At 63.6% G+C, this 56,823-nt stretch carries 54 protein-coding genes, 2 tRNA genes and 1 pseudogene (1 of these 57 only partly in view); 24 read left to right on the forward strand and 33 right to left on the reverse strand.

The genetic code is table 11. The annotated features are described in order from the left end of the window. Window positions 1-688: 688 nt before the first annotated feature. From ACIBX3_RS57010 to ACIBX3_RS57025, 4 genes and pseudogenes are all read left to right on the forward strand, one after another. A complete protein-coding gene (locus ACIBX3_RS57010; protein WP_397129213.1) occupies window positions 689-1,186 on the forward strand; it encodes a SigE family RNA polymerase sigma factor in 498 nt (165 codons plus the stop codon). A 4-nt stretch (window positions 1,187-1,190) separates the two neighbouring features. Beyond that, entirely contained in the window at window positions 1,191-2,195 is a 1,005-nt protein-coding gene (locus ACIBX3_RS57015) for a hypothetical protein (protein ID WP_397129214.1), read from the forward strand. 413 nt (window positions 2,196-2,608) lie between these two features. Then, window positions 2,609-2,740: pseudogene (locus ACIBX3_RS57020) on the forward strand (hypothetical protein); the annotation flags it as partial. 49 nt (window positions 2,741-2,789) lie between these two features. Next, complete coding sequence (locus ACIBX3_RS57025; RefSeq protein WP_397129273.1) at window positions 2,790-2,945, forward strand: hypothetical protein; 156 nt, start codon at window positions 2,790-2,792, stop codon at window positions 2,943-2,945. A gap of 102 nt (window positions 2,946-3,047) precedes the next feature. Here ACIBX3_RS57025 and ACIBX3_RS57030 read toward each other — a convergent pair. The 7 genes from ACIBX3_RS57030 to galU form a co-directional block, all read right to left on the reverse strand. After that, window positions 3,048-3,124 (reverse strand) — tRNA-Ala (locus ACIBX3_RS57030). A 49-nt stretch (window positions 3,125-3,173) separates the two neighbouring features. After that, a complete protein-coding gene (locus tag ACIBX3_RS57035) occupies window positions 3,174-3,749 on the reverse strand; it encodes a hypothetical protein (protein ID WP_397129216.1) in 576 nt (191 codons plus the stop codon). Window positions 3,750-3,873: 124 nt separating this feature from the next. Further along, window positions 3,874-4,527: a GNAT family N-acetyltransferase gene (locus tag ACIBX3_RS57040; RefSeq protein WP_397129270.1), complete on the reverse strand. Its 654-nt coding sequence runs from the start codon at window positions 4,525-4,527 to the stop codon at window positions 3,874-3,876. Between the two features lie 47 nt (window positions 4,528-4,574). After that, window positions 4,575-5,054, reverse strand: a complete 480-nt coding sequence (locus ACIBX3_RS57045; RefSeq protein ID WP_397129217.1) for a molybdenum cofactor biosynthesis protein B — start codon at window positions 5,052-5,054, stop codon at window positions 4,575-4,577. Next, window positions 5,054-5,530, reverse strand: coding sequence for a cyclic pyranopterin monophosphate synthase MoaC (moaC, locus tag ACIBX3_RS57050; RefSeq protein ID WP_397129218.1), 477 nt, complete (start codon window positions 5,528-5,530; stop codon window positions 5,054-5,056). Before moaC ends, ACIBX3_RS57045 begins: the two co-directional genes overlap by 1 nt. Further along, window positions 5,527-6,714 carry a gephyrin-like molybdotransferase Glp gene (glp, locus tag ACIBX3_RS57055; RefSeq protein WP_397129219.1) on the reverse strand — a complete coding sequence of 396 codons (1,188 nt, stop codon included), beginning with the start codon at window positions 6,712-6,714 and terminating at the stop codon, window positions 5,527-5,529. The genes moaC and glp overlap by 4 nt, the downstream gene beginning before the upstream one ends. Next, window positions 6,701-7,603 carry a UTP--glucose-1-phosphate uridylyltransferase GalU gene (gene galU, locus ACIBX3_RS57060; RefSeq protein WP_397129220.1) on the reverse strand — a complete coding sequence of 301 codons (903 nt, stop codon included), beginning with the start codon at window positions 7,601-7,603 and terminating at the stop codon, window positions 6,701-6,703. The genes glp and galU overlap by 14 nt, the downstream gene beginning before the upstream one ends. Window positions 7,604-7,627: 24 nt before the next feature. On the opposite strand from galU, the gene ACIBX3_RS57065 reads away from it, so the two are divergent. The 6 genes from ACIBX3_RS57065 to cpaB all read left to right on the forward strand — a co-directional run bounded on the left by ACIBX3_RS57065 (window position 7,628) and on the right by cpaB (window position 12,371). Further along, window positions 7,628-8,197 carry a 5-formyltetrahydrofolate cyclo-ligase gene (locus tag ACIBX3_RS57065; protein ID WP_397129221.1) on the forward strand — a complete coding sequence of 190 codons (570 nt, stop codon included), beginning with the start codon at window positions 7,628-7,630 and terminating at the stop codon, window positions 8,195-8,197. 23 nt (window positions 8,198-8,220) lie between these two features. Next, window positions 8,221-9,723, forward strand: a complete 1,503-nt coding sequence (locus tag ACIBX3_RS57070) for a potassium/proton antiporter (protein WP_397129222.1) — start codon at window positions 8,221-8,223, stop codon at window positions 9,721-9,723. 69 nt (window positions 9,724-9,792) lie between these two features. After that, window positions 9,793-10,113, forward strand: a complete 321-nt coding sequence (locus ACIBX3_RS57075; protein ID WP_397129223.1) for an FmdB family zinc ribbon protein — start codon at window positions 9,793-9,795, stop codon at window positions 10,111-10,113. Between the two features lie 192 nt (window positions 10,114-10,305). Further along, complete coding sequence (locus ACIBX3_RS57080; protein ID WP_397129225.1) at window positions 10,306-10,860, forward strand: hypothetical protein; 555 nt, start codon at window positions 10,306-10,308, stop codon at window positions 10,858-10,860. 93 nt (window positions 10,861-10,953) lie between these two features. Continuing rightward, window positions 10,954-11,760 carry an S-methyl-5'-thioadenosine phosphorylase gene (locus tag ACIBX3_RS57085; protein WP_397129226.1) on the forward strand — a complete coding sequence of 269 codons (807 nt, stop codon included), beginning with the start codon at window positions 10,954-10,956 and terminating at the stop codon, window positions 11,758-11,760. Next, a complete protein-coding gene (gene cpaB / locus ACIBX3_RS57090; RefSeq protein ID WP_397129227.1) occupies window positions 11,757-12,371 on the forward strand; it encodes a Flp pilus assembly protein CpaB in 615 nt (204 codons plus the stop codon). The genes ACIBX3_RS57085 and cpaB overlap by 4 nt, the downstream gene beginning before the upstream one ends. 6 nt (window positions 12,372-12,377) lie before the next feature. Here cpaB and ACIBX3_RS57095 read toward each other — a convergent pair whose 3' ends face one another. Continuing rightward, entirely contained in the window at window positions 12,378-13,430 is a 1,053-nt protein-coding gene (locus tag ACIBX3_RS57095; protein WP_397129228.1) for a D-alanyl-D-alanine carboxypeptidase family protein, read from the reverse strand. An 886-nt stretch (window positions 13,431-14,316) separates the two neighbouring features. On the opposite strand from ACIBX3_RS57095, the gene ACIBX3_RS57100 reads away from it, so the two are divergent. Continuing rightward, window positions 14,317-14,389: transfer RNA gene (locus ACIBX3_RS57100), tRNA-Arg, on the forward strand. 575 nt (window positions 14,390-14,964) lie between these two features. Here the strand turns inward: ACIBX3_RS57100 and ACIBX3_RS57105 are convergent. Both ACIBX3_RS57105 and ACIBX3_RS57110 read right to left on the reverse strand, forming a co-directional pair. Beyond that, entirely contained in the window at window positions 14,965-15,336 is a 372-nt protein-coding gene (locus ACIBX3_RS57105) for a hypothetical protein (protein WP_397129229.1), read from the reverse strand. Window positions 15,337-15,529: 193 nt separating this feature from the next. Continuing rightward, a complete protein-coding gene (locus tag ACIBX3_RS57110; RefSeq protein WP_397129230.1) occupies window positions 15,530-20,947 on the reverse strand; it encodes a LamG-like jellyroll fold domain-containing protein in 5,418 nt (1,805 codons plus the stop codon). A gap of 583 nt (window positions 20,948-21,530) precedes the next feature. Between ACIBX3_RS57110 and ACIBX3_RS57115 the strand changes: the two genes are divergently transcribed. The 6 genes from ACIBX3_RS57115 (at window position 21,531) to ACIBX3_RS57140 (ending at window position 26,918) form a co-directional block, all read left to right on the forward strand. After that, entirely contained in the window at window positions 21,531-22,022 is a 492-nt protein-coding gene (locus ACIBX3_RS57115) for a hypothetical protein (RefSeq protein WP_397129231.1), read from the forward strand. A 213-nt stretch (window positions 22,023-22,235) separates the two neighbouring features. Further along, entirely contained in the window at window positions 22,236-23,051 is an 816-nt protein-coding gene (locus tag ACIBX3_RS57120) for a carbohydrate kinase family protein (protein ID WP_397129232.1), read from the forward strand. 191 nt (window positions 23,052-23,242) lie between these two features. Beyond that, entirely contained in the window at window positions 23,243-23,767 is a 525-nt protein-coding gene (locus ACIBX3_RS57125) for a hypothetical protein (protein ID WP_397129233.1), read from the forward strand. 258 nt (window positions 23,768-24,025) lie between these two features. Next, window positions 24,026-24,328 carry a hypothetical protein gene (locus tag ACIBX3_RS57130; RefSeq protein WP_397129234.1) on the forward strand — a complete coding sequence of 101 codons (303 nt, stop codon included), beginning with the start codon at window positions 24,026-24,028 and terminating at the stop codon, window positions 24,326-24,328. A gap of 44 nt (window positions 24,329-24,372) precedes the next feature. Further along, window positions 24,373-26,385 carry a hypothetical protein gene (locus tag ACIBX3_RS57135; protein ID WP_397129235.1) on the forward strand — a complete coding sequence of 671 codons (2,013 nt, stop codon included), beginning with the start codon at window positions 24,373-24,375 and terminating at the stop codon, window positions 26,383-26,385. 251 nt (window positions 26,386-26,636) lie between these two features. Continuing rightward, window positions 26,637-26,918, forward strand: a complete 282-nt coding sequence (locus ACIBX3_RS57140; RefSeq protein ID WP_397129236.1) for a hypothetical protein — start codon at window positions 26,637-26,639, stop codon at window positions 26,916-26,918. A 920-nt stretch (window positions 26,919-27,838) separates the two neighbouring features. Here the strand turns inward: ACIBX3_RS57140 and ACIBX3_RS57145 are convergent. The 8 genes from ACIBX3_RS57145 to ACIBX3_RS57180 all read right to left on the reverse strand — a co-directional run bounded on the left by ACIBX3_RS57145 (window position 27,839) and on the right by ACIBX3_RS57180 (window position 33,849). After that, complete coding sequence (locus ACIBX3_RS57145) at window positions 27,839-29,203, reverse strand: tyrosine-type recombinase/integrase (RefSeq protein WP_397129237.1); 1,365 nt, start codon at window positions 29,201-29,203, stop codon at window positions 27,839-27,841. After that, entirely contained in the window at window positions 29,200-29,391 is a 192-nt protein-coding gene (locus tag ACIBX3_RS57150; protein ID WP_397129238.1) for a helix-turn-helix transcriptional regulator, read from the reverse strand. The genes ACIBX3_RS57145 and ACIBX3_RS57150 overlap by 4 nt, the downstream gene beginning before the upstream one ends. Continuing rightward, the gene (locus ACIBX3_RS57155) at window positions 29,388-30,770 is read right to left on the reverse strand and encodes a replication initiator (protein ID WP_397129239.1); all 1,383 of its coding nucleotides are present in this window, start codon (window positions 30,768-30,770) and stop codon (window positions 29,388-29,390) included. The genes ACIBX3_RS57150 and ACIBX3_RS57155 overlap by 4 nt, the downstream gene beginning before the upstream one ends. A gap of 216 nt (window positions 30,771-30,986) precedes the next feature. Next, window positions 30,987-31,148, reverse strand: coding sequence for a hypothetical protein (locus tag ACIBX3_RS57160; RefSeq protein WP_397129240.1), 162 nt, complete (start codon window positions 31,146-31,148; stop codon window positions 30,987-30,989). 18 nt (window positions 31,149-31,166) lie between these two features. After that, a complete protein-coding gene (locus ACIBX3_RS57165) occupies window positions 31,167-31,508 on the reverse strand; it encodes a hypothetical protein (protein WP_397129241.1) in 342 nt (113 codons plus the stop codon). 19 nt (window positions 31,509-31,527) lie between these two features. Next, window positions 31,528-32,187: a DUF2637 domain-containing protein gene (locus tag ACIBX3_RS57170; protein ID WP_397129242.1), complete on the reverse strand. Its 660-nt coding sequence runs from the start codon at window positions 32,185-32,187 to the stop codon at window positions 31,528-31,530. Window positions 32,188-32,207: 20 nt separating this feature from the next. Then, the gene (locus ACIBX3_RS57175) at window positions 32,208-33,527 is read right to left on the reverse strand and encodes an FtsK/SpoIIIE domain-containing protein (protein WP_397129243.1); all 1,320 of its coding nucleotides are present in this window, start codon (window positions 33,525-33,527) and stop codon (window positions 32,208-32,210) included. Beyond that, the gene (locus ACIBX3_RS57180; protein ID WP_397129244.1) at window positions 33,520-33,849 is read right to left on the reverse strand and encodes a hypothetical protein; all 330 of its coding nucleotides are present in this window, start codon (window positions 33,847-33,849) and stop codon (window positions 33,520-33,522) included. The genes ACIBX3_RS57175 and ACIBX3_RS57180 overlap by 8 nt, the downstream gene beginning before the upstream one ends. Before the next feature lie 107 nt (window positions 33,850-33,956). Between ACIBX3_RS57180 and ACIBX3_RS57185 the strand changes: the two genes are divergently transcribed. Beyond that, the gene (locus tag ACIBX3_RS57185; protein WP_397129245.1) at window positions 33,957-34,322 is read left to right on the forward strand and encodes a GntR family transcriptional regulator; all 366 of its coding nucleotides are present in this window, start codon (window positions 33,957-33,959) and stop codon (window positions 34,320-34,322) included. On the opposite strand, the gene ACIBX3_RS57190 is transcribed toward ACIBX3_RS57185, so the two are convergent. Then, window positions 34,282-34,473 carry a hypothetical protein gene (locus tag ACIBX3_RS57190; protein WP_397129246.1) on the reverse strand — a complete coding sequence of 64 codons (192 nt, stop codon included), beginning with the start codon at window positions 34,471-34,473 and terminating at the stop codon, window positions 34,282-34,284. The two genes, ACIBX3_RS57185 and ACIBX3_RS57190, sit on opposite strands and share 41 nt — an antisense overlap. Continuing rightward, window positions 34,470-34,676 (reverse strand): hypothetical protein, encoded by a 207-nt coding sequence (locus ACIBX3_RS57195; protein ID WP_397129247.1) that lies wholly within the window; start codon window positions 34,674-34,676, stop codon window positions 34,470-34,472. The genes ACIBX3_RS57190 and ACIBX3_RS57195 overlap by 4 nt, the downstream gene beginning before the upstream one ends. Window positions 34,677-34,827: 151 nt before the next feature. Between ACIBX3_RS57195 and ACIBX3_RS57200 the strand changes: the two genes are divergently transcribed. Further along, the gene (locus tag ACIBX3_RS57200) at window positions 34,828-35,568 is read left to right on the forward strand and encodes a helix-turn-helix transcriptional regulator (protein WP_127936623.1); all 741 of its coding nucleotides are present in this window, start codon (window positions 34,828-34,830) and stop codon (window positions 35,566-35,568) included. 3 nt (window positions 35,569-35,571) lie between these two features. Beyond that, window positions 35,572-36,048: an NUDIX hydrolase gene (locus ACIBX3_RS57205; protein WP_397129248.1), complete on the forward strand. Its 477-nt coding sequence runs from the start codon at window positions 35,572-35,574 to the stop codon at window positions 36,046-36,048. Here the strand turns inward: ACIBX3_RS57205 and ACIBX3_RS57210 are convergent. From ACIBX3_RS57210 to ACIBX3_RS57220, 3 genes are all read right to left on the reverse strand, one after another. Next, window positions 36,016-36,582, reverse strand: a complete 567-nt coding sequence (locus ACIBX3_RS57210; RefSeq protein WP_397129249.1) for an HD domain-containing protein — start codon at window positions 36,580-36,582, stop codon at window positions 36,016-36,018. The two genes, ACIBX3_RS57205 and ACIBX3_RS57210, sit on opposite strands and share 33 nt — an antisense overlap. A gap of 66 nt (window positions 36,583-36,648) precedes the next feature. After that, the gene (locus ACIBX3_RS57215) at window positions 36,649-37,101 is read right to left on the reverse strand and encodes a GntR family transcriptional regulator (protein WP_397129250.1); all 453 of its coding nucleotides are present in this window, start codon (window positions 37,099-37,101) and stop codon (window positions 36,649-36,651) included. Between the two features lie 12 nt (window positions 37,102-37,113). After that, a complete protein-coding gene (locus tag ACIBX3_RS57220; RefSeq protein ID WP_397129251.1) occupies window positions 37,114-37,449 on the reverse strand; it encodes a hypothetical protein in 336 nt (111 codons plus the stop codon). 152 nt (window positions 37,450-37,601) lie between these two features. Between ACIBX3_RS57220 and ACIBX3_RS57225 the strand changes: the two genes are divergently transcribed. Continuing rightward, window positions 37,602-38,336, forward strand: a complete 735-nt coding sequence (locus ACIBX3_RS57225) for an XRE family transcriptional regulator (protein ID WP_397129252.1) — start codon at window positions 37,602-37,604, stop codon at window positions 38,334-38,336. A 602-nt stretch (window positions 38,337-38,938) separates the two neighbouring features. Here the strand turns inward: ACIBX3_RS57225 and ACIBX3_RS57230 are convergent. Continuing rightward, window positions 38,939-40,387: a PIN-like domain-containing protein gene (locus ACIBX3_RS57230; protein ID WP_397129253.1), complete on the reverse strand. Its 1,449-nt coding sequence runs from the start codon at window positions 40,385-40,387 to the stop codon at window positions 38,939-38,941. Between the two features lie 1,273 nt (window positions 40,388-41,660). Here ACIBX3_RS57230 and ACIBX3_RS57235 point away from each other — a divergent pair. Together ACIBX3_RS57235 and ACIBX3_RS57240 are read left to right on the forward strand one after the other, a co-directional pair. Continuing rightward, window positions 41,661-43,379 carry a hypothetical protein gene (locus ACIBX3_RS57235; RefSeq protein WP_397129254.1) on the forward strand — a complete coding sequence of 573 codons (1,719 nt, stop codon included), beginning with the start codon at window positions 41,661-41,663 and terminating at the stop codon, window positions 43,377-43,379. A 116-nt stretch (window positions 43,380-43,495) separates the two neighbouring features. Next, a complete protein-coding gene (locus tag ACIBX3_RS57240; protein WP_397129271.1) occupies window positions 43,496-44,335 on the forward strand; it encodes an HNH endonuclease in 840 nt (279 codons plus the stop codon). 569 nt (window positions 44,336-44,904) lie between these two features. Here ACIBX3_RS57240 and dndE read toward each other — a convergent pair. The 4 genes from dndE to dndB are packed head-to-tail and all read right to left on the reverse strand — an operon-like array spanning window position 44,905 to window position 49,900. Further along, window positions 44,905-45,282, reverse strand: a complete 378-nt coding sequence (gene dndE / locus ACIBX3_RS57245; protein ID WP_397129256.1) for a DNA sulfur modification protein DndE — start codon at window positions 45,280-45,282, stop codon at window positions 44,905-44,907. Then, complete coding sequence (dndD, locus tag ACIBX3_RS57250) at window positions 45,272-47,260, reverse strand: DNA sulfur modification protein DndD (protein WP_397129257.1); 1,989 nt, start codon at window positions 47,258-47,260, stop codon at window positions 45,272-45,274. The genes dndE and dndD overlap by 11 nt, the downstream gene beginning before the upstream one ends. Further along, window positions 47,247-48,770 (reverse strand): DNA phosphorothioation system sulfurtransferase DndC, encoded by a 1,524-nt coding sequence (gene dndC, locus ACIBX3_RS57255; RefSeq protein ID WP_397129258.1) that lies wholly within the window; start codon window positions 48,768-48,770, stop codon window positions 47,247-47,249. The genes dndD and dndC overlap by 14 nt, the downstream gene beginning before the upstream one ends. Beyond that, a complete protein-coding gene (dndB, locus tag ACIBX3_RS57260; RefSeq protein WP_397129259.1) occupies window positions 48,767-49,900 on the reverse strand; it encodes a DNA sulfur modification protein DndB in 1,134 nt (377 codons plus the stop codon). The genes dndC and dndB overlap by 4 nt, the downstream gene beginning before the upstream one ends. 82 nt (window positions 49,901-49,982) lie before the next feature. Here dndB and dndA point away from each other — a divergent pair, with 82 nt between their 5' ends. After that, the gene (gene dndA, locus ACIBX3_RS57265; protein WP_397129260.1) at window positions 49,983-51,128 is read left to right on the forward strand and encodes a cysteine desulfurase DndA; all 1,146 of its coding nucleotides are present in this window, start codon (window positions 49,983-49,985) and stop codon (window positions 51,126-51,128) included. Here dndA and ACIBX3_RS57270 read toward each other — a convergent pair. The 5 genes in view from ACIBX3_RS57270 to ACIBX3_RS57290 are tightly spaced (at most 17 nt apart) and all read right to left on the reverse strand, a layout consistent with a single transcriptional unit that may run on beyond the window. Then, a complete protein-coding gene (locus ACIBX3_RS57270; RefSeq protein WP_397129261.1) occupies window positions 51,125-52,573 on the reverse strand; it encodes a DNA phosphorothioation-associated putative methyltransferase in 1,449 nt (482 codons plus the stop codon). The genes dndA and ACIBX3_RS57270 overlap by 4 nt on opposite strands. Before the next feature lie 16 nt (window positions 52,574-52,589). Further along, window positions 52,590-53,066: a DNA phosphorothioation-associated protein 4 gene (locus ACIBX3_RS57275; RefSeq protein ID WP_397129262.1), complete on the reverse strand. Its 477-nt coding sequence runs from the start codon at window positions 53,064-53,066 to the stop codon at window positions 52,590-52,592. Further along, window positions 53,063-55,132, reverse strand: a complete 2,070-nt coding sequence (locus ACIBX3_RS57280) for an AAA family ATPase (protein ID WP_397129263.1) — start codon at window positions 55,130-55,132, stop codon at window positions 53,063-53,065. Before ACIBX3_RS57280 ends, ACIBX3_RS57275 begins: the two co-directional genes overlap by 4 nt. Continuing rightward, window positions 55,129-55,314: a hypothetical protein gene (locus ACIBX3_RS57285; RefSeq protein WP_397129264.1), complete on the reverse strand. Its 186-nt coding sequence runs from the start codon at window positions 55,312-55,314 to the stop codon at window positions 55,129-55,131. The genes ACIBX3_RS57280 and ACIBX3_RS57285 overlap by 4 nt, the downstream gene beginning before the upstream one ends. Window positions 55,315-55,331: 17 nt before the next feature. Next, window positions 55,332-56,823, reverse strand: partial view of a DEAD/DEAH box helicase family protein gene (locus tag ACIBX3_RS57290; protein WP_397129265.1) — the 3' portion only. It continues 617 nt past the right edge of the window; 1,492 of the gene's 2,109 nt are visible here — the last part of the coding sequence; the start codon falls outside the window, past its right edge — the gene reads right to left on this strand; it ends in the stop codon at window positions 55,332-55,334.

The raw sequence follows: 56,823 nt of genomic DNA on the forward strand, positions 1-56,823 counted from the left end.
CGGCCCGATCCGAGCACGAGCAGTAATCAACGACAACATGAGGGGGTCACGATTCAGACGTCGTCAGGGGGTCAAAATTCGGCCGTCGTTGACACTTGACCAGCCCGGTCATCCGGTGGCAAGGACCGACGAAGTCCGTCCGCGGCAGCGATCGCCCCGGCCACGTACGTCGCGTCCCGAAGTGAGCGATCGACACGGCCTCGACCACCTCGATGCGAACGCTGGCGGGACATGCCGAACCTGATCTGGGCAGCGACCACGCCGTCAGGTAACCCCCCGCCACGCGTACCAAGGACCGTGCTCATGCTTGAACGAGTGCGAGAGAGGTTCACCTGCGAAGTCCGCCAGCTCGGCCTCTCACCTGGGTGAGGCGTTCACGAGTGTGGTTGAGCAGCGACGATGACGCCCTGACAAAGCTCGCTTCCCAAGCTGCGCGTGATCGTTTCCCGGCCGAGCTTCCGGGGTTCAGCGTGCCGCGTCAGGCATGCGGACCGTTATGTACGGATGTGCCTGTTCCAGCCACTTGCTGGTCAGCCTTGCCCCTGTGGTCTGGTCGATGACCGCGAGGGCGCTGAGAACGATCATGAACTGCGGAAGAGTGAAAGAAGACAGCTTCTTGAGACTGAGCAACCTTCTGTTCTTCCGGCGGCGTAAGGACGGGTGACTGTCGCCTGAGGAAGGACCGTACATGGCGGATAGATCGGAGTACGACACGTTCGTCGAGGCGTCGTGGCACCGGCTGCTCCGCACCGCCTATCTGCTCGCCCGTGATTGGGGAGCGGCCGAGGACCTGGTGCAGACGGCGCTGCTGAAGGCGTGGCAGGCCTGGCCGCGCCTGGGCGACGAGCGTGAGGCGTACGTCCGCAAGATCATTGTGAACCTGCACGTCTCCTGGTGGCGGCGCCGCTGGAGACAGGCCGAGCTGACCAGCGAGTCGCCGCCCGACCAGGCGCAGGCGGCCGACCACCTGGGGCAGGCCGACGACCGCGAACTGGTCTGGCAGGCACTCGGCCGCTTGCCTGCCCGGCAACGGGCCGTCGTTGTGCTGCGGTTTTTCGAGGACATGACCGAGGCCCAGACCGCTTCGACGCTTGGCTGCAGCGTCGGGACGGTTAAGAGCCAAGCGAACAGGGCGCTGGCCAAGCTTCGGGTGGACGAGTCGTTCGCGTACGACAGGAGGGGGTAGCGCCATGCGTATCGACCAGGGAGAACTCCGCGACCTGCTGGACGAGCGCAGCAGCCCTGCGCTCGACCGCCCGATCCCGTGGCACTCACTGCGGGCCAGGACGCGCGACGCGCGGCGGCGCCGGTTGTCGGCCGTCACCGTCGCTGTCACTTTCGCCGTCGCGGTCGTCGCCGCGGGAACGATCGTCAGCCTGCGAGGGCCGGACCAAGTCGATCAGCCGACCACCGCGAACGTGACCGAGAAGCTCCCGATCCAGTACGAGGAGTCCGACGGAACCGTCTACCGCAGGCTCGCCACGGCGGCCTTCGACCCGTCGCGCGAGGAATCGAAGACATTCCAGGTGGAGGTGAGCGGCAAGCCGGTGGCCATCCTGCCTGACTGCCCGTCCCCCAAAGCGGCGCCACCGCAGGTCAGAGCGCGGGTGCCGGGCCTGGACAAGGACTTCACGCTGTCACCGGTGGCCTTTCTGATGAACTCGTGCGAGCGAGGCAAAGCGGTCGACATGCAGCCCTTCCCCGCCGGGACGCGGACGGTGAGATTCACCGTCAAGACCTACCCTGGGAGAACGCCTCCGCGAAAATGGCGGTTCGGCGTGTACGAGTGGACGCCGCCGGCCACGATGAGGACCGCCTCGCCTCCGGTCGACCCGCCCGCGAAGATCGGGAAGGACCTCAGCCTGGTCGCCAAGGGCAGCGCCACCTGGCCCGGCACCCGCGAGGTTACGCTCACCGTGCGGAACAGGGGCCGCGGCCTGGCCATCGTCACCTACTGCGGGGACGGCCTCGCCGAGCGGCTCACCCACAAGCTGTGGGTGAACGGGCGCCTGGTCAAGGGCCTCACCCTCTGCTCCGCCCCGCCGACCACCAGCGGGGCCGGGTTCCTCCACATGGGCAAACGGCCGCGCAGTGAGAAGACGACAACGATCAGGGTCCGGCTGGAGACGTCCATCCCCGAGTACCTGCGGCGCCCCGGAACGCTGACAGTGGCCGCTTATGACGGCGACCTATGACGGGGGGTGATCGTGTCACACGGTAACCGGCTCAGGGGCATGGTCGGCACCAGCGTCCTTAGTCAGGGACGGTGATGGCGAGGCTGCCGGGGTGAGGAGATGCCAACCGGACGACGCGACTGCCTTGGCCGGATTCGAATTATGGGTTGGCGCCCGCCGTATTCACTGATTCCACAGGAATCATCGCTCGTTTGAAGGCGAGAACGGAGGGCGTCCCGCGATCGCGGACGATCGTCGGGTTCGGCGGTCGGCTCTGCGCCGATGGCGGCGATCCTGCTGGACGGGCGACCCGGGGAAGAGGAGGGCAGCCAGGAGTCGGCGGCGGATGCCGGGGAGGCTGGCTGCTCCGTCGTCCGCCCGTGCCGGGCGCGGGGCGGTAGCCGGCGTCGCGGATCACCTTGCAGCCGCGGTTAATGAGTTGCTGGGTCTCCAAATCCGACGTGACATGGTGCTCCCTGGCGTTCTGCACGAGCGTCGGCACCCAACTGGACGCCTCGAACGTGCGACGGGCGTTCCGCAAGATCACCAAGCAAGCGGGACTCGGGACCGCCTGGAGCCCCCGCGAACTGCGTCACTCGTTCGTCTCCATCATGAGTGACCAGGGCGGTACCCATCGAGACCATCGCCGATCTCGTCGGGCACGCGGGCACCAGCGTCACAGAAGCGGTCTACCGGCACCAACTCAGGCGGGTGATCACCAAGGGTGCCCAGACCATGAACACCATCTTCGGCGACAGCCGACACGGGTAGGGAGTCCGACTGAGATGGCTCCCCGATTGGCTCCCATCGACTCCCAGACATGGAAAAGGGGCTCCGGATGAACTCCGAAACCCCTCTTGACCTGCAATTTCTTGGTGGAGATGAGGGGATTCGAACCCCTGACCCCTTCGATGCGAACGAAGTGCGCTACCGGACTGCGCTACATCCCCAAGGACTCGACTAGGTTAACACTCCTTGGAGGGTCCTCGCGCCACCGTTTCAGTCCCCCACCGCCCGCTTGGGCGGTTCCGCGTACTGGTCGAACAGGACGTCAGCATGCAGTGGCGTGAGATCGATCACCTCGGCCGGTGGCTCCTCGACGACCCGCCGCTGTTCCCTCGCCCGCCGCAGTCGTTCGGCGCGTACCTGGCGGGCGCGCTCCCGGCGTTCCCTGTCCACCCGTACGGCGACCCGCAGGAATCTCGTGTACGCCAGCGCGATCACGACGGACGGCGCCACGCCCCACCACGGGATCATCTCGACCGCCGCCGTGACGATGGAGGCGATCACCAGCAGCGTGCAGAAGAACAGCAGGCGGCGCCGGCGGGCGACGATGATGGCGCGGCGCCGACGGCGGAACTGGCGGACGTCGACCTTCTCGATCTCGGGGGCGTCGTCCTCGTCCCCGTCCGATGGGCCCAGGTTGTCGAGGTCGGGCAGTTGATGCTCGCCGGTGTAGTGCTCCTCGAGCTCGGCCAGCTCCGCGAGGTTGGACTTGTCCCTGCGCAGCCACATCGGGATGAGGACGCACAACCACATCACGACGATGGCGAGATAGAGGAGGACGCTGCTCATGACGACCTCCGGGCAGCACAAAGACGCGTGTGGGTTCGTTGCGTCTTCAATGTGCTCACGTCACGCACCGTAAGACCGCGTGTCACTGATTGACGAGCATTCGGTGCGGTGTGTCGCGAGATCGTCAAACCTCTTCGACGGATGACCCCCCGCGAGCCGCCGATTCACGGGCGCGACGCCACTGCACGAGCAGCCCGCCAGGCACGTCCTCGACGGTCAACGCGTAGCAAATGTGATCGCGCCAGGCCCCGTCAATGTGGAGTTGGCGACGCCGAATGCCTTCTTCCCGGAATCCGAGCTTCTCAACCACCCTACGGCTCGCCTGGTTCTCGGGGCGGATGTTCGCCTCCAGCCGATGCAATCCGGTGGTGAAGAAGCAATGGTCAACGGCCATGGCGAGGGCGGTGGGGGTGATCCCCCGGCCGGCCAGAGCGCCGTCGATCCAGTAACCGACCTGGGCAGAACGGGCAGATCCCCACACGATGGCGCCCACGGTCAACTGCCCCGCGAAGCGCCCCTCGTACGTCACCACCCAGGGCAGCGCCAGCCCTTGCCGTGCCTCACGGCGCAGGGTGCCGACCATGGAGATGTAGGGGCCGAGGCCCGTCCTGAACAGCGGTGTCTCGGGATTGCTCGGCTCCCAGGGGCGCAGCCAGTCCGCGTTGCGCAGTCTGGTCTCGCGCCACGCGCGCACGTCGCTCAGCCGCAGCGGCCGGAGGCCTACCGGACCCTCGTTCAGGGTCGCCGGCCAGCCACGAAGTCGATCCACATCTCTCATCATCCCCCCATCGGGCATGATGTCGCCACGCGCGCGTGGAATCGCCCTCAGCGCGGGTGGTCGCCGCCCCGGATCTGGTCGACCGCGTGCCGCAGGATGGGGGCGAGTACGGCGACGCCATCCCGTACGCCACCGGACGATCCGGGCAAATTCACGATCAGGGTGTCGCCTGCCTGCCCCGCGAGCCCACGGGACAAAACGGACGTCGGCACCTTCTCGCGATTCGCCAGCCTGATCGCCTCGGCGATGCCGGGAATTTCCCGAGAAATCACCCGAGCCGTCATCTCCGGCGTCAGGTCCATCGGCGTCAGCCCGGTCCCGCCGGTGGTCACGACGACCTCGTAGCCACCCGCGATCCCGTCGCGCAGCGCCGCCTCGACCGGCTCGCCGTCCGGCACCACCACGGGCCCGTCGACGACCTCGCACCCGGCCTCGTCACGCAGCAACTCGACCAGCAGCGGTCCCGATTTATCCGCATAAATCCCGGCCGAAGCCCGATTCGACACGGTGATCACCAGCGCTCGCATCACACCTGCTCCCGCGTCCAGCGCCCGGTCTTCCCGCCCAGTTTCTCCTCCACCCGCACCTCGGTGATCACCGCGCCGGGATCCACCGCCTTGACCATGTCGATCAGCGCCAGCGCCGCCACGGACACCGCCGTCAGCGCCTCCATCTCCACGCCCGTACGGTCGGCCGTCTTCACCCGGCACGTGATCGCCACGCCCCAGTCCTCGACGTCCAGCGTCACCTTCACCCCGTGCAAAGCGATCGGATGGCAGAGCGGGATGAGGTCGGGCGTCCGCTTCGCCCCCATGATCCCCGCGATCCGCGCCACCCCGAGCGCGTCACCCTTGGGCACCTCGCCCGACCGCAGCAGCCCGACCGCCTCGGCCGACAGCAGCACCCGCCCGGTGGCCACGGCACTGCGCGCCGACACGTCCTTGGCGGACACGTCCACCATGCGTGCGGCGCCCGTCTCGTCGATGTGGGTGAACTCGCTCACAGCCGGATCACCTCCACCTCGGTCCCGCCCGCCACCTCGGTCACGTCCTCGGACACCACGATCAGCGCGTTCGCCGAGGCCAGGGCGGCCAGCTGGTGGGAGCCCTGCCCGTGCACCGGCGACACGGTGCCGTCGGAGGCGAGCACGCCCCGCAGGTACGACCGCCGCCCCGCGGGCGAGCGCAGCGGCCCCGTGACGTACGCGGTCACCGTCTCAGGCATGCCGCCGGGCAGCCCGCGCATCTTGTCGAGCGCCGGACGTACGAACAGCCTGAACGACACGAAGGACGACACCGGATTGCCGGGAAGGGCGAAGATCGGCACTTGGTCGTCCCCCAGGACGCCGAACCCCTGCGGCATCCCCGGCTGCATGGCGACCTTCTCGAACCGTACGGTGCCCAGCGGCGACAGCGCCTCCTTGACCGGCTCGTACGCCCCCATCGACACCCCGCCGCTTGTGATGATCGCGTCGGCCAGCACCAGGTGGGTGTCGAGCTTGTCGAGCAGCACGGCTGGATCGTCCCCGACCGAGCCCGCCCGGAACCCCTCGGCGCCCGCCTCCCGCACCGCGGCCGTCAGCGTGAAACTGTTGGAATCCCAGATCTGCCCCGGCGCGAGCTGCCCGCCCGGCTCCACCAGCTCGGCGCCCGTGGAGATGACGACCACTCGAGGCCGCGGCCGGGCCAGCACGCGCCGCCGCCCCACCCCGGCGATGATCCCCAGCTGCGCGGCACCGATCAGCGTGCCCGCCTTGAGCACGACGTCGCCGGCCTGGACGTCCTCCCCCGCCCGGCGGATCGCGTTGCCGGCCTGGACCGGGCGATCGATGCGTACGGAGACCGTCCCCCCGTCCGTCCACTCCACCGGCACCACCGCGTCGGCCCCGGCGGGGACGGGAGCCCCGGTCATGATGCGTACGGCGTGCCCTGGGCCCACGGCCCGCAGCTCCTCGGAGCCGGCGGCCACGTCGTCGATCACCGGCAACGTAACCGGAACTTCGGATATATCAGCAGCTCGCACGGCATAGCCGTCCATGGCCGAGTTGTCGAACGGCGGGAGCGGCACCGGCGACGACACCTCCTCGGCCAGCGTCGCCCCGAGTGCCTGCTCCACCTCGAGCTCCAGCGGTGCCAGCGGACGCACGGTGGCCAGAATGTCGGCCAGATGCGCGTCAACCGATTTCATCGAGGAACTCCCGCAGCCACGGCACGAAGTCCTTCGCCAGATCCTCCCGATCAGCCGCGAACCTCACGACCGTCCGCAAATAGTCGAGCTTGTCGCCGGTGTCGTACCGGCGGCCCCTGAACAGCACCCCGTACACGGGACCGCCCTCCTCGGAGCCGCGGCCGGCGAGCGTGCGCAGCGCGTCGGTGAGCTGGATCTCGTCCCCGCGTCCCGGCGGGGTGTTCTCCAGCACCTCGAACACCGCCGGGTCGATCACATAGCGCCCGATGATGGCCCAGTTGGACGGCGCCTCGTCAGCCGGCGGCTTCTCCACCAGGTCGGTCACCCGCACGACGTCGGCCTCGGCGGTGGGCTCGATGGTCGCGACACCGTACTGCGACACCTGCTCCTTGGGCACCTCCATCAGCGCGATCACGCTTCCGCCGAACGTCTCGCGTACCTGGATCATGCGTTTGAGCAGCGCGTCGCGGTGGTCGATCAGGTCGTCGCCGAGCAGGCAGGCGAACGGGTTATCGCCGACGTGCTGCTTGGCGCAGAGCACCGCGTGGCCGAGCCCCTTCGGCTCGCCCTGACGTACGTAGTGGAGCGTCGCGAGGGACGCCGGCTCTCGAACCTGGGACAGCCGGTGCTCGTCGCCCTTGGCCTCAAGGGCCTCCTCCAGTTCGAACGCGCGGTCGAAATGGTCCTCGATGGAGCGTTTGTTCTTGCCGGTGACCATGAGCACGTCGAGGAGCCCAGCGGAGGCGGCCTCCTCGACGACATACTGGATCGCGGGCTTGTCGACGATGGGCAACATCTCCTTGGGTGTCGCCTTGGTCGCCGGTAGGAACCGGGTGCCCAGACCCGCGGCGGGCACGACGGCTTTCGTCACAGGGTCGAAGTCAGCCATGAGTAGACCCTAGTGGAGGGACCTGTGGACAAGTTGAACCTGCGCCGCGAGCTGAGCGCGGCGCGTAGCTCTCTCTCCCCCGAACAACTCCGGGCAAACGCCATCAAGGTCCGCGAAACCCTGCTTGAGCAGCCGTGGGTCCAGATGGCCGGTTTGGTGGCCTGCTACTGGTCGGCGGGGGTGGAGCCGGATACGCACGGGCTCGTGTTCGCTCTCTGGAAACACGGCGCCACCGTGATCCTTCCCGTCCTGCGGGAGGATAATGACCTGGATTGGGCGGTGTACGACGGGCCGGACACGCTCGCGCCCGGCCGATTCGGGATCATGGAGCCGGTCGACACCCGCCGCGGGGTCGACGCCATCCGAACGGCCGCGCTCGTGATCGTGCCGGCGCTGGCGGTCGACCGGCGTACGGGGGTGCGTCTCGGCCGCGGCGGAGGCTCGTACGATCGTGCCCTCGCCAGGGTCGGCCCGAACGTTCCGACGGTGGCCCTGCTGCACGACGGCGAGTTGATCGACGGCGTCCCCGCGGAGCCGCACGATCAGCACGTCCGGTATGCGATGACACCAGCGGGACTTACTACTCTTATGTGAACGCAGGTACGAGAGGGGGCCGGATGACGCATGATGTCTGGCTCCTCGTTGGCGCGGGGATCGTCATCGCGGCCATCGCATCCGTACGGGTGGCGCATCGCAGCGGTCTGCCCAGTCTGCTGCTGTTCCTCGCCTTCGGTCTGGTCGTGGGCGATTTCGGGTTCGGATACTCCTTCGAGAGCCCGGAGCTCGGCCAGCAGATCGGCCTGACCGCGCTGGCGATCATCCTGGCCGAGGGTGGTCTGACCACCAACTGGTCCCATGTGCGGCGCTCCGTCCCGTTGGCCATGGTGATGGCGACCGTGGGCGTGGCCGTGAGCATCGTCGTGCTGGCGCTGGCCGTACAGACCCTGCTCGGCTTCGACATGACCACCGCGCTGATCCTCGGCGCGGTCCTGGCCTCCACGGACGCGGCCGCCGTCTTCTCCGTGCTGCGCCGGCTGCCGCTGCCGCCGCGGCTGGCGGGCGTGCTGGAGGCGGAGTCCGGGTTCAACGACGCTCCCACGGTCATCGCCGTGACGCTGCTCAGCGTGGCGTCCACGAACCCGTCCTTGGGAACGTTCCTGCTCGAAACCTCGATCGAGCTGGTCATCGGCGGCGCGGTGGGGCTGGCCGTGGGGCCGGCGGGCGCGTACGCGCTGCGCCGCGTCGCCCTCCCCGCCTCCGGCCTCTACCCGATCGCCGTCCTCGCGCTCACCTTCGTCTCGTACGGCGGCGCCGTGCTGCTGCACGGCTCCGGCTTCCTGGCCGTCTACCTGACCGCGTTGATCCTCGGCAATTCGCGCCTGCCGCACCGGGCCGCCACCAGGGGCTTCGCGGAGGGCGCGGCGTGGCTGGCACAGATCGGGCTGTTCGTCATGCTCGGCATGATGGCCAGCTCGGAGGAGATGCCATCGGCGATCGTCCCCGGGCTGATCACCGGCACCCTCCTGGTGCTCCTGGCCCGGCCGCTCTCCATCCTCGTCAGCTCTCTGCTTACGCGGGCGATACGGCTGGACCGGGTGAGCTGGCGCGAGCAGGCGTTCCTGTCATGGGCCGGGCTGCGCGGCGCGATCCCGATCGTGCTCGCGACCATCCCGTGGGCGGCCGGCGTCGAGGGCTCCGAGAAGATCTTCAACCAGGTCTTCGTGATCGTCATCGTGTTCACGCTGCTCCAGGGACCGACGCTGCCGCTCGCGGCCCGGCTGCTCAAGGTGGCGGCGCCGGGCGAGGCGCACGATCTGGCCGTGGAGTCCGCGCCGCTGGAGGAGCTCAAGGCGGACCTGCTGCAGATCAAGGTCCCGATCGGCTCCCGCCTGCACGGCGTGGAGATCTTCGAGCTCCGCCTGCCGGCCGACGCCCAGGTTACCCTGATCGTCCGCGACGGCAAATCCTTCGTGCCCACCAGCACCACCCGGGTGCGGGCGGACGACCAGCTCCTCATCGTCACCACCGCCTCCTGCCGCGACCAGGTGGAACGCCGCCTGCGTGCCGTAAGCCGCAGCGGCAAGCTGGCCGGTTGGTTCGGGGAGCGGGGACAGGAATAGGCGTTTGACCTAATCGGTTACCATTAGCAGTCGCAACGCTCGAGTGCCAGATTCTGAAGGAGGAGCCGCGTGCCGACTTACCAGTACGCCTGTAACGACTGCGGTGAGCAGCTCGAGGTCGTTCAGAAGTTCAGCGACGACGCGTTGACGGTCTGCCCAGAGTGCCAGGGCAACCTGCGGAAGGTGTTCTCCGCGGTTGGCATCGTGTTCAAGGGCTCCGGCTTCTACCGGACGGACAACCGCACGTCGTCCGCCTCTTCGTCGTCCGCTGCCGCGTCGTCCAACGGGTCGTCGAAGTCGTCGGAGAGCAAGTCCTCGGACTCCTCCAAGTCCTCGGACTCCTCCAGTTCGTCCGCCCCTGCCGCCGCACCCGCCGCCGCCTCCAACTGACGCTCCCGGCTCCAGAGCTCACGGCTCCCCAGGGCGTGCCTGTTCTTTCGGCGCGCCCTCTTCAAACCGTTCGGGTCTTCGGGGCGTCAGGTTCGCCGCGGTGATCGGGCTCGCGACGTCCAGCCTGCCGGGTCAGTCGGCACCGCTTGCCCAGCCGGTGCGCTCGATACGCCTAGCCGGTACCTTTCCGCCATGGGGAAGGATGAGTTCGACCGGCATGCCGTCATCATCCCTGGCGGCGGGTTCGGCCCGCAGGCAGGCATGCTGGCCTACGCGCGCGCAGCCGCCGAACGCCGTGACGCCGGCCTGAAACTGATCTCCTGGTCACCGCCGGCGGACGGCCGCCCCTTGGAGGAGCTTTCGTCCTGGGTCCACGACCAGGTGACAGCCGTCGTGGCGAACCTGCCCGCACCCACTCCCCTCCTGATCGGCAAGTCACTCGGCTCGTACGGCGCCAGCGTGGCCGCCGACCGCAATCTTCCGGCCGTCTGGCTGACACCACTGCTCACGATGCCCTCGTGCACTGAGGCACTGAGCCGCGCCACGAAGCCGTTCCTGCTCGTCGGCGGCACCACGGACAAGTACTGGGACGGTGCCCTGGCCCGGCGGCTGACGTCGCACGTGCTCGAGATCCCCGACGCGGACCACGGCCTGATGGTGCCGGGCCCGTTGCGCAAATCCGCCGAAGTCCTCGGCCAGGTGGTAACGGCCATCGAGACATTCCTCGACGACGTCGTGTGGCGCTGACCTCCTTTACTCCCCAGCACCCCATCGCACGTTATCCACAGAACTCGACTCGGCCGACCCTGCCCTCTCACCGATCCGGCTAATCTCAGCGCCATGGTCACTCGCGCAGACATCGGCGTCATCGGCGGCTCAGGGTTCTACTCGCTCCTCGACGACGCCGAGGAGATCGAGCTCGCCACCCCCTACGGCCCTCCGAGCGACGTCGTCACGATCGGACGCATCGGCTCGCGTTCCGTGGCGTTCATCCCCCGGCACGGGAGAGATCATCGCTTCCCGCCGCACCGCATCCCCTACCGCGCCAACCTCTGGGCGCTGCGCTCGCTCGGCGTCCAACAGGTGCTCGCACCGAGCGCCGTAGGGTCCCTGCAGGCCGAGTACGGCCCGGGCGCCTTGGTCATCCCCGACCAGTTGGTGGATCGCACCTCAGGCCGCGTCCAGACCTATTACGACATAGACGGCGCGGTCCACGTCTCGTTCGCCGATCCCTACTGCCCGTCCGGCCGAGCGGTGGCCGTGCAGGCGGCCCGCGCAGGCGAGTGGGAAACCGTCGACGGCGGCACGCTGGTGGTCATTGAGGGCCCGCGCTTCTCGACCAGGGCGGAGTCCCAGTGGTTCGCCGGCAACGGTTGGTCGATCGTCGGCATGACCGGCTTCCCTGAGGCGGTCCTGGCGCGCGAGCTGGCCCTCTGCTACACCTCGCTCTGCCTCGTGACCGATCACGACGCCGGAGTGGAGGCCGGCCAGGGCGTGACCCACGACGAGGTCCTGGAGTTCTTCGCTCAAAACGTCACACGCATGCGCACGCTGGTGGCCGAAACCGTGGAAGCCTTGCCCGAAGAGCGCACCTGCCCCTGCGGCACCGCCCTGGACGGCCTCAAGCTCCCCTTCGACCTACCGTGATCCAGTCCTGGCTGACCCGCTACGGCCGTCGCCGCCGCCTGATCGCGGCGGCGCTGGCCGCCATAGCCGTCATATCCGCCTATTTCGCCACCCGCCCGGCAGCCCCACCCACCACGGTGCTGGTGGCGACCCGCGACCTCCCTGTGGGCCCGCTCACCGCCGCAGACCTCCATCCGACCCCGCTCAACCATCCCCCGGACGGAGCCATACGCACGACCACCGCCGCAACCGGACGCTACCTGACATCCCCCATGCGCAGAGGCGAGCCCTTGACCGACGTCCGTCTCCTGCACTCCTACCGCCTGCCACCAGGCATGGTCGCCACTCCTGTACGCATCTCCGACCCCGAGGCGGCCAAGCTCATCACCCCCGGCTCCCCCATCAACATCCTGGCGGCTTGGGAAGGGTCCCAAGGGGCCCGCACCATCGCAGAAGACGTAACGGTCATCACGCTCCCGAAACCCACCACAGCCGGCGCAGACGACCACGGCACGCTCGTCGTCCTCGCGACAACCCCGACCCAGGCCTCAGAACTGGCGGCAGCCCAAGCAGCCGCCCGCCTGTCGATCACCCTCGAGCCGCACCCTGACCTGGGGCAATCATCCGGTTAGGAGCAGCTAGAGCAGCGAACCCAGCTTGGGATCGTACTCCCAATGCCACGGCTCGAACGGGCTGCTATAGGCCCAGGAGGGATGGAACCACCCATACCTCTTGGAGTTCTTCTCCATCCACACGAACTCGGCGGACCCTGCCCGCTCCACCCCGCCGCACAGGTCCACAGCCAGCCCGAGCCCGTGGTTGCTCCGCCCGGGCACGGCGGCGAACCCCGGCCGCCGGTAGTAGATGGACTGCTGTTCGGCGAGGTTCCGGTAGGCGTCGGTCACGCATATGGGTTTCCCGAACCGCTTGCGATAGGCCTCGTTCAAGCTCACGAAGGCAATGGTGGCGTCGGCCCGCAGGCTGAACCCCTTCTGCTGCAGTGGGCAGAGCATGGTCTTGGGGATGAGCCCGTTGGGAAAGTCGCCGGCCGTCGCCGCCCGCAGCGGATCGCAGCCCAGCGCGGCCCGCCCCACCTTGTCCACCTTGATGCCGAGCTTCACGAGTGCGGCGGTCAGCGACTTCACGATCTTGTCCGACCGCTGCCGCAACGTATCGACCTCAGCCGACAGTTGCGCCTCCGCCAGCAGATTGCCGGCCCGAAGCTCCTGGGCCTCGCCCGCCAGCCGCTCCGTCTCTTTGTAGAGCGCACTGGTCTGCTCAACGGCCTGCTGCCGCACTGTCACGATCTGGGTCGCATCGGAAACGGCCCGCAAGGTCTTCTCGTCCGCGCCTCCGGCCAGGAACGGCAGCACCCCATCGGCCGAGATCGGCTGCTCGTACAACAGCTCGGCCATCTGCGACACCGGCTGCCGCATGACAGAAAGCCGCCGCTCCAGCTCCTGCAGCGCCGTCAACTTGGTCCTGAGCTCCTTCTCGGAGGCCGCGATGGTGCTCCGCCGCTTCTCAAGGGCTTTGGTGGCGTCCTCGAGCTCCTTGGCCGACCGCTCCGCCGCTTTCCGCAGCTCAGTGAGATTCCCGGGATCCCGCCATTCCTGCACCTGCTGAGTGGGGGTCCGCGTCTGGGCCTGAGCCTGGGGGGATGCGGAGGGCACCAAGAAAGAAGCCGCCATCGCCATGACTACCGCGATCAGACCCGCTGATCGAGGGGCTGGCACGTTCGACTCCTCCGTATGCAAACTCGTTACCCGGGTCAGGCACGCACGTTACTACAGCCCCCAGAGTGTCCGGGTCCAACTCCGGAGAGCTGTTATGAGACAAATGGCCAACTTTGCAAAGCCACCCCCCGCAACCAGCCAGATCCCACCCGGAACCCCGACCTGCCACATGAGCTACATAACAACCCATGACCACTCAAACCCCAGGCAGCCACCCACCAGCAAGCCCCTTACCACTCTCCTCCTCCTGCCGCTGCTGCTCGGTGCCCTGACGGGGTTGAGTGCGCTCCTCCTCCCGGCACCACTCCCACAACCAGGTGTCCACCCACTCCCCCGGACACCCGACTCGCGGCCGCACGGGAGCAGGCGTATAGGGCTCCTCCACCACAGGAACAGACTCGGAGCCGCCACCATCAGCCTCCGCACTCCGAGGGGACTGCGCCAGGGCCTGCACAGGCGCCGGCACGGCTCCTTCGTACATCCGATCAGGATGAGCAGGCGCAGGCACAAGAACCGCCCCGAACGCCACCCTTTTTCCACCGCCACCCGCCGCCATCCCATCGACGGCCCCACCCCCAAACCCCCGCATCTGTCCGGCCAGCAACCCCCCGGCCAGAATCGCCGGCGCGAGCAGCGCCCCGAACAACACAACGGGCCGCCGCCGCGCCTGCCTGCATCGCCTTCTGGTCACAGGCAGAAGCTAGCCACGGGAGATGAGCGAGAATCTGATCACTTGTCATGCCTTTACCGCAGCTCAGAGCACCCATAACCATCCCAGCCAAACTGATCCCGGTCCTACGTCCCACGCAGTGCCAGACTTTCGCTAGGCTTACGGGAGTCCGCCTCCGTAGCTCAGGGGATAGAGCACCGCTCTCCTAAAGCGGGTGCCGCAGGTTCGAATCCTGCCGGGGGCACTCTTCTCCACCAGGCATCTTGCCCTCTGACCTGCGGTTTTCCGGCCGCAGGTCTTTTGGTTCCCAGGCCCTTGGCAGGCCGCCGAGAGCACCCAAATGCAGCCGTAGGACCATGATCGGGGGACATGCGGGGGATGATCTTGAAGGCGCTTCCCCAGGTCAGACACTAATTCGGGGTCATCTGGGGTTTCAGCACCCGCCACGATCGCCAAGGCTGCGGGGACCAGCATGGCGCGAGCCTGAGGCGAGTGATCGAGCAAGACGGCGTGAGGAGGGTCAGACCATAGAGCTCACGCGCACCGACGATCATTTCTGCCCGAAGTGTAGCCCGGGTCGACGTAGTGCTCGCGCGGCAGCAACCCAGTGTTGGTGCAGATGCTGAGCGACCTTCTCTGTCATCGCCACGTCGAGCACGGTACTGGGCAGTCGGCACGAGTGAGCAGGCCAGGGTCGTATCCGCCGATGAACCAGGCGATCGCCGAGAACGCTCAGACCCTGGTTACAACCGCAACCAGGGCCAATAACCCATGGTGACCGCATGACGACCTCTCAGCCTGGCGAAATGCGAGCCCCGTTCATCCCAGCCCTCCGAAGTCGATGATCTTCCAAGAGGTGTCGTCCGACTGCCTGCCCACCAGAAAGGTGTATGGATAATGCGTGTCGTCATTGGGGGGCTCTTCGTTACACCGGCGAACCTCGATGTCAACGTAGACGTTCTGGACTTGCCGATAGCCACCTGGCCCATACGTGTCGGGATTTGGTTTGCTGACCTCGGAGACCTTCACGCTTCTCCATGTATCGATCGGATCATCCGGCCAGCGATGGACGCGGCTGTAGTAGGACGGCGCCGACAACGTGCGAACCGCCTCGGCGTCACGCGCCTCGATAGCGGCGAGATATGCGCGGACCACCGTATCGGCAGTAGCATCAGACTTCGGCAGAACCACCGATGGACCCTGCGTAACGGCACACGAAGCGCAGCCACTGCCGAAGCTTATAAGAAACAGGGTAGCCAGTGCTGCGATCGCGCGCCTTACCCTCATCTTCACGAGCCTCCAGTCACGGTGCGACCGAGCAAGGAACGGGCGATTTCCGCTTGCCGGAAACGCCCGCCCCTTGCTTCTCAGGGTCTATTCTCGTTCAGAACGAGACCCTGATTGCATAAATCTTCATGTTTGGATGTAGTCTCCTGGCCGGCGGAAGGGAGGTCGCCATTGCCCGGTAGTTGTATGCATTGCTGTGCTGTACGTACTGTACACCTTTCCATGAATTGGCCGTGACTCGACTGACCATGGCAACGTGGCCGAAGTCCGGACTTCCGCCAGTGTAATCCCATAGCAGGACATCGCCAACGCGAATATTCTGCCACGAGGTCACCCAGCCGGCGCGACGCCCCTTGGACATGAAATGCTGGAAGAAAGAGTTGGCTCCGGACCATGACCAACTCGTCGCAGCCTTGACTGCCCACGAGTTGTACCACGTAACGCCGGTTTTCGACTGAAACCATTGCGATGGATCACGGCGGTCTTCGTCAGAGGGCTTCTTCCCGTTCGTGTCCATAGCCGCTCCACCTCCATAGTGCAGCGCCCTGGACACGAAGTTTGTGCAGTCGTTATCGAAGAGAGGGTCGTCGAGATAATGCTGGAGAGCCCATTGGACCGCAGCCGTCCTGTTGATCGTGGACGCAGTCGTGGCCGCGGCTGTCCCGTTGGCCGTGGAGGGCCCTGTGAACGCATCGTCGATAGGCAGCTCGGGGAATCCGTCAGAGTCGATGGGTAGATCCATACCGTCCGCAGGGATCGACCCTGGCCCTGTAGATACCTCGTTCATGTCTGGAGTTACCTGGACGAGTCGCCCGTCGTCAGACGAATCTCTTACTTGGAGGCTGTCGCAGCTCGTCATTGAGAAGGTATAAGATTTGAGCTGCCGCGTTTCGCTGGTATCAGACTCAGGATTGGCCGTGCCGATATCGCCTAGATATTCGACGGTCTCACTTACCTCGGCCTGGACAGTAGTAAATTTCCCTTCCTGGTCATGGAATAGCATCACTCGGGAGACGCCGGTAGAAGAAGCGGTCTGCCTGATTCCCCGCCGGTTGAGCGTCTCAGCCACCCCAACGAGGGTGGGCTGCTGAGTGTACAGGATAGCCTTTGACGGCGCTGCGTCCGTATTGGTCGAGGTAATGTCCTCTACGGAGCGAGCAGTTAGCTCACGAAGATCATTTCGTGATTCCTCAAAAGTCTTGATGGCCTTCGAGAAGGTCTCCGGATTATCGCAAGCGTTCGTCGGAGCTGCCGGAACGGCGACACTAATCGAAGACCAGGGCCCTTGACCAAATGGGGATTTGGCGCGGACAGCGATTGTATAGCTCGCTCCAACGGTAAGGTTTGAAATCTCCGCGTGGGTTTTCGTAACGGAATGCGTCTGTACGACTTGCTCGTTGGAGTCGGTGACCTGTACATCGTATTCCCCGATCGGTGCCAGGGAACCTGGATCGGCAGGTGGAAGCCACGAAAGCACGGCGCCATTGCTGGCTCCCATACCATGCAGCTCCCCAACAATTCCTGGTGCAGAAGGCAGTCGGTAGCGCAGCCGCACTTCTATTGGTGCCGAACTGCCGAACTCGATCTGTTGCTCGCTGCTGGAAGAGACCGCGATCCACCCAAGAAGCGGAACGGCGTCGACCTGTAAACCTTCCGGAGGAATCGGGCCGAACGGTCCCGGATCCGCCTCAATCGCGGCCTGAACATCGGAGCCCATCGTGGATGGGCCGACCTCACCTGAGACGGGCGTCAGTCTGAGCTCAACGGCAGCGGAACATGAGGAACCTCCGCAGGAGGGTGCTCCCAGGCGTAGCGTCGCGTCAACCGGCATAGAGCCATCCGGCAGCTCAGCGAGGCTGACTTTCAAGGCAGACACCATGTGCGATGAACCCGTGCCACCGACCTTGACTGCGGTGGAGTCAGTGAACGGGCACGGCTGACCTTCACATGAATCCGTGCCGGTCTTGGCCGTTCTCACTGCGACATTTTCACTACCAAGCGTGATCTCGTGAATCGTCCCGGGCGGCTGAGTGGGTGGAGGCGTGCCGGTTGTGGTGAAGGACACCGGGACAGATTTGGCGGTACAGACTGCCGGGCCAGAATCTTCCGAGGTGGTTGCTACCGCAGGCATTGCCGACCCGCTACCGGCCACGGCGGGGGCGCTGCCGACAGGAGTGTTCATGTCGGTGGTGATTTCGGCGGCGGTTTGGGCGCGGTTGTAGATACGGATGTCGTCGATGGCGCCTTGGAAGTATTCGCCGTAGGCGGTGTTGCCGCCGATGTGGAGGGCGCCTTCGTCGTCCATGAGGGTGCCGGTGAGTGCGGTTTGGGCGAGTTGGGTGCCGTTGAGGTAGAGCCAGGCTGTGGTGCCGTCGTAGGTGACGGCCAGGTGGCTCCAGGCGTTGAGGGGTAGCGGTGTGGTGCTGCTGGGCTTTCCGTAGTTCTGGTCGGTGAAGATCCCGCCTGCGGGGCCTTCGCCATCGGCGGCCGCCCACAGGCCGTAGGAGGTGTCGTCGAACAGGGTGAAGTCCTTGGCGATGACGGTGCGCCAATCATCCACGGTGGTGGGCTTGACCCAAGCCGACAAAGTCAGCGCATTCGTCATCCGCAGGGACGGGTGGTGGTTGACGGTGACCCAACTGGAGGTGCCGTTGAACGACAGGGCCTGGCCGTTCTTACCGCTCACCCAGGTCGTGCCGGCCGCGGTGCCGTTGTTGGTACCAGTGACGTCGGTGACGGTGGTGCCGGTGCCTTCGTTCATGCCCCAGGCGGCCACAAGCCCGGCGGGCGTCGGAGTGGGCGTAGGTGTGGGTGTGGGGGTCGGCGTAGGAGTGGGGGTGGGGTTTGGTCCTGGGCCATTGTTCGACGGCGGGGCGACACAGGCGGTCATCTGCCACTTGTAGGTCGTGCCGGGCTGCACAGTGTTGGGCGGGATCTGGAAGGAAGCCCGCTGCCCGCCCTCGACGGTGCGGGTGCCCAGCGGTGCAGAGCCGACGGGCAGGCCTTGGTTGTCGTACAGGTAGTACTTGGCGATGACCGCTCCGCCGGAGGGGCGGTTGACCTTGCCGGAGAGGATCGGCTGGGTGGGATCGGTCATGCCGGTCTCGGTGTCGGACGGCAGCATCGGCGCATCGGAGGTGATGCGGTAGGCCGGGCTCTCGTTGCAGGAGGGCGGGGTGAGGCCGGCGCGGCAGGCCTTGACCACGAACTTGAAGCTGGCCGGGTTGTCCAGGGTGAACACCTTGTCCAGCACCTGGCCCGACGGGATGTTGTTGTGTGTGGTGGTGCTGGGCACGCCGACCAGGGCGCGGATGTCCTGGGCGGACAGGGAGCGCTGGTAGACGTGCACATCATCTACCGCGCCGTCCAGGTTCCCGGCCAGGGTGCGGGCCCGGCCGATCTCGAAGGCGCCCCGGGCGTTCCAGGTGGCGGTGTGGTCGCTCTCGCCGGCCAGGGCGCCGTCCACGTACAGCCGGATCTTGCCGGCGGCGTGGTCGTACTGGACGGCCACGTGCGTCCACTCGTTGATCTTCGCCAGGTCCTTGGACTGCACCAGGGTCTCGACGATGCGGTCCGCCCGGTCCTCGCGGATCATGGACAGCAGCCAGCGCTGGTCGTACCCCGGCGCCGAGGAAGTCCCGTACGACAGCGTGAAGCCGGGCTGGTGAACCCCCATCTGCGACAGCACGGTCTGCTCGTCGGTGCTGCTGTCCAAGCGCACCCAGGCGGCCACAGTGAAGCTCTGGTTGGTGTTGAGGACCGGCCCGGTAGTGGCGGCGTGCGCGCCGCCGGTGAACTTCACCGCCTGCCCGAGCTGACCCGGGATCCGCGTGTAGGAGCCGGTCAGGGTGGCCGGGAGGTTGTTGCCGGAGGAGTCGGCGGCGCTGGCGCCGGAGGTCTCATCCAGCTTCCAGTACGCCCGCTCCCCCGCGGGCAACTGAGCGGCCGGGGGCGCCATGGTGGAGTCGTTAACGGTCACCGTGTAGTTCAGCGGCGTCGCCTCCGGCACGCTGGACTTGTAGCTGACCTTCACATTGGTGCTGCGGGCGATGGCGTCGTTGCCGGTCATCGAGTCGATCGACTCGGCGCTGACGGTTGGGATCTCCGGCGGCAGCACCCAGTCCACGCTCAGCTTCGGCTTCACGCCGCCGGTGAGCAACTGCGGCCAGAACAGGAAGTCCTCACCGAAGCCGCGCGGGGTCCCGCTCTCCTGGGTCAGCTTGAGCGCCAGCCCATGGTTGGGCGTGCCGGAGGCCCACAACCTTGTCATCGCGGTCAAGTCCCAGCTCCAGATCGAGCCGCTGCTGCCAGGCAGCGCGCACGGATCGATCGAAGCCCTGCCTTCCTCGGTGGTTGCGGGCTGGTTGCCCCAGTAGGTGTCATCGGCCACCCAGGACTCGGTGATCTGCTGAGCCGCGATGCCCTGAAACTCGCTGCAGTTGGTGACATTGCTGCGCAGTTGCAGTTGCATGGTGGCCCTGACCACCTGCCGCCCGGCGATCGGGGCGGTGTCGAAGGCCATCAGCGCGCGGGTGAACCGCTCGGTATAGGTGCACGAGGTGCCCGGACAGCCGCTGCCGTAATTCGACCTGCTCACGGCGCCCGGCGTCGTCTGCGAGGTTGGGGACCGGACGCCCACCTCCTGCGTGATCCCCAGGGTGGTGGTGGGATCGACCGTGACCGGGTATTGCGTCGCCGGATCGGCCAACCACTGCGGATCCGGCCGCAACACCAGCACGGTGCCGCCGTTCTCGGTCTCCACACTGGTCTTGATCTTGGCTTCCCGGCCCGGCTGCTGGTCGTCGGTCTTCACGGCTGCCGCATCCCACATGCGCGGAGCGGGCGCGCCGGCCGCCTTCTCTTTGCCGGCTGACAGGGTGAGCCCGCCGGACTTGTTCACCTTGAGTTTGAGTCCGGGCGCCTGCACCGGCAGCCGGTACTCCACCGGCCCGGTAGGACGTTCACGCAACACCACATCGTGCCGGAACCCGGTGGGCAGCGCGGTGACCACCAGGTCCGCCGACGGCCCGGCCGCTCCCACATAGGTCGCCACATTGCCCTTGACCTGCGGGCGCGGCAGCTCTGTCGGCCAGGACAGGCCGAAACTGCCCTCCCGACCCATGCGCATGCTGGCGAACGGACCGGAACCCCCCGTCGAGAACCGCACACCGGCCTTGGCCAGCCGCGGCTTCAGGACGCCGTTCTTTTCCTCAAGGGTGGTGTCGATCCACGCCCACGAACCGTCGGCCTGCCGCAACTGGGCCGGTCCGCTGTAAGACTCGGTGGACAGGTGCCCGTCCGGATATGCCCACGTACGCGAGGTCTCCGTGAACGCGGCCTCGACCGCCACCGGTTTGTTTAGTTTCTTGGCATCGAGGATTGCCGTGCGTAACGGTGCGTCCGGATCCTCGGGACGTGGGAACGTGGTTACCGAAGGGCCGGAGGTTCCCTTGGTCGGTTCGGGATCGGCCTGGGCGGCGCCGGAAATCCCTGCAACCAGCAGCGATGCTGCCACCGTGAGCACCGTTGCGAATGCGAGCCGTTGGTTAGGAGGCCGGTCGGCTCTCGCCTTGCTGACTAATCTGTCCACAGACACCTCAATCTGTCGCGCATCGGGGAATGGCCAACAATTCGTATCCTTGTCAAGATCGTCCAGCAATGTGAGATAGATCACCCCGATTGGCGCGCTAAAGCTGTAACGCCTGGCCGATGTGATCCGATATCTCCTGGTCAAATCACACCGAAAGTGGTAATTCATGTTTTCGAAATTGACGAGCTCACTCCCAGTTGCTCTGTATCGCCATAGAACCGTGCGAAGCACGTATTCGGGGATGGAATAGCCCATTGAAGGCGATCCTCAATACAACGGGGCCCTCGGCAACAGACTGGAGGCTGTAGTGAGTCATCGCGGTGTCGAGGATGATGCGAACGGCCCCCGGCTGTTCATGGCCCTACCGGGGCGAGTCAACGATGAGCGCCCCGCCTTCCACCGGCACATGGCCGCATTGCTGCTCCTCATCGGCGAGGAGGTATCGGCTCAGACGTCCATGGATTCTCGCGAGTGGAGACGCGCAGCCCGAGCAGCCGTCCGACGAAGCTTGTCCGCAGTCGAGATACTGCCGGAGGCGGCCTTCGACACGCTGATCCTGGCCGCTGTCTATGACCCCGACCCGAGCCTCAACCGCCAGTTCGTCGAGCCCGCCCTCAAGAGCTTCGGGCATCGCAGAGTGCAAACCGCCCTTGTCAGCTTGCTCACTACCGGTACGGACTCCGAGAAAGCCGGCGCCGCCCGTGCCTGGTACTGGGCGCAGATCCCTCTGAGATCCAAAGGCGGTGCACGCATCCCCGACGAAGAGCGCAAGAAGGAATACGACGCGCTGGAAGACGTCAGAACGCAGTGGCGCGAAGCCGCGCTTGGGGAATTCATCACCAATGAGGACCTCGACGTACGTCGCTGCATCCTTCCAGGGCTCGACCTCAACCCCAGCCACTACCGAGCCGAACTCAGGGAAGCCGTCTCGGCCGCCGTCCACATCGCCCGCACCCACCCCGACGAGTACATCCGGCACCGAGTCGAGCATCAAGTCTGAAACCTCTCGGCCTCTATCTCTAGAGCCCAACCATTGATGCCACGCGGTATGCCGTGAGCTTTGGCGGGGACACTGACGCCGTGACTGCAATCGTCGGAGGCACCCTGAGCTGCCGCCAAGGCTCGGTGGACATCCCTTGGGCACGCCAAGCTGCTTTTCCGGCAAGGCTGAACGCGCTCGCCGAAAGGCTGTGGGATACGGGACGGGCAGCGTATGCCTGACTTCTGGATCATCGGCCCCATCGCCTGGGACCTCGCCCTCTACATCGACCGCATCCCCGCCAGCGGTCACTTCGTTCAATCCGGCGATAGCGTCGAACGTCCAGGCGGAACTGGAGCCAATGTCGCCGTTGCCTTGAGCCAGGCCGGGGGCCGCGTGCACATGGTCGGCTACGTGGGAGCCGATGCTGCTGGCCAAACCATGACTAATACGCTTACTGCAGCCAGGGTCGACATCGATCACGTGCAGGTTCTACCGGGACGCACGTCCTCCGTGGTCCTGCTCATCGAGCCCAACGGCGAACGCACCATCATCGGTATCCATCCTGACCTGCTGCACATCATCACGATCCCCACACAAGCCGTGGCACCGGGAGACATCGTCTACTTCGCCGCCTGGCACGACACCTTCACCTCCGCAGCCCAAGCCATGGCCGCCCAAGGAGCGCTGGTCACCAGCGTCCCGCCCGGCGTGGTCCCCGCCATGCAGTACCTGATCGGATCCCGCAACGACTACGCCGCTGTCCCCGAGAAAGCCACCGCCATCATGACCGACGGCGCCAACGGCGTCACGGTTTACGCATCAGGCCAGAGCGAGGATCATTACCCAGCCGTCCCAGCAGATGTAGTAGACGCGACTGGTGCCGGTGATGCCTTCGCCGCAGGCCTGCTCTGGGAGATCGGCAACGGAAAGACTCTGGCCGAAGGCGTGCATCTCGGCCTCACCTGGGCTGCCACAACCGTTCAGACGAGATCGTCCATGCCGACCACACTTCAGACGCCCCAGTGCGGGAGCATCAAGCGAAGATGAGATTCGCCAGCATATGCGTCCTTCTCCTTCGACGGGACGCTCGCTCTAGGTCGGCCTGGTTTAGATGCTGTGGAAGAGCGATGGTGGAGACCAGGGCGTGACTAGACCGGAAGCACGAGTCTTCGACAGGCCATTTCCTGGCTAGGCGGAGCAGCCTTGGAGCGAACGCGCGGACCTTGACTGGAGGTCGTGTGGACAGCACGGTATGGATTGCGATCTTGACGGGCGGGACGGCGATCCTGGCGGGATGGGTGACCAGCCTCGGGAACGCTCGCGGAGCACGGATCCAGGCTGAAGCTTCTGCCAAGGCCCAGCATCATGCTCAGATTCGTGAGGCACGTCGGACGGCCTACCTCGAGTTCCTGGAGCAGGCCCACATCACGGGCGAGCTTTACTACAGGCTCGGTGACGTCTACGCGCAATTGACGCGGCCAGACGAGCAGTTGAAGAAGATGGAGGACTTACGTACTGCCCTGCGCGACGCCTATGATCCGCTGGCGCGATGCACCAGAGTAGTCCTCCTCGAAGGGCCGGAAGCCGTCGCCGCACAGGCGGAAGCCGTCAGGCAAGCAGCCACGGAAACCAACGGAGCGCTGTGGGACATCACCCAAGGCGCCCCTGAAGCACGTTCATCCTTCGACAATGCACACCAGACATACCGCGACCGGTTACAGAGCTTCATCGAAACGGCCCGTACGACCATGGGGTCCCCATAGTGAGCCGTCCCTGCGGACGCCACCGATGCCTCTTTCGCACCGAAACCCGGCCTTCCTACGACGCCTCAGCTCGAACACCGGGCAACCACATGGTTGCGGATGGCATAGAGGCAACCGCCATCACGCGTGATACGCAGCAGCCGAGACAATCGTTGAGATTATGCCGCTTTAGCAGTTCGACTCGACTGCGCTCCGATTGCCCCTTACCGTCACATTCATCCCACAGATCGTCGTCCTCAAAGATCCAAGGTTGGGATGATGGCGACACAGGAGCAGATCGAGGCCGCTCGGCGCACGATCGAGCAGTTACGTGACCAGCACGCCAACGACGTGCGCAAGCTCATCGGTCTGCTCGAAAGCGGCGCGATGAAGGGCGAGGCGGCCGACAAGCTCATCAAGGATTGCCAAGCCTGGGAGGCGGCCTACAAGAACGTCTTCCGCCGGGCACTCGCGTTGGTCGAATCCACGCCCGCACGTCCCGAGCCTGCGACGACTTCCACGGAGCCATTCACGCCTTGGCAGCCGCCGCCATTCCTTCCTCCTGACGGAGCTCGCCGATGAGCCCACCCCCGAGTCGGAATCGGATCGGCATAGACCCTGCGCTGATGACTCAGTTGATCGGTGAGATCAAGCGCCTGGAGCGGTCATGGTCCGAGGCTGATGCCCAAATACATAATGCGTTGCGCACGATCGGCGCGAGCCTGCACGGACCGGGCCTACTGGGGGACATCGGCTTCCAGATCGGACAGCAGGTCCCGAACCTACAGCGGCGCCTGGATCTCATCGTCTCCACCCAGAAGATCGGGCTCGACAAGGGAGTGGTGTGGGCGGACGAGACGCTGTGGCCATCGTCCTCGCCAGCGAGCGGTGCAGCAGCAGCCAAGTCCGTCGCCGATCAGCTTCGACAAGCAAGGAAGGACGCTGCCTCCGTCGGTGGTCAAGAGGCTCTCGACCACAAGACCCTGGCTCTGCTGGAGAGGCATCAACACGATCCCTACTTCGCCGCAGCTTTCGCCAAGGAGGTCCCGCCCAAGGAGCTCAAGGCGCTCCTCGGGGATCTCTACACCTCGGTACGCAATTCCCTGGACGAGAGCCGACCAGGACCACCGTCCTCGGATTTGGACCGCTTGGCGAAGGCGCTGAGTGTGACCTTGGGAACAGCATCGCGGGGAGTCGGCGGCATGAAGCTGCCCAAGGGCTACGCCGATGAGCTGATCGCGACCGATGGCGCTGTGGCGGGTCTGGACAACCGTATCGTTGACAAGCTTCTGCGGTACGGCACGTTTGACGATGCGTTCCTCCGCGACATCGCCAACAAGGTCTTCGACAACGCGCAGAAGCCGATCTCCGAACGGCAGGACATCATCGAGTTCGGTCCCGGACTCGCCGCCGCCCTGGCGAATAATGCCAGGGTTGCGCAGGACTTCTTCACTGACCCTGCTCGCAAGCCCCTGGCCTTCCTGATGCGGCAGACCGACTGGGGCCGCGAAGGAGGCAGGGAACTCGGGCGGGCGATCGAGGCCGCAACCATGTCGTTCCGTGACCACGGCCAGCCTCCGGGCACGTCACGCGGGTACAAGTCGGCCTTGATCGCATCGTGGGCCGCCCACTTCTGGGCAGATCCGAGAGCGCAGAATGCCCTGCCCAGTACTCGGCAGAGCGCCGCCCGTGTCTTCGCCGCCTATATGAGCGACGTGCATCGGGTTGCCAACGCCGACGCCCCAGAGTCGCCGGGCGTGACCCCGCTACCGGACACCGATCCGAACCTTCCTGGCAAGCAGCCCTATGGAGCCATGTTCGATCCTGACGCGGTCAAGAATGTGATGATCTGGGCCTTCAAAGACCCGCTAGCACTCAAAACCGTTGTCGAAGGGCATGGGGAGTACAGCGTCAAGGTCATGGACGCTCAAGGAAAGCAAATCAACGACAAAATCAACTCGGAACTGGCCGAATGGCGCAAGGACCACCCGAACGCCACGGAAGCCGAGCAGAAGGCACATCGTCAAAAGCTACTAAATGACAGCATGGGCAAGACTCCAAAAACTCTCTTCGACGCCCAAGTGTACACCCTCGGCAAGTCGCTTCATTTCATTGCTGACGCCGGAAATCTGACAAACATACATGAGGCAGACCGGAAAGATGCGAGCAGAAAGGCATTCAAGGACGGCATGTCCAGAACGGTCAAGCTCGCGCTTACGCCCGCCGGAGACGTCGTCGTCGCAGGCTATGAATTTTTAGAAGAAAATGTCAGCGATCACATCAAGTTTACCGAAGGCAAGGCCGCGCGTAGCAGAGGGGAGGAGACACTTCGCGAAAGCCAGAGACTCTTCAAAGACCTAGCGGCTAATACAATGCTGCGGCACGGTCTCTTCGGAGATGAATCAACGCCAGGCTCCGCCCACCCTCACGCACTCGAGAACTATGACAAAAAGTCACCAGGATATTTTCTGGCAGACGGTCGGATTATTCCGCGCAGCAAGATGGATTCGACGCAGGCGCATGCTTACAGTCAGTGGCGGAAGATGCCTCCAGCTTCAGCCTTCTTCCGGGAGACTGACCGGTCTGTTTGGGAGGCATTCCAGATGCCTGTGCCTCCGTACGAGGAGGCAGAGGAATGAGAGCTTGGTCAACAACAGCTCTACTGGTCGCCGCCCTTACTTCCATGGCAGCATGTTCGCCGTCTCCTCCGGCAGACCGCCGGCCTCTGGGCAGCGTGACAACGCCCCCCGTGGAATGCGGGTTAATTTCCAGCCAAGCCATTGGTCGCGCTATTGGACTTAGCAACTTCTACGCAAGCGGTTCTACGTCACCAACCGACTTCTCCCGTTGCGTCATCAGCAGCATGCAAAGCAGCGAGGATAGGGCATCGATGACCATCGAGTTGCAGGACCCCTTTCCTTCCACATTGGAAAGCCTGAATAATGCTAAGGCCAGGGATAGGGGAGCAGATCTACCAAATGGTCTCACGCCCGGCTACAGCACACCCTTAAAAGACACGAGCGGAAACATCGTTGGGGCAAAAGCGCTAGCTTGGACCAAGGACGGCACCAAAGTGTTGGCCATCAGAATCGCCAGAGGAGCGCCCGGCCGAGATCACCGAGCGGACGCCGTCGAGTTCATGCGTCAACTGCGGCCGCTCCTCCTTACCTGAACGGCCAATTGGAGGCGCTACCTGCAGTATCTGTATCGTGGACAGAAAACGGCTTCAGCCGTAGCTGATGCAGTGCACGTAGGCCCCCGGACTAGTACTGCGACGCTTACTCGTAGATCTGATGGCAGGCTTGGTTACGAATCCGAAACTCGGGGATGGAAGGCGGAAACAACTCGTCGCACTTTGCGCCGATCAATGAGGCTGGTCGCTTCCTTGCGTTGTCTTTCGGCTCTTGGCTTCTGGTTGAAGTCGTCCGGTCAGTGGGGATCGCGGTCTTCCTGCGCGGGACCGCGGCGACGTTCTTATGACGCTGGCGCGGCACAACCGACGCCACCGCCGCTGATCGATGACGCTTCTCTGGCGATATCGCCTCGCGCTTCGCTACTTCAGGACGTGGGCGGGGCATCGTCGTAGGCAGCGCCCGGGGTGCGGGTGTGGGCGTCGACGGCGAGGGGAGCACGACGGAGCGCCCAGCAATGCTCAGGCGAGGCGTCGATACAGAGGCGACCGTCGTTCGAGGTGAGGCGATGTCAGTGCCCCACGTACTCGACCAGATGCCGAAGCCTACGCAGGCTAGGAAGCACGCGATAAGCGCTGGCCGGGTCAGACGATCCCGGTTTTGCATGGTCAATCCCTTAGGCGGGGCTGGGGTTGCGTACCTTCGCCAGGAAAGGGTGTCCGGCGCTGTGTGGAGCCGTGGCCGAAGCGGCATGCCGTACGGTGGTCGCCGCAGCGGGCGGAGCTCTCTGGATGATGGGGCGGGGTGGTCGTGGTCTTGGTGCATGGTCCTCCTCTCTCGCTGCGCGTGCTTGTCAGCGTGGCGCAGCCGGTCGGCGTTTGACGAGAACGACGCGGCGTGGCGAGCGGCGCAAAGCGAATCGGCCCCGGTCGGGCCAGGGCCGAAGGTGGATAAGCGTGAGCTATGTGTCCAAGGCGTTGTTGATCTTGCCGTTGATATGCTCCTGCTGGCCGTCGATGCACTTGGCATAGACACGCAGCAGCACGTCAACGCTGTGACCGGCACGCTTGGCTATCTCGGGGGCCGGGACGCCTACGTTCAGCCAGAGCGAGACCGCCGCGTGGCGCAGGTCGTACGGCCTGGCAGCCAGCGACGAGCCGGCCTGTTCCGGGGTGAGGGCGAGTTTGCGGGCTTCCTGCCAGACGTAGGAGTAGGCCGAGCTGGAGTAGGAGCCACCGGTGCCGGTACGGAAGATCCTGCCGTCCTTGGCAGTGCCGTACGTGGCGATGTGCTCGCGGAGCATGGTGACCAGGACGGGCGGGATCGGGATCTCTCGTGTTTCCTTGTCCGCGCGGTGCTTCAGGCAGCGCGACTCGTGAGTCTCGCCGGAGTTGGTCCAGCGCTTCGTTCCCTGCGGTCGCGCCTTCTCCAAGACGATCAGGCCCCAGCCCGACTCGGGCAACGTGCAGTTCCTCAGCCGCAGGTCAGCCGCCTCCTCCGGTCGTAGGGCGGCGTAGTAGATGCAGGCGAACAGCGCCTTGAGCCGGGCACCGCGCTTGCGGCCCACCTTGGGGAGAGCGTCGAGGAGCTGGCGTGCCTGGGCCGGGTTGACCACCGTGCGGGGATCAACGACCGTGGCTGCCTTCGGAGCAGTCCATTTGATCTCGTCCAGCGGGTTGTCGCTGAACACCTTCTGCTCTACCGCGTGCTCTAGGAGGTGATGCAGGATGGAGCGCTTGCGCCGTACCGTGTTCGCTCCTGCCGGAGCACCGGTGAAGGTCACGGAGATGGCGTCGAGAGCCGTACGCAAGATGTGTGCCTCCCCCAGTGCCGACAGCGGCAGGGACGCTCTCTCTAGCCAGCTCAACGCCGCAGCTTGGGCCGTAGTCAGGTCGGCCCGCCTGCTCTCCGGGAGGAGAACGTGAAGCTTGAGGACCTCGCGCAGTTCCTCAGCGGCCGGACGGCGTGGTGCGTCGGCCACCAGGGCAGGGATCAGCGTCAAGAGCGCGTACGCGTCGGTCTCACGGGTCCGGGCCGCCGAGGTGTTCCAGCGCCGAAGCACGTACGCCTGAGCGAACTCCAGGAACGACGGCCCGGACGTCGCAGGCGCAAGCATCGATACTGGGAGGCCGGTGGCGACGTCGAACTCCTCCCCTGCCTTGGCCGCCTGGCGCAGATCCGATATGAAGGCGTTGGCCAGCCCTTTCGTTCGGAAGCTCTTTGACTTCTGCTTGCCGGCGACCCGCCAGCGGGCGATGTAGGCGGGCGTGCCGCGGTCGGTGCGTTGCTGGATCTGGCCGAGCTTCACGTCGTAGGTCGTCTTCACTTACCCTCCCTTCGCGAGTCGAGCCAGGCCATAAGGTCGCTCCGCCAGACGCGGAGTTCGAGGTTGGGCAGTTGGATGCAGACCGGCGCGCGGCCAAGCTCGCGCCAGCGGTAGAAGGTGCGGCGGGAGACCCCGCCCAACTCGGCGAGGACCTGCGCGACGGTCAGCAGTTCGTCACAGCGACTCATCGGGCACCACCCGCCATGTCTGGGATGCGAGTCCCCGTGATCGCGGCGGCGATGATCTGATCTCCGAGGCTGTAGCCCTTGCCTGCGTAGGTCCATTCGCTGATCACGAGGACCGTGTCCTCCTCGAACAGGGGCAGGCGGCCTGTGGTGATCTCTTGATCCCGGACGTGCTGCTCGCGGACGGCACGTAGTTCGCCGAGAGTGGTGGAGTAGTGGCGGGATCGGGTGGAGAAGTGACCGCGAAAGCCCAGCATGTGGGCCCAGTTGGTGAGGCGAAGGTCGGCCAGGTCGCCGATGGCACCGAGGCGCAGGCACTCGGCGATCAGACGCTTTGGGTGTTCACGGAGGTTGAAGGCGTCGAGGTTGTCCAGGGGGTTGATTCGGCGGTCGAGAGTGCCCACGCATTCGGCAGCCTTGGTCGCATATTTGGCGATGTAACCGGCAACGGCCTGGTCGGTCAGGTCGCCGTCGAGAGTGATGGGCCGCGTGTCGAGCTGGCCGCCCCAGCGCATGACCCGTTCCGGCTGATCGTCGTAGGCCGGGACGGTGGCACTGACGGCCTTGGCCGCGTACCGGACCACCTGCGTCAGGGCATCGGTGGTCGCCCAGGGCGGTGGCGGCGCGGCAGGACCGCCCGGGCCGTCGAGGCGGATGACGGCGTGGAAGTGGACGACACCGCGGCGCTGGTATTCGGCGACCTTGGCGAAGGAGACGGTGAGGTGTTCGCGCAGGTCCTTAAGGGTCAGGCCGCCGAGCTTGGCTAGGCGGCGGCGCAGGGAGTCGGCGAAGCGCTTCCACAGCAGCGGCGCCAGGGCGTTGAACAGGACTGAGCCGGTGTAGTCGTAGCAGTCAGGGCACAGTGGTTCGCCAAGGTGGGGATCGTCGGGGCGGTGCTTGGCTGTGCAGGACATGACGTGCCCATGTGGGCAGGTTTCGGCGTTGCGGCGGGCGTGGCAGGGCAGGACCCTGCCGTTCTTCTCGCAGCGAGCGTGGACCGTTCCAAAGCTGGGCGCCGTGAGAGTGACGAACAGCGTGGGATGGCCGGTGACGCTCTCGGGCACGCCCTTGCCGCCGATGAGGCCCGCGCGGATGAGGTGGTAGGTGTCGGCGCGGTAGATCTCGGCGCAGGCCGGGCAGCGGGAGGCGCGGCGGGTCTTGCAGGGTAGGCGGAGGATTCCATCGGGTTCGTGGCGGGTGGTGTAGCGGTGCAGGAGCCGGCCAGTGGCCTGGTCGTGGTACTCGACCTTGCCACGCAGGTGGATGGGCTGGCGGCACCCACCGGTGGCGCGGATCTGGGCGGCCCACCGGTCGTAGTCCGGAGCGTTGAGTCGGGCGATGACACCTGCGAGGACGTGCGGGTTGGTGGTGCATGCGGGCAAGATGGAAGCCTCCTTTCACTCGTTCGGGTGAGGGGATGGCCCCCGACCTGGCAGTCGTCTTGGCGGATGTGCGGCCAGGCCGGGGGCGCTGCGCGTTATGCGCCGTGGTTGTCGATGCCGGTGCCATCGCAGTCGTGGCAGCGGTTGCGGTCGTTGTCGAGGCCAGTTCCGCTGCAGGTGCAGCAGCGGTAGTGGATGACTTCGATCAAGGGCTGTTCACCTCCTTGGGCGCGGTGTCGTGGTCAGGTAGATGCGCCAGTGGGAGGGCTTGGTCCGGTCCGGATAGAGCCGTGAGGCACCGATGACGGTGAAGTTCAGGCGCAGGCGGAACAAGGCGTCGATGACTTCGGCACGGGTGCCGTCGAGGCGAATGCGCATGGTCGCTTCTCCTGCTGGTCAGGTGGCGGGTGCCGGGTCGGGCTGGATGCAACCGGAGTAGCTTCTTTCGGCGGCGTGGAGCGCCCGCGCGGCGGTCAGGACGGCCACGGCCCGGTATTCCACCGGCCCGAAGTAGACCGAGGTGGTGTAGTGGCCGTACGGAGAGTCCTCGAACTCGATGCCGGAGCCGACGCAGGCGGCGATCTGGTCGATCTCGGCGCACATGTCGGCGTCGTTATCGTGTTCGGGGAAGTGGTGGACGACGACGTGAGAGGAGGCGGGCACCTCGGGATGGGCCTCCAGGAAGGCGGCCAGGTCAAGTAGGCCGTTGATGAGGTCAGTGCGGCGGTCGCGGGTCATCGGTGATCTCCTTTCTGGGTCAGGCGGTGCGTAGGGTGCGAAGCAAGTCCGAGGCGAGTTGGTTGGACACGCCCAGGCGGGCGCGCAAGGCATCGCGGGTGATGGGTTTGCCGTGTTTGGCCTGGTGTTCGTCGGCGACACGGCGGGCGTAGTCGAGGAGTGCCGGTGCGGGGCCGTCCTCCTGGACGTCCTGACGGCCGTCCTCGTCTTGCTCGTCGGTGGGGACGAGTTCCGGGACGGAGGACGGTGTCAGGACGGGTGAGGACGAGTGCAGGACCTCGCTTGGTTCCGGACGGGAGTGGGCGGCGCGGCGTTCGAGCATCGAGATGGCGAGCAGGAAGGCGCCCGCCGGGGTGGCGGCGGTGATCCAGCCCCAGACGGTCGGGGCGGCTTGGGCGAGGTTGGCGGCCAGGGACAGGACGATGCCGCCGACCAGGACCAGGACGGGCCAGGAGACCAGGCCGCGCGGTGCTCGGCCGGTCTTCTTGTCGCGTTGGCGTTCGCGGGCGGCCATGACGCAGGTCAGGTCGATGCAGACGGCGATGGCCCAGGACATCCAGCCGGTTTGGCCGTGCTCGGCGGCGGTGTCGCGGATGTGGGTGAAGGATCCGGCGCCCGCGATGATGGCCAGGACGAGAACCGGGCCCGTGTCGAGCAGCCAGCAGGCCAAGCGTCGCATCGTCCCCTCCCTTCGGAACTTCAGGCGTTGACAGCTTCAGGTAGGTGGCTGGTGATCTCGTCCCAGGACGGAGCGAGGTTGGCGAACGTACGGGCGGCGTGTTCGGCGGCCTGCTCGGTGACGTAGAAGGAGCGGGCGCGGTACCACTGGCCGTCCTGGGAGGCGACGATCGCGACGCCCGGCGTCTCGGCGGGGATGGCGCGTGCCGAGGCGAGGGCCGCAGGGTCGAGGTCGCCGAGGGTCATGGTGGCGGTCTCTGGGTCGTTGACGCGGTGGCAGATCCGGCCCGAGCACTGAGCCCGGAGCGCGGTGACGCCGGGTCCGAGGTCGGAGCCGATCCTCTGGCCGCAGCAGAACAGGTAGATGCCGAACGCTCGGCCGAGCTGGGCCACCCTGAGCAGAGCGGTGGAGGTCTTGGCGATCTCGTCTTTCTCGCTCTTGTCGGCCATCAGGTACAGCTCGGCCAGCTCGTCGACCAGGACGACGATCGGGGTCGGGCGGATGCCGGGCGGGAGTTGCCAGATGTTGCGGGCACCGGCCTGGCGGCATAGCCCCATGCGATCGACCATCAGGCCGACGAGATCGTCCAGCAGTGTGACCGTCTCGGCGCGCGAGGTGGCCAGCGCGGACAGGCGCGGACTGTAGGGCGTGAACTCGACCCCGCCTTTGAGGTCGAATCCGACCAGGGCCACGGGTTGTGGAGCCAGCCCGACGATCAGAGCGTTGGCGAGGTTGGACTTGCCGGACTGGGTCGCGCCCGCGTTCAGCCAGTGCGGCACGGTTCGGAAGTCGATGGTCCATGGCGTGCCGTTCTCCAGCCGTCCCACGGTGACCTTGAGCAGGTCCGTCGAGGCGGGCAGGTGATCGACCTTGACGAGCGGATCTCTCATGGTGGCCATCAGCACCACTCGCCCGGGCCGGGGTGAGGAGGCGCGGATGGCGTGCACGCCCCAGGAGTGCGCCAGGCGTTCGGCGGCGTCGGCGTAGTCGCCGGGTGTCTGGCCTTCCAGGGTGTGCAGGGTGACGCGCCAGCCGTGCCGGGTCGGCGTCGGCAGCCACATGAACGGCTTGGTGTCCACCGCGATGCGCTGGAACCGGCGCTTGACGCGCACTATGCCGGTGGAGGCGATCATGCCCGGCACGGTGGTGAACCAGAAGCGTTGCCGCTTCTTGGTCAGCCCGCAGCCGAGGGCGACCCGTCGCCAGGACGCGCGTACGGACAGGGCGGTGATCGGGTAGCCGATCATCAGCCAGAACGAGCCGGGGTGCCAGCGGCGCCAGGCCCACAGCCCGGCCGCGACGGCGGCCAGGACTGTGAGCAGGACGAGCGCGTCACGCATCGGCGTTCTCCCGGACGGGGAGCAGGGCCGAGGCGCGATAACTGATGCCCCACCGGCCGGCGATCTCCCAGACGTAGCCGAGCAGGCCGACCGGGTTGACTTGATCGCCGACGCTGATGGGCGGCTCTCCGGTGGTGGCGATCTTGACGAGCTCGATCCGGCCGAACTCGTCCTCTACCGAGACGGTGACCTCGAAGACGGTGTTGCCGTTCTTGTCGGTCTTGATTTCGCCGGTGTCGCGGTTGAGCACCCGCGGACGCGGGGCCTTGACGCAGGTGATGGCGAGCTTGCTGACATCCACAGGGATGGGAACGGAACGCATACTGTGACCTCCTTATTCGTCCTAGCCAACATAGTTAACCTAGTTGGCTCAGTTGTCAACGTCCTCTCGGTTGGCTTGGTTGTTGTTTCGTGGTGTGATGGACTGCGATGGTCGAGAAAACCGGGCGCCCCGGCTACCTCCAGATCGCCGACGATCTCCGAGCGCAGATTCGCGGCGGCTCTCTCGCGCCCGGCACTCCCCTGCCATCCACCGCCCAACTCGCCGAGCAGTACGACGCTTCGCTGTCGGTGGTGAAGATGGCCGTCGGCATCCTGCGTAACGAGGGCCTAGTGATCGGCCAGCAGGGCAAGGGCGTGTTCGTCCGCGACACCGACGCCGCACCCGCCGGCGACCTGACGAGCGAGGTGACCGAGCTGCGCTCAGCCGTTCGTGACCTGTCGGAACGCCTGGCACGTGTCGAGGAGCAGTTGGCTACGTCCACGACACGCCGTTCCGGGCGTAGCAGCCGGTAACCTTTCGCGCCAGTGAAGCCGACGCGCCGTTCGGGCACTGACGCAGGTTCAGGGCCTTGTCCTCCCGGCGGATGCCGACCAGGACCATGGTGTAGCCCACCAGCAGAGTGACGCCGAGGACTCCGGCGATGATCAGCGGGATCGTGGTCATGACCAGATCACCCCCGCCGCGGCCAGACCGCGAGGCGCCCGCGGGGGACGGCGGGTCTCGCCACGCCGTTTGCCGCCCTTGCGTTTGCCCGCCTGCTTCCTGATCCAGCGGTCCCGGGCCCGGCACTTGCGGCAGAGCTTCCGCCCTTCGTTGAGCAGTGCCCCGCACGCGCAGGTGGGCTCGGGGTAGATGTCGTGATTCATGGTGATCACCTCTCCTTTCGGTTGCTCCGGTGTTGCTGTGTGACACCGAGAATGCGACGGAGAGTTAGGACGAGATCACTACACGACGGGACATGTTCAAGACGTCCGGCCTACGATGGCGAGGTCCCCGGACGTCCCCGGAGCAGGTGAGATGGCGAACGAACGGCTACGTGCCGCCCTCCTACAAAAGGGCGTGAGCATCACCGACCTGGCCAACGCGATCCAGGTTGACCCCAAAACGGTCGAGCGGTGGATCACCAAGGGCCGTGCGCCGTACCGAAAGCACCGATTTGCGGTGGCTTCCTACCTCGACACTGAGGAGACCTACCTCTGGCCGGAGGCGTTGACCCGCGAACAGGTCGCGGCAGCCTCAGAGTCCGAGATCGTCACTGTCTACCCGCACCGCTGGGCGGTCCCAAGGGACGTGTGGGGACGACTGTTCGCGAGTGCGTCTGAGGAGATCGGCGTGCTGGTCTACAGCGGGTTGTTCCTCGCTGACGACACGGGCTTGGTGCGCATGTTCGGCGAGAAAGCAGACGCTGGGGTCCGGGTGCGCATCCTGTTGGGTGATCCGGACTGCGCCGAGGTGGCCCAGCGTGGCAAGGACGAGGGCATCGACGACGGCATGGCCGCCAAGATTCGCAACGTCCTCGTCCTGTACCGGCCCCTACAGGGACGCGCGAACATCGAGTTCCGGCTACATGCCACGGTGCTGTACAACTCGATCTATCGTGCCGACGATCAGTTCCTCATCAACACCCACGTCTACGGCGTCCCGGCCGGGAACGCGCCGGTCCTCCATCTACGCAAGGTCGTCGGCGGCGACATGGTCGCCACCTACGCCGAAAGCTTCGAGCGCGTCTGGGACGGCGCGCGGCCGGTAGGGTCGTGAGCCATGGCCAAGCGGATCGACTACTACGACGACCCCGACGCCCCAGCGCCCAACAGCCTGGTCCCGTCCGTGAACGTCATCGTCACCAACGACGCGGACGAGATCCTGATGATCCGCCGCAGCGACAACGGCAACTGGGCCGTTCCCGGCGGAGCGATCGATCTCGGCGAGTCCATCCCGCAGGCCGCTATCCGGGAAACGCGTGAAGAGAGCGGCATCATCTGCGAGATCACAGGCTTGGTCGGCACGTACAGCGACCCTCGGCACGTGATCCTCTACACCTCCAACGGCGAGGCCCGCCAGGAGTTCTCGATCGTCCTGACCGGCCGAGCCATCAGCGGCGAGCCCACGCCGAGCGATGAGTCCCGCGAAGTCCGCTGGATGCCGCGCGAGCAGGTCACCGAACTGCAGATGGACCGGTCAATGCGGATGCGCATCGAGCACTATCTAGCCGGCACCGCCCTGCCGCACATCGGCTAGCGCCGCCTTCACCGCCCGTACAGCAGACAAGATGCACGGCGTCGAAGCCGTGACCGACCGGCTGACCAGGTGATCAGGGCCATAGCGGGAATGAATCTCGGCCAGGCGGTCCGTGACGTCGAGATGCCGTCCGTCCGGGCCGGTCGTCATGTCGCAGTAGGTCAGCGCCTGCACCAGTTCGGGCCCCTTCTCGTCGAACTCCCGCGTCAGTTCGGTGAACAGCGACCGTTCAAGGGCCTCATTCACTGCACAGGAATGATGCGCGACCAGGCGGCAGAGCGTGTCGTCGGCCTGGTGGACATCGCGCAGATAGCGCGCACCGTCGAGGGGATGGAAGCCAGTCGAGACTAGATCGGGGGCGTATCCGATGTCGTGCAGGTAGGCGGCGGCGGTAAGGGTGTCGGCCTCGTCGCCAAGGATGGGCGCCAGCGACATGGCGCGGGCGGCAACCCCCTGGGTGTGCGCCCAGCGCCGCGGCAACGTCGTCTCCAGCAGGTCTTTGGCGAGGTCATGAGCCCATTCAGCTTGTCCCACATGTTCACGATAGGCACAGGATGCCGGATTCGATCCAGAGCATCCGCCGGGACGTCCCAGGACGTCTCACCGGCGCACGAACCGCCCTCGCCCGTGCTCCGACACGATCAGCCCTTCCCGCTCCAGCACCATAAGCGCCTGCCGGACCGTGCTCCGCGACACTCCATGCGTGCGCCGCAGCTGCGCCTCACTGGGCAGCGTCGAGCCGGGCGCCAGCTCTCCGCGTTCGATCTCGCCGCGCAGCTCCCGTGCGATCGCCTGGTATAGGTACGGCTCATCCTTCGGCTTGTCGCCGCCGAGGACCAGCCGGCCTTTCGCGGGGATGGTCAGGATCAGCCCTTCGTCCTCCAGCACGGCCAGCGCCCGCCGCACCGTGTTGCGCGCGACTCCGAACTCCGCGCACAGCGCTGCCTCAGACGGCAGCATCGAACCCTTCGGATACATGCTCATCGTGATCCGTTCTCGAAGCCGGTCAACGATCTGGGTGAAGATCCGCCAACCGGTCAGCCACCTCTTCACTGTCGATGTGTCTCAGGTCCGGTAGGCATCCGCGATGCGGCGCAGGTCGATGCGGAGTTCGCCTTGCTCGCCCTCGTGCCAGCCGTCCCGTGCGGCCTGCGCGATCCGCCCGACGGCAGCGCCGAGGCGCAGGCAGGTGACCCGCTCGTCGCCCTGGTCGCCCCAGTAGAACCAGCAGAACCCGGGGTGGACGAAGACGCGGCGGACCCGCAACCGACTGTCGGTCACCTCCAGGCCGGGCCGACCGTCCTCCGCCACGACGAGTGCTGTGGGGACGTCCCGCTTCGTAAGCTCATCCCCCAGCGCGGTAAGCGCTCGCTGCGCATAGGCGTACTGTCGTTCTCTCATGCTCGTCATGACCGAGCTGTCCCTTCACTGTCACGGACTGTGTAGGTCGAGATTCGCCCGCGCAGCGGAACCTCTACACCGCAACTCAGGGACGTCTAGGGACGTCTCGTGTTAGCGTCCAGGCAGAACGCCTGGTTACGCGGGAGGCGCGCATGAACGACAACCTTCGCCACGCCCTGAACAACGCCCGCCTTCAGCCCACGGACGTTGCCGCGCACCTCGCTGTAGACCCCAAGACCGTGCACCGCTGGCTCAGGGGCCGCCTACCGTACCCACGGCACCGCTGGGCCATCGCCGACCTGCTCCATGTCGACGAAACTGAACTCTGGCCTGAGATCGTCCACCAACGTCGCCCATTTAATGACGAGCTCCAGGCCGTCTACCCGCACCGCTGGACGGTCCCCCGGGCCACATGGCGACAGCTCTTCCAGTCAGCCAGGCACGAGATCGGCATCCTCGCCTACAGCGGCCTGTTCCTCGCCGAGGACACCGGCATCATCCGCCTGTTGGCCGATCAAGCCCGATCCGGTGTCCAAGTGCGTGTCCTACTCGGCGATCCCGACGCGCCCGCAGTCGCGGCGCGAGGCGTTGACGAAGCCATCGGTTCCACCGTCATGGTTGCCCGGGTCAGAAACGCACTGAGCCTGTACCGGCCCCTCATGAGCATTGACAACGTCGAGATCCGCCTCCACCAAACCGTGCTCTACAACTCGATCTACCGATCAGACGCCGATCTGCTGGTCAATAGCCACGCTTACGGCACACCTGCAGCCCAAGCTCCCGTGTTCCACCTCCACGCCACAGAACAGGAGGCGTCCGCATCGACGTACCTGGGCAGCTTCGAGCACGTATGGGGTGGCGCCCGGATGTACGACCAGCGGGGCTGATCAGCCAGCACCCAGACGGGGAACCAAGATCAGCCGAAAGCGCCCAAGATCAGAAAGCAACTTATCTGTACGTGATCAAGGGCGGCCCGCTGCGCGGCCCGCCGGGCGGTCTGCGTGCCCGGCTGCGGCTCTCTGGCCGGTCCGGGCACGCACCGCCCCGCGCGCCCGGACAGACCGCGCAAGGAGAACTGAACGCCGTGACGATCGCTCACTTCGGTTCTCGTCGACCCGACAAGGGCGATCGACTGCCGCGGCCTTCGTTCCTCAGGCCTTGCCACCGGTCGAGGGGTGCGGCTTAGGAAACACTGCTGGCATTTCCATCCCTGTACGCCGTGTTGACCGCCAGGCTGCGATGTGCTGCCCCAGCTTCAATCGTTGACAGCGATCAATCAGGGAATCGAATCGTCAGCGAGACCACCGCCCGCCTCCACCTGTCACAGGGCAGCCCCGCCTTGGCAGAGGCGTCGATGGCGTAATGCCGTCCCCGTCTGTAGGGACCTGTCAAGAGGTGCATGATCCGCACCGTCGATTCTCCGAGCAATTTCGAAGGACTGAGATATGATCGTCGGCCAGAATTCAGGTATCACCGGGCCAGTGAGGGCTTATATCGACTCGATTAGGTTGAGTTGCTCCAGCCAGCGCAGTGTTAACATCGCCTGAGTTGCGCTCACGCCTTGAGGCGGAGTGCGAGCTAATTTTCCACGAAGCTTTCGAGGTGACGCTTCTTTCGCCATATCGAGTATAGCGACTGCACCACTAATTCTTCTGAGAAAGCTGATCTGCAGCAGCTCTAAGCTTCCCCCGTCTGCAACAAATCGTTCGCCGAGAGGAGTGAGGCGAACCTGGTTCTTAGTTACAGATGCCAGGCCTAGCGATTCCAGGTTCCGCATTCTTCGGCGCGCCTCAGTGCGGAGCGTTATGTTGGGAAATCGGTTTTGAAAAGCATCCAGATACGCCTCCAGCGTAGGGGAGCTAGACGCAAGTTGAGCCATGTCGAACACAGTCTCCAGGTAGTCACCGTTTTGGTCACGGGGCAGCTTGGCAAGAAGATAGCCGCCGACTGCGTCCTCGGCCAAGCTGTCCAAAGCGCTAACTTCCTCGAGCGTCAGACTGGACAGTTCAAGGGCAGCGCGCAAGCGATCTACTCGCCCGGCATCTTCGACCGACTTTTGACTTACCTCAACGTTGAGAACCGACTTCGCATATTGCAAGAGACTTTCGGGCCGAAGCATGAAGAGCCGCACTTGCGCACGCCCACGAAGCTCACGAATAAGCTCCATGCGCGGGCCTTTCCTTTCACCGCCCTCCTCCTGCCACCAATCCTTCTTCTTATCACCTGTGATGATTAGGACATCACATCTCCTCTCTTCCGCCTCCCGGATAACCTGCTCCCAGATAAAGAAGTCGCCGGCAGGAAAACCGCCCTTCTTATCCTTGTCCTCATAGCCAGGAGGAACTCTATTCTGGATTCGTCGATTGGCTTCAGCAAAGAGAGTGTCCACCTCGGAATCACCAAATGCTGGGCCAATGCGGCCAGCGAACAGCGGCTCGAGGGCGATCAGAACAGGATCGTCGTTCGTGTTCTCACTCACGATGAAAGCTTCGGCTTCCGTAAGCTTTTGGATTCGATTGATCGCTACCTCGAAGCCTCGCTTCAGCGAGTCTCTGATGGAATCGAGGTTCTCACCTGACAGCGCGAGACGATTGGACCATCTGTTCACAACCTCGGCCGATTTCTGCTGCAGAGATCTCAATTCTGCAGTTGTTTCCGTAAGGATGCTCCGTGAATCATCCAGCGCCTTCTTGCGGTTTCTCCAAAACTCATCGAGAACTTGGCGTGGCACCCAAAGTTGACTCGATACCCGCTCCAAAATAGCAATAAGGTCGTTTCGCGTCCGCTTGTTGTAGCGATACAGATTGAGTAGTGTATTTGTGTCGGGAACCACCATTCCTGTGGTGAGAACCTGTCGATAGTCCTCACTGGAGGCTGTCTTGTACTCCTCGTAGCCATCGTAGAGACCCTGCGAAGGGCGACGTTGTCTTGCTGGCACAGCAGCATCATGCCCTGACAGATCGACTAATGGAACCGCTTATACAAGTTCATGGTGTTGAGTCGAGCACCTATCCCTTACTACAGCCTGAGTCAATCAGGGTCTCCCGCAGAAATCAGCCGCCATTCGCTAGCTGAGCTGGGCATATACGACGGACTGGGTGCGGGAGCCCTGTCAGCCATGCGCGCCAAAGGCATTATGTCTGGGAGCAACGACACATTACGCCCATGTCGGTGCTTGTTCTCCCACCTAGTACGTGCATGGCATGAAGAGGTATGAACAGACCTGTACCTGCAATCCCAGGCCAAGATCTGGCCTAAGCTCGTGATGAGCATGTTCGCCCGGATGTGATGACAGGATCCACGCCCGTATGGAGCGGATGTACTTCAAGGCCGTCAGCACGGACAGCACTGAATGGCTGCTGAGCGTCGTTCCCTTTGTCGGCGATGACGGCAGATGGGGCTACTCGATCACAAGGTACGGGTTTTGGTCGCAGGCGGCCAGGTGTACCTCGTTCGTCGATACCGGGCGCGGCGAGCGACCAGCTGATGCGCGGGCCGGCGGCCCTGCAGATCACGTGTCCAGTACCAACGAAACTGGGAGCGGCAGTAGCCGTAGTCAGCCAGCCGACCAGCACAGAGCCGCGAGTGGCGGGGCACGATGGGCTGCTGGTGGAGTCGACCATCCGCATCGGGCCGTGCCACAGGTCGGTGGTGAGCGCCACGCCCTGGGTCGCAGCCTTGAACCGCGACAAAACCTAACATGTCTTTGTTGTCGCCGAACCGGCCGAGCAGGTAGGGAAAGGTGCGGACCGACCCGTGGGACGAAGATCAGCCAACACGTCGACCGCCTGTCGAGAAGGCACCCCCTGCCTCCACCAGCGTGGAGGCAGGGGGCTTCGCGCGGCTTTGGGGTCTTCCCATGCTCCTTGGGATGGACCGTGCTGAGGTCAAGCAAAGGCTCGGGCCGAGCAAATCTTCGATGTCCCAAAACAATCAGCAACCGCTAGCACCAGCATCCCTCCACTGGTCGAAACCCCTATTACAGAATCCTCAGACAGTCCCGTCCATGACCTGCACGCATCATCGCCCTGACGCAAAGGTGCGACGATCACATGACGGGCTCCGACAGACGGCTGTATCCGCACTGGCGCTCCGGACATGTCGTCGCACACAGTGCATTCATGGACATAGATACGTGGGCTACACGACCTCGCAATAATAGGTTCATGACGCTAACATAACCAGAACCACCCCCTACGAGCAGGAGAGCCATGTACTTCCGCTATCCCGCTTGCCTGATGCGGCAGACAGCCGAGGCAAAACCCCTCATCCTCTTCTCGGCTCCAGCAACAGAGATCGAGCAGTGGGCAGGCGTTCCCCAGCGGCAGCGACTCCATGGCGAAGAAACTGTCGGCTTTCAGCGGGAAGAAAACGTCTCTCGTGTCGCAGAGATTTCAGCTTTCTTCGACAATCCACACAACATTGTCCAAAATCCGTTGCTCTGTGCCCTCCAAAGTGCACAGTCGGTCACCTTCGTTCCTATTGAAGAGGAGCAAAATGTAGGTCACATAGTTATCGAGTATGAAAGCCTCGATGACCTTAAGCTCGTAGACCTTCTTAGGCGCCTCCGCATCCGGCTGGAGGACCGCCTACCAGGCCTGCTAAGTGCTCCTATCCCGCAAGGTCGGTATCAAAGAACTCTGACAGAGGCTGCTAGAGAGCATGGAATGCCTCACGATCCAGATGTTGATCTGGATGACGTAGACAGTGACGACGATTTCGACCCGTCGGCCGATGACCCGGAAGATATCTCAGGCATTCTGCTGGCCGAAGAGACCAGGATAGTCGACTTCTACATCGAGATCCGGACTCGTATCGCCGCACTGGAAATGTTCCCACCCGAAGAAGATCCTGAGTCAATAGTGGGTTTCACGAAGGAAGCCGTCAAGTCTTACCTTCTCCCAATAGTCCTCGTCGATGGTCAGCATCGTCTCCGCGGAGCGGTGAGAGCCGTCCGTGAGTCGCTCGAAACGCCCAATGGCAAAAGCAAGCTCATGGAGGCTCTCTTCGGTGAAGGCAGCGGCGATCCTGATGAGATTGATCCCGGCTCAATTGCTAGTGAACTCATCAAGCAGAACGACAGATGGCTTCCCATGTCCCTCCTTATGGACGACAGCCCTAGCGAACATGTCTTCCAATTCGTCGTGGTTAACCAAAAAGCAACCCCAATGGGGAAAGCTCTCCTGGGAACCATCGTCTCGACGAGTCTGAGCAAGGAGGAGCTCGAGCCAGTAGCTCAACGGCTCAGAAATGCGAAAATCCAGCTAGACGACTCACGTGCGGTCGCCTATCTGACTCGTGCCGATGAAAGTCCGTTTAAAGGGCTGGTCCAGACTGGAATTGTCGGTGACAACTCAGAGCATCTGCAGTGGACGGTGCTTAAAGGTCTCGTCCAAATTTTCCGTGAACTGTCAGGCGGGAAACTATACGGCCAGAAAAACGACTATGCCAGGAAATGGCGGCGCGAACTTCTCCCTCAAAGCGAGCTCGTATCTGAGGGAGATACTGACGAGGCGAAGTTTAAGATCTGGAGCCAGGCGGACGGGCCATGGCGCACAGTCTTCATTCGGTTCTTCACGCTCGTAAGAGACAGATTTGGCATCATCGACGACATGCGAGCGCCAAACGCGTGGGGAAGCAGTAGGGGAAACCTTTTCAATATGGTAAGCCTCACGATCCTAGCGGCAGACTACTTCGAATATCTGTGCATGCGCAAAAAGACGCTCAACCATGTCGCCGATGTCGATGCAACTTTCGAGGACTGGCTCGATGGAGTAAAGGACTCTTACTTCGCACGCGAATGGCCGCTGCCCACAGGCATGAAGAAGGATCAGCGACCCGTTAAAGTGAAATGGGCGTCCCTTTGGTCCGAGTATAGGCGCGACCCATCTGCCGGGCTTCCCAAAGCAAGCGAATACGTTCCCAAGTAGAAGATATGCAATCGAACCAAGTACGAAGTTTCCTCCGTTCGCTGGAAGAGCTTGATAAGAATCGGTGGGATCGTGAAGCACTCCAGGAGTTCGCGAAACTTAAGGTGCCTCACCACATGCTTGGGCCGAAACAGCTACTACTGGAGGTCGATGTAACTGTACTCCACGCCTGGTGGTTTATCGAAAGTGTAGCTGATCTAGCTATTTATGTGCACGATGAAAGTAAGCACATTCTGCACCTGGGAATTGATATCCTCCGCGAGATCCGACGACGCTACCCGACGCTTCCACTCCACGAGGTTAAGCAGCTGGCTGAAACAATTACGGAGATAGCCTGGGGAGAAGTCCTCCAGCGGCGCGCAAGGAAGAGACACAGCATCACGCTTGCCGACAGGAGGTTGCTCTGGTCCAATGCGCAGCCGGACCCTCGATGCTATCTTTGCGGCTATCAGTTCTCTCCCCAGGCCGGCGCCCGCCTTGTCCGTACAGGCAATGCACCCATCCCAGAACCGCTGTTCGTGGATTTCACTCGGCCGCGTGGCCTTAATCCTCGAGATCTTAGGATAGAGGTAGACCACGTCCGGCCGGTCACAGCAGGAGGCTTGACTGACATCAGTAATCTGAGGCTAGCTTGTGGCTGGTGCAATCGCGTTAAGAGCAAATATGGCAGCTTGTACGATGTTGGCTCATGGGCTTTTGGAAAAATTCTAAATCCACACCTCGGATGGGTGACAGTTCCTCAGCCTTTCTGGGTCTTACGCCTCGTCAGTATGAGTGGTCGTTGCGAAGAAGCGTCTGGATGTACTGCGACATTGGACACCCATGAACTGTTCGCTGGTCCACAGAACGCTCGCGGTGCTCTTAATCCAGCCAACTTCGCTGTCTACTGTTCTGACCACGATCCATGGTCTTATGAGAGGTATGTGGCACTTTCCACTGCACGGTCACGCATATGAAGCAAAATAGTAAACTTGGAGGTCGATGTAGCTAACAGATTCATCAATACTTCATGAGGGGACGAATTGTTCTCCGTCTAATCTTGCCAAAGTCAAGGTAAACTTGGAGGCGTCGATATGAAGGATCAGGCAGGCGGTCCTTACGCATGAGGCGTGAAGCTACCGAGCACAGCTACACACCTTGAATACGTAGAGTCTTGGCGTCGTGACGGAGCGCTTCCGGTGCGGTACGACCGTGCTATTCGGTGCGGGCAAAGAGGCGGGTACACGCCCGCGGAGCAGGAGCGGGTAGCAGGGCCCTCGGCGAAGTGACGTTGACGACCACGGTGTCCGATTCAGCGGCTGAGGGCGGTGGCCTGCCGTGCCGAAACGATGGGCGGCTGGGAGTAGGCGAACAGGCACGATCTTCGTGATCATGAGGTTCTCTACGCCAAATGATCGGAGAAGGCCGTGCCTGCCCCCTCTCATCAGCGATTAACCCTGTCCTGGGCCAACTGGCCGAAGCGACCTGCGGCCGCCTTTCCGATGACAGCAAAAGGCCGAAGGGACAAATCGCCGCCCTTCAAGGGCTATGCAAGAGCAGCCTTTACCAGGTTGTCCACGGAGTTTAGCTCACGTCGCCCTGCAAGATATCCAATGCCGCGATGCAGGTGCGTGATGAGGGTCCTCTCACAAGCTTCTTCGGTTGGTTCATTGCCATCACGCTGACATCGGTATCTAATCAACGCCATGTAGATATCCCCGTAAGCTCCAGCGAAGGTTCGCCAAGACATCTCGATATTGGAATCAGTAACAACATCGCGCACTAGCGGGGACGTTTCGTCTTGCAAAGACACAGCTAGAGCCCAGCGGCACAGAACGTTCCAGTTCTTTATGCCAGTGACTCGTTTAAGTTTGATCAACTGATCCTTTGCCGGTTGGGACAATCGGATTGTATCAAGCGACATACCGAGTCTTTCCCCATCCGTATCCGCGTTCGACCATAGTTGTGAGCGTCGTATCGTTGTGGACCAATGTGTATGTCTGCGCGATCGATGGAATCAGGTGCTTTAGCAGCTCATCGTCAATCTCTTCGTCTGTCGACAGCAGAAGCACTTGGTGGCTTGCATGCGGGAAGTAACGCTCAACTAGATTCTGTCTGTGCCGACTATCCAGTCGACCCAGCGGAGTATCGATGACGCTCGGGAGCCTGTTGCCCGCTACGCGAGCTAGACCCCAGAGGAGGGATACCGCCAAGAGCTGACGCTCGCCAGCGCTCAGACGTGCAGGATTGAGGTCGTCGTCGTCCGCGCCAATCAAGGTCAAGGTGAAGTTGCTAGTGTCGATGCGGAGGTCCTTGACTAGGCCGTCCTTGCGCATTAGGCGATTGAAGCTGTCTAGTACAGCAACCTCCAACCGACTGATATGACGTTGCAGCAGGAGCTCTCCGAATTTGTCCAAAGTGTTACGAGCACGGTCGGAGTATGAAACCACACGGGCACGGTGCTCGATCGCGGCTAGCCCTTTGGCTCGTTTGGCATATGCCTTCTCGCGGGCTGCCTGGAGCTGCGCGTGTTCCCGGACACGTGCGGCGTGAGCCTCCTCTGTGGCGCGCAGTTCTCGCTCGAGGTCTTCCACTCGCTGGCGGACCTTGTCCTGTCGGGCGATCAGGTCGGCGATCGCATCTTCTGCTGGAACGCCGGCCAACTGCCGATCTAGCGCGTCGAGCTGCGCTCTGAGCTCTCCAGACTCAATGAGCAGCTCTTCCGCACGCTGTGATTCGCTCTCAAGAACTTGGTCAAGCGAGTGGAGTTGCTGAATGCCTGTCGCCGACATCTGGATCACTCTTGGAAGGCCTGCATCAGCCACGCGCTGGGCACGGTCCTCTTCCATGAACTGGGCGACCTGCTCAAGCTGAACATCCGGTATGCCGTTGCCGAGTAGCGAGAGAATCGCCTTGTCCCGCTTGTGCAGGGCGTCGAGTAGCTGCTCCGCGCGGACCGCATCTTCCTCCCGAGCTACCTGTGCACGCAGAGCCTCTAGCTGATCCTTAAGGAGGAGGAGTGGGAGCGGTCCTGCTGCAATGGTGTTGGCAAGAGTTGCGCTCACAGCTTCGAGCCGGCCTCTCGCGTGGGCACTCTGTGCTTCTAGCTCCGCCCGACGGCGGAAGAGGTCTCCCCCTTCCTTAGCGAAGGCGGCCTCGACAGCCTTCAGCTCCTTCTTCTCATGTAGGAGACCAGCTTTTGCGGAAGCGACTCGCTGAAGCGCATCTGCTCTGGCCACCTCGTTCTCCTCAAGCTGCGCTTCGATGGTGGCGATCAACTCGAGTGCGGCCTGGTCCTCTCGGCTCACCTTCTGGCGCCGTTGAAGAGCAAGCAGGTCGGTTCGCAGCTGTTCGACCGTGCTGACCCCTAGGAGCGATTGAACCGCCGACTCGATGACTGGAGCGGCCCGCTCAGGGTCAGCAAGGGATTCGATCTTCTCGCCATCAAAGAAGAAGAGAGATGCGACTTCCAGCGGTAGAAGATCCTCTACATAGTCCGCCCACGTGTCACTGACGGCCTTATCGTGTTCGCCGTTGACGAAGACCGCTAGGGATTCGCGGAGAGTCTTTCCCGCGATGGACCAGTTTCGCTCAATGCGGTAATGACGTTGCTCCCCTTCAACCGTGGTCGAGAACCAGAGTTTCACGCCTGCCTGCTTTGGGACGGCCTGACGGTTCACGCTGTCACGGAGGAACGCGTCGTAGGAGCGGTTTCCCCTACCGCTGCACCGTGCACGGGAGCCATACAACGCGAGTTGGATAGCATCCAGCAGGGTCGTCTTCCCGCAACCGTTGAGGCCGCCGATTAGGATGATCGGCTTACCAGGCTTGGGGTTCAGAGAGAGGACCTGCTTGCCAAGGTACGCACCGAAGTTCTCAAGAGTGATCTCATGTAGAAGCATCGGTGCTCTCTTCATCCAATCCGAGAAGGGCGGGGGCGATCTTGTTCTGCTGGTTGCGTTTGGCTAGCTCGACCGCGTCCTCCTCATCTGTGTAGTAGCCCTTCTTGATCGCCTTCTCGAGTGCTTCGAAAAGCCCGGAGCGACGAGTCATCGTGCGGAATTTCCGCTCGACCGCAAGTAGCTCACGCATCGTCTCGAAATGCAGGTCGTCTCCGTCGCAGACCTCACGAAGCAGCTCCACCTCATCCGCAGCCACTGCGAGGTGCTGGTCGAGCGGACCGCCAGGGAACTCCTCACCCGTCTCCTGCTCGTAGATTTGGGGTAGCGAATCCTCAACCTCATGCTTCTCGAAGACCCAAATGCGTCGGATCTCATGCAGCTCGTCCATGGTGATGAGCTCGATGCCCCGCACATGCTCTGGGGCGTTCTGCCGGATCCAGGTCTGAGCGTTAAGGAGTTTGCGGAGCCAGTCCTCACGAGCCTTCTGGGTGTACGGTCCAGGAACGTTGCGATCGTGGAACAGCTGGATCGTGCCGTTCATCTTCCGGAAGTCACGCAAGTGGCTGTCGTCGGGAGCGTCGAGCTCGTCGCGTAGCTCCAGGAGGGGAAGCATCCACTCCTTCTCCTCATCGTTCTGGATCATCGCTGACATGGACTTGTCCTTGTCGACAAGAGTGCACGTCCAGCAGCCGAAGCGGCTGTCACCACAGGAAGGAGTGGTGTTGTCCACCACGAGTGGGCATTCTCCGTCGCTCGACGCCCCTTGATACATGGTGAGGAGATCCTTGTTCGGATGCCCCCAAGGGTTGGACTGCTGCATCAAGAACGTCCAGACCTCGTCGTTGCTCCATGCCTCAACGGGGCTGTACACGAGGGAGTTGGGAAGATTGCCGTTGGGCGAGAGACGGTCACGGACACGACGCTTCTCGTGGCGCTCCATCACTCGGGCCCGAGCCTGACTCTCGGCCTTGCGGATGCCCAGGACCAGGATCGCCTCACCGTGGTCATGCACGACCCGGCGAATAAATGAATTAGAAGGCTTGATCTTCAAGCGTTCGGTGCACCAGCGGAACTTCGGCTTCGGAGCGGGGTAACCCTTTCCGATCAAGCCCACCCAGAACGTGTCCTTCACATCAGGCACCAGCCGATTCGGCTGGATCGGAAGCTGCTGCTGCTCTGCCGCCTTACGCATGGTCTCCAGCGATTGGGTCACCCAAGCAGCAACGACTGGATTCTCAACCAGGGTGTCCGTACTGATGACATAGACCGGTTTGGTGCGCTGATCGGGCTCTAGGCCTCGTAGCGCCAGCCACACGAGTTGAAGCACCGCAGTGGAATCTTTCCCACCGCTATAGCCCACGACCCAAGGAACCTGATCAGCCAGGTATAGCTCACGGATCTCCGCGGTCAGCTTGTTCACCACCGCGGCGAGACCGCCTTGACTCTCAAAGGGGACGGCGCGCCGGGTGGGCGTGTTCAGCATGACGGCACTGCGCGTCGGGGTGCTCATCGCTCTCCTCGCTGGTAGGCGTCTTCTGCCTGCTGCTCATCGGCAGTCAGTTCGAGACCGAGCTGCTTGCGTAGATAATTCACGGTAAGTACGACGTTTTGGTGATTCTTCGAGACACGGCCACCGATGATCGCACGTCCCTCCCAGTCAGGATTGGTTCGTGACCAGTCCACGTCCCGAAGCGGCGCCAGCCGCGGCTTCCACTCCTCTGGATCAAGGGAATCGCGAAGCAGTGTGTTCCCGAGCAGCCCTAGAGCATGGAGTGCGATCCCATGCGTGTGTAGGTACTGTTTTCGTATCTCGGAGGCGGACAGAGATCGTCTCCGCACCTCTCCCCAGTCCGGGATGAGATCATCGATAGCTTCCCAGTAACCCGACGACAGGCGTTCCACGTCCTTGCCGCTAGTCAGCTCCAGCCCTTGAAGAAGGGCGCTCATCGCCGAGTACAGGGCGCTGAGTGTGAAGAGCTTGCGTGATCGAGCAGAGAGGTTACTGCTCTCCATCTCAACGAAGTTGCGGAACACCGGGCACTTCAACGCGAGGAGTCGCGTCAGCTGCGAGAGCTCATCCCGGTGGTCGTAGAGGACGCCTATGGAACGAGCCGGCCGCACGGCATGGCGGTTCAGGTCAGCGAACATTTGCTGGCTGCGCTCTAGGCCCGCGTCATGGAAGAAGACGACGGCGATGGTCTCATCGCCGAGCGATGGGTTGTCTTTGAGTGCTACCTCGATGGCGGCACGCCGGTGCTGGCCATCATTGATCAAGAAGCGTGAGGCCATCGGGATGTGCAACTGACCGACCCGCAACCCCGGCCCTTGGTCCGCCACCCCCACGAAGCGCATGGCGCCATCGACGGAGGCGGTTAGCGCAGAAAAGACGTAATCGTCGGGGTTCTCCAGGATGTACCGCGCAAGCGCTGGAACTCGTCCCTTGTTCAGGACTCTCTGCGCCCGAACCTCCGGTGCTAGCTCGTCCTCATCGAACAAAAAGATCTTGGGGATGAGGCGCAACGGACACATCGATACGTAGTACTCACGCCCTGCCTGCACACCGCGGATTGCGGGGAAGATGTACTCGAAGCCCGCAGTTGTGGCGTCTCCGCCTTGCTGCGCCAGCGCGTGTGTTCCCACGTGGTCCAAGGTACCGTAAGTACGTGTGCGTTTTAACGTACACACGTTACCTGGGCCAACAATTATGAGAGCTGGTGCGCACGTGGTCGCCTACTTGGATGCCGCTGCAACGACGAGGGTACTCCCAGAGGTCGCCGAGGTCGTTCTGCACTGGATGTCCCAAGACTTCGGCAATGCGGGGTCACGTACCCATGAGTATGGAACTCGCGCCAAGAAGGCTGTAGCCCGCGCTCGTGAAGGCATCGCAGCCCACCTCTCCGCCCGCCCGGATGAGTTGATCTTCACTAGTGGTGCAACCGAGAGCAACAACATCGCCATCCTGGGTCTGGCTCCCTTCGGTGCTAGGCGTGAACGCCGTCATATCATCAGCACTGCGATCGAGCACAAGGCTGTCCTGGAACCACTCGAGCACCTGCAGTCACAGGGGTTCGAGGTCGATCTGATCGAGCCCGGGACATCTGGCCGCGTGAGCGCGGAGGCCGTACTGGAACGGCTACGTCCCGACACGCTGCTCGTCTCTGTCATGCAGGTCAACAACGAGACTGGCGTTATCCAACCTGTCGCCGAGCTGGCGGAACACCTCCGCTCCACGGCCACGTATCTTCATGTTGACGCGGCTCAGGGCTTCGGCAAGCTACCGGACGACCTTCGTGCACCGATCGATCTCGTCAGCTTCAGCGGGCACAAGATCGGGGCCCCGAAGGGGGTCGGTGGCCTACTCATCAGACGCCGCGGGCGGGACTCTGTGCCGCTGACCCCGCTAATGTACGGAGGCGGTCAGGAACGCAAGCTCCGGCCAGGCACACTTCCGGTTCCACTCATCATGGGCCTGTCCAAGGCTCTCGAGGTGTTTGAGAGCGAGCGTACGAGGTGGCTGGAAGCGGCCAGCGAGTTCCGCTCCCGGCTGCTGGAGGGACTCAGCAGGACCCGGTTCCATCTCCACGGCGACCAAGAGCACGTGGTCCCGCATATCCTCAACCTGTCGTTCGCGGGTGTGGACACCGAAGCCTTGATCTTGCAGCTGAAGAACTACGCCGCCATAGCCACCGGGTCCGCCTGCACAAGTGCGTCCTATACCGCGAGTCACGTCCTGGCGGCGATGGGGCTGCCCGAGGAACAGGCCAGCAATGGACTGCGACTCTCGTGGTTCCCCGACCAGGCGCAGGAGCTGGACGTCGACGAGTTCGCAAGCATCATTGCCAAGTACCAAGCCGGCATCACCGGTTAGTTCCTCTTGATCAGCCGGTGACCACGGAGCTGCCGGCCGCAGCGGACGAGCTCGGTCTCCCAGCCCTGCTCTGTCCCGATGAGATGTGGATTGGCGTATAGGCCTGCTCGCAGCTCGCTCTCGGTAAGTCGCCGGTACTTCGGGACATCCGGGTCATCCGGGTGGAGGAACTCATGTTTGCGGTGGAGCAGAGGTCTGTTCTCCGACTGTTCGTAGGACATGTGCGAGGTCTTGAAGGTGGTGAGATCGACCATGTACGACGATCGCAGCCGCGGATGCGGATCCGTATCGAACTCCGGATAGTCCAGCCAGCTCACGCCCCTCCCCTGATGGCGCAGCTTGGCGAGAGTCCACTCCTGCGGACGTCCTGCCGCGAGCGAAGCACAGTGCTCGTATAGGCGCAGCACGACGGGCATGTGATCAATCGCCCGGCGATGCACGTACAGGGCTGTTGGCGTGAGCTTGCCGACCTTCGATCCGTTCATCGCACCACGGACATAGGCATCGTCGCGCAGCTTGAGCAGCAGACGGTCGGACCGCATGCATGCTTCCTTGTAGGAGTTGAAGAACGCTCGCACGTCGAGCTGCACGGAAAGCGGGAGGCATCCGAAGGGGCCACGTCCGTTGAACAGCTCGACACCGAGGAACAGTAGCGTGGTCAAGGTGGATCTCTTCGCACCTTCCACGACCTTCTCGGGGTCGGACGACGCCCGGACAATCCGCTGCAGTTCTACTGCGCTCAGATGGGCCAGGAGTTCCGCCATCTGCGACGGCATTTCCTCGACGCGTGGTACTCGCCCGCGTTGCTCCGTGTAGTCGACTACGGAGGCGATCGCCGATGCCGCGTCGTCGGAGGCCAGCCAGATGGCCGCGGGTGCGATCCGACGAGCCAGATAACCCAGGCGCGCCTCATCGCGCTTGAACGCATAGACGACTCCGGGAGTCGCAGAGACGCATCGGACACCTGTGGCGCCCTCAACGTAACTTCGGAGCTCGCCAGCGCTGAACAGGTGCTGAAAGGTCCGCCGGCAGGTAAGGACTCCGTCGCCGAAACCTGTACCCTTGACCTTGGATTTCTCCCAGGTGAGTCGAGTTGAGACCACCAAGGTCTTCTTGGCAAGTTCCCAGGCCTTGACGAGCGTACGACGCCGTTCCTCCGGGTCCTCGATGATGTTGAGGACGTAAGTCAGCAGCACGACATCCGATGGATCGAGGCTGCCTTCGGGATGATAGTGGGGGTCCCAGCCGACCGCCCTCATGGCGATCTCCTGTAGAGCGCGGACATCATCCCCTCGTCCGCACCCATAGTCCAGGACCGACGAGTCAGACGTAATCTGCTGATCCACCACAGCCTGACGTGCAGGTACGGAAAGTCCCGTTCTGCCAATCGCGGTCAGGCGGCGCTCGGTTTCCCAAGCGCCACCCGTCTGCTCTGTAAGAGTCACATGCCCATCATGGAGTTCAGAACTCCGGAGGGCCGAAGAATTGGCCTAGCTCTGGGGGAAGCCCCCCTGACCTCTGATCCCGATCAGCTTGCCGTACCATCTCCAACAGCACATCCATGACCCGCGACTTACTCGCGTTGATCTCGCCTTGGATGTAGTTAAGACCGCCGTTTGCATACTCTTCGAAGATTGTGACACGCTCCCCTAGGCGCTCCTCACTCAGGATGGAAGCATCACCAGGGTGCTCCAGGACTCCCAGGGAGTCGATGAATGCTTCGGCAGTCGGAGAGCGGCGAAAGACTTCGTACCTAATGGGTTCCCCGGCCTCGCCGAACTGCTCCCTGCGCTCATGGGCGTAGCCGACGGACGCTGCGAAGAGTAGGGTCGCGGCCATACTGGTGAATGGACCGTCGCCGTCCTTGCTCAGCTGCTGAATCAGACTCTCGTGTCCCTTAGGCCGACGAACTCGCTGCTCACTAGGGCTCGTCATCATTGCGCCACCTCGGTGAACTCCGCGCCATCGAAGGAAGATCCCAACACCTGATACGGGTACTCCCTCCCGTTCACAGCGATCTTCTCCGTAACGTCCTGCAGGTCGCTCTTCGTCGTATGGGTCGTGATCACATACTGCTTGCCCACACGCGGATGCAGTGAATTCTCGGCGACCCCTTCGGCCTGGGCCTTGCTGGACAGAACCACCACCTGAGAGGTCATCTCCGGGAGGAACCTGGCGATCTGCCGACGGTAGTCGTCGTCCAGGTTGCCGAATACCGCGTCCATGACAATCGGATACTCACCGCCGACGCCTCCGAAGAAGGGGTTCGGATTCGTGGCGGCGTCGCGGCACTCCTGCGCGACGGCGCCGACGAAGGAGAGTGAAAGCAACATGTTCTCACCAGTGGACTTGGGGGCAGGTACCCTCTCGTCGCCTACCCGCTCCCAGTACTCCAGCTGGAATCCCGACGTAAGCTCCGGCTCGTAGTTCTTCAGCGACGCCTGCTTGAACAGGGTCCGGATACGGGTGTCCAGACGGCGGCGGATGCTGTCGGACAAGAGCTCAAGGATCTGGCGGAGCGCGGTCTCCGTCTCTCGGATCACGGCGATCCGGCGCTGGATTCGCTGGTTGTTCTCGTCCTTAACCTGGATCTTGTCGACCTGCTCCTCTTTCTGTTTTTTCTGGTTGGCCAGGAAGTCGAGATGCTCGTCGAGCGTGCCGAGGCGTCTGCTCGTCTCGCTCAACTTGTCGATCATCTTGCTGCGTCGCACTTCGATTGCACTGATGTCTTCCTGCGGCAGCTTCTTGATCTCGATGGAAACCTCGTTGAGCTGCTCAACCAGCATGCGCTCTTTGTCGGATCCCTCCCCGATCAGGCGATCCGTCTCCGCCAACCGATCCATCGTGCCACGACGCCGTTCCTCCAAGCCGGATACAGCACCGCGAAGCTGATTCCATGCCGCTTCCACCTCGGCAAGGCCGGCGCGCGCACGCCACATCTCCAGTGCTGCTCGCTCGCGCGAGCCTTCGGTGAGATGGGTACCGCAGATGCACTCGCCCTCTATGAGCAGGTCTTCGATGAACGTGAGCTTCAACGGTGCGGGCAGCTCACCGCGCTCCCGAAGTGCGTCACAGGCAGCGATGATTTTCTCAGGCAGATCAGGTAGAAAGGCCAGATAACCGGAGTCTGCAAGCACCCGAGCCCGCTCGTCTTCTAGCTTACGCAGTGACTCATGGGCGCTCTCACGTTCCCGTTCCAGGCGCTCACGCTCCAGCTGAAGTTGCTTGGCACCGTCCAGGGATTTGAGACGTGCCGCGAGCAACTCGATCTCGTCCTTCAGGTGCTGAACTTCAGCGTTGAGAGACTCCTTCTCCTGCTTCTTCTCTTCCGTCTCCTTGAAGATGGCATCGATCTCAGCGGTCAGGCGCTCGGCAAGCTCACTGTTAGCCCCCTCGGACTTCAGCTGGTGACGCAGCTTGTTCGCCGCCGCGGGGAGGTGCTTGAGAGCTCGCTCGAGCTGCTCCAAGCCAAGTAGTGTCTTGATCGCATGCTGGATCTCGGCGTAGGCCTCCTTGCGGACCAGCTGCTCGATGCGCTCACCGTTGACGAAGAAGAACTTGCTTAGGCGCTCCGGAAGAATCTTGTCGATGTGCCCCTGGGCGCTCTTGAGCTCTTTGGTGACGCCCCTGTCGTCACGCTCGAGGAGGAGGAGCTGCGCTTTGGGTAAACGTTGGTCCGAACTCTGCTTCTCCGCTGTGAGAAACCGGCGTGCAGTGTAGGTGCGGCCTTCGTGTTCGAACTCAACGGTCACCGACATGTCCACCGACGAACCGAGGCGGGCTTCCTGCCAGATCCGGTTGTTGATCAGCCTGTCCTGCTGCTCGACATCTGCGCTGAGATGGCCGTAGAGGGCCCAGGTGAAGGCGTTGAGCAGGGTCGTCTTACCGCCACCGTTAGTGCCGTATACCAGCGTGACGTTGTGCCCCGGCTCCTGAGCGAACGAGATGCTGTTACGTCCGCCGTATGGTCTGAAGTTCTCAAGCTCAATCGACAGCAGCTTCACTTGATGATGCCCTCAACCCTCCGGATGATCTGGTCGCTCACGTTGCGCGTCACCGTCGCGGTGTCTCCCAGATGCAGGTTCTCCTTCTCCAAAGTCAGAACGTCCACGACAAGCTTCTTCGCCTCATCGCTTAGCTCCGCATAGATACGACCGACGATCTCGCGCTCGTTCTGGTCGCTCACTGTCTGCTCTCCACCCTTCACACATCAAGAAGCTGGTAATGATCGCGCAGTTCCCTCAGTTTGGCGAGGGCTTCGCCGTGATTCTCCGCGTATCCGGCGAATTCAACGCATCGAGCCAGCTCTCGCCGGAAGAGCCGACGCTCGATTTCGAACAGGGCAGGGTCCTGCGGGGGTGTCACCACGAAGTCGATAACCTCTGCGAGGCTCTTCCCTGGCGCCCTCCGAAGGATCCGGCCGCGACGCTGGATAAATTGTCGAGGGTTCGTGCTACTCGCGAGCATGTACGCCACGCGAGCATCCGGGAGGTCGACCCCCTCGTCCAGACAGCGCATGGACACAAGAACTTGTAGGTCACGTCCAGTCGCGAACGATCGGAGCAGATCTCTGCGTTGCCGCTTGTGCTCCCTGGAGGTGAATGTGTGAGCCTTGAGACCCAACTCCTTGCCCGCTAGCTCGATGACTTGCTCGACCTGGCGTGGCCCGGTTCCGCCGTCAATCAGTGGTGCACCGCCCTCAGCGCAGTAGACCAACTGGAAGAAACTGTTCCTGTGTCTTTCCAGCGCCTCCCGAAGGGCTGGCATCTTGGCCCGAGCATGCCCGAGGACCTTGGACCGCATCCCTAGCAGCATTCCGAGCGGTGAGTTGTCATCCTCGCTCACCAGCTCCGGCTCTTGCGATCTCATAAGCGCGCCGATCTTCACGGTGAGCTCGGTGTACTGCTCTGCCTCGTCATCGCTCAGGGGAACGAGGACGGGGTGGTATCTGTACCTCGTCAACGCCCCTAGATCGATTGCCTCCTTGAGACCCAGCTCGATGAGAATGTCCCCGAAGTACTCCTTGAGGGCGTCCGTGCCGGTCGGGTCGAACCATCGCTCCGGTGTGGCGGAAAGCGCGAGGCGGAACTGGGCATGTGCCGGGAGAGCCGTCCGCAGATGTTCTGCTCCCAGATGGTGCGCCTCATCGGCGACGATCAGCAGAGGCAGATCGACGGAGGCGAGGAGCCCCTGGAAGGATGCCGCACGGAAAGTAGCATTGGTAACCACCAATGTGATACTGCCTTCTCGGCGCGCCCGAAGAGCGGCTAGCGCATTGCGCGCCGCCGGTTCCCATGACGCGGCCAAGTCGCGGCACTTGATCGGTACAACGCCGAAGTTGCGAAGCTCTGCCGACCACTGCTCGACAAGATCCAGGAGCGGGACGACGACCACCGTGACCAAGGACAGATCGCGAGCGTGAAGCTGTCGCCCCATCTGGTCGAGCGCCGTCAATGCGGTAATCGTCTTTCCAGTGCCGGTAGCCATCTGGAGCATGCCACGGCCATTGGCGCTCAGCCACTTCGCTATCGCAGTTTTCTGGTAGTCCCGCAGCTCGACATCATGCGGCAATCGCACCCATCCCAAGGTCGTGAGATCGGTGGACACGACCAGCGGCTCAGGACCTTCGGCCCCGGTCGACAGCTCGCCGGCACGTTCGCCCAACGCGATGAACCGCTCCTTCGCGACAGCGGGG

The organism is Nonomuraea sp. NPDC049480, assembly GCF_044465905.1.
Classification (GTDB): domain Bacteria; phylum Actinomycetota; class Actinomycetes; order Streptosporangiales; family Streptosporangiaceae; genus Nonomuraea.

Bases quoted from the DNA above. Each gene is read 5' to 3' on its own strand.
- ACIBX3_RS57235 (WP_397129254.1), top strand. From the start codon at position 41,661: ATGTACTTCCGCTATCCCGCTTGCCTGATGCGGCAGACAGCCGAGGCA.
- ACIBX3_RS57130 (WP_397129234.1), top strand. From the start codon at position 24,026: ATGGCGACACAGGAGCAGATCGAGGCCGCTCGGCGCACGATCGAGCAG.
- galU (WP_397129220.1), bottom strand. From the start codon at position 7,603: ATGGCTGACTTCGACCCTGTGACGAAAGCCGTCGTGCCCGCCGCGGGT.
- ACIBX3_RS57160 (WP_397129240.1), bottom strand. From the start codon at position 31,148: ATGCGCATTCGCCTCGACGGCACCCGTGCCGAAGTCATCGACGCCTTG.
- ACIBX3_RS57140 (WP_397129236.1), top strand. From the start codon at position 26,637: ATGACCATCGAGTTGCAGGACCCCTTTCCTTCCACATTGGAAAGCCTG.
- ACIBX3_RS57045 (WP_397129217.1), bottom strand. From the start codon at position 5,054: ATGCGAGCGCTGGTGATCACCGTGTCGAATCGGGCTTCGGCCGGGATT.
- ACIBX3_RS57240 (WP_397129271.1), top strand. From the start codon at position 43,496: ATGCTTGGGCCGAAACAGCTACTACTGGAGGTCGATGTAACTGTACTC.
- ACIBX3_RS57175 (WP_397129243.1), bottom strand. From the start codon at position 33,527: ATGCGTGACGCGCTCGTCCTGCTCACAGTCCTGGCCGCCGTCGCGGCC.
- ACIBX3_RS57120 (WP_397129232.1), top strand. From the start codon at position 22,236: ATGCCTGACTTCTGGATCATCGGCCCCATCGCCTGGGACCTCGCCCTC.
- ACIBX3_RS57225 (WP_397129252.1), top strand. From the start codon at position 37,602: ATGAACGACAACCTTCGCCACGCCCTGAACAACGCCCGCCTTCAGCCC.
- ACIBX3_RS57195 (WP_397129247.1), bottom strand. From the start codon at position 34,676: ATGAATCACGACATCTACCCCGAGCCCACCTGCGCGTGCGGGGCACTG.
- ACIBX3_RS57205 (WP_397129248.1), top strand. From the start codon at position 35,572: ATGGCCAAGCGGATCGACTACTACGACGACCCCGACGCCCCAGCGCCC.
- ACIBX3_RS57070 (WP_397129222.1), top strand. From the start codon at position 8,221: ATGACGCATGATGTCTGGCTCCTCGTTGGCGCGGGGATCGTCATCGCG.
- glp (WP_397129219.1), bottom strand. From the start codon at position 6,714: ATGAAATCGGTTGACGCGCATCTGGCCGACATTCTGGCCACCGTGCGT.
- ACIBX3_RS57135 (WP_397129235.1), top strand. From the start codon at position 24,373: ATGACTCAGTTGATCGGTGAGATCAAGCGCCTGGAGCGGTCATGGTCC.
- ACIBX3_RS57185 (WP_397129245.1), top strand. From the start codon at position 33,957: ATGGTCGAGAAAACCGGGCGCCCCGGCTACCTCCAGATCGCCGACGAT.
- ACIBX3_RS57095 (WP_397129228.1), bottom strand. From the start codon at position 13,430: ATGGCGGCTTCTTTCTTGGTGCCCTCCGCATCCCCCCAGGCTCAGGCC.
- dndE (WP_397129256.1), bottom strand. From the start codon at position 45,282: ATGTCGCTTGATACAATCCGATTGTCCCAACCGGCAAAGGATCAGTTG.
- dndD (WP_397129257.1), bottom strand. From the start codon at position 47,260: ATGCTTCTACATGAGATCACTCTTGAGAACTTCGGTGCGTACCTTGGC.
- ACIBX3_RS57165 (WP_397129241.1), bottom strand. From the start codon at position 31,508: ATGACCCGCGACCGCCGCACTGACCTCATCAACGGCCTACTTGACCTG.
- ACIBX3_RS57010 (WP_397129213.1), top strand. From the start codon at position 689: ATGGCGGATAGATCGGAGTACGACACGTTCGTCGAGGCGTCGTGGCAC.
- ACIBX3_RS57035 (WP_397129216.1), bottom strand. From the start codon at position 3,749: ATGAGCAGCGTCCTCCTCTATCTCGCCATCGTCGTGATGTGGTTGTGC.
- dndC (WP_397129258.1), bottom strand. From the start codon at position 48,770: ATGAGCACCCCGACGCGCAGTGCCGTCATGCTGAACACGCCCACCCGG.
- ACIBX3_RS57220 (WP_397129251.1), bottom strand. From the start codon at position 37,449: ATGAGAGAACGACAGTACGCCTATGCGCAGCGAGCGCTTACCGCGCTG.
- ACIBX3_RS57150 (WP_397129238.1), bottom strand. From the start codon at position 29,391: ATGAGTCGCTGTGACGAACTGCTGACCGTCGCGCAGGTCCTCGCCGAG.
- ACIBX3_RS57040 (WP_397129270.1), bottom strand. From the start codon at position 4,527: ATGAGAGATGTGGATCGACTTCGTGGCTGGCCGGCGACCCTGAACGAG.
- ACIBX3_RS57275 (WP_397129262.1), bottom strand. From the start codon at position 53,066: ATGATGACGAGCCCTAGTGAGCAGCGAGTTCGTCGGCCTAAGGGACAC.
- ACIBX3_RS57085 (WP_397129226.1), top strand. From the start codon at position 10,954: ATGGTCACTCGCGCAGACATCGGCGTCATCGGCGGCTCAGGGTTCTAC.
- ACIBX3_RS57200 (WP_127936623.1), top strand. From the start codon at position 34,828: ATGGCGAACGAACGGCTACGTGCCGCCCTCCTACAAAAGGGCGTGAGC.
- ACIBX3_RS57080 (WP_397129225.1), top strand. From the start codon at position 10,306: ATGGGGAAGGATGAGTTCGACCGGCATGCCGTCATCATCCCTGGCGGC.
- ACIBX3_RS57190 (WP_397129246.1), bottom strand. From the start codon at position 34,473: ATGACCACGATCCCGCTGATCATCGCCGGAGTCCTCGGCGTCACTCTG.
- ACIBX3_RS57180 (WP_397129244.1), bottom strand. From the start codon at position 33,849: ATGCGTTCCGTTCCCATCCCTGTGGATGTCAGCAAGCTCGCCATCACC.
- ACIBX3_RS57015 (WP_397129214.1), top strand. From the start codon at position 1,191: ATGCGTATCGACCAGGGAGAACTCCGCGACCTGCTGGACGAGCGCAGC.
- ACIBX3_RS57170 (WP_397129242.1), bottom strand. From the start codon at position 32,187: ATGCGACGCTTGGCCTGCTGGCTGCTCGACACGGGCCCGGTTCTCGTC.